Below are 52,575 nucleotides of genomic sequence, written 5' to 3' on the forward strand. Positions count from 1 at the left end.
CCCCGCGTCCAATCCCGACCGCCTCGCGCACGCTGCCGAACCCGTCCCGCGCCAGAAGCCGGTCCAGCCCCTCGGCGATCCGCCCGGCCAGCCCCAGGCCCTCGTAGACCAGCGCCGAGTACAACTGCACCGCCGACGCGCCGGCGCGGACCTTGGCGTAGGCGTCCTCCGCCGAGCCGATCCCGCCGACCCCGATCAACGGCAGGTCGCTCAGCATCGACAGCCGCGCCAGCACCCGCGTCGAGCGCTCGAACAGCGGCCGCCCCGACAGCCCCCCGGCCTCGCCGGCATGGCGGCTCGCCAGCCCGTCGCGCGCCAGCGTCGTGTTGGTCGCGATCAGCCCCGCGAGCCGCGCCTCGCCCGCCACCTCCGCGACGTCGGCCAGCGCGGCGTCGTCGAGGTCGGGCGCGATCTTGAGCAGGATCGGCAGCGGCCGCGCCAGCGCCGCGTTGGCCTCGCCCACCCGCGCCAGCAGCGCCGCCAGCGCCGCGCGGCCCTGCAGGTCGCGCAGCCGCTCGGTGTTGGGCGAGGAGACGTTGACCGTCGCGAAGTCGGCATGCGGGCCGCAGCGGGTCAGCACGGCGGCATAGTCGGCGGCACGGTCCGCGCTGTCCTTGTTGGCGCCGAGGTTGATCCCCACGCGCTGCGCCGGCCGCCGCGCCAGCCGCGCGCCGATCGCCTCCATGCCGTCGTTGTTGAAGCCGAAGCGGTTGATGACGGCCCGGTCCTCCGTCAGCCGGAACAGCCGCGGCTTCGGGTTGCCCGGCTGCGGCCGCGGCGTGATCGCGCCGACCTCGAGGAAGCCGAAGCCCGAGCGGGCGGCGAGCGGGCCGAGCGCGGTGGAGTTCTTGTCGAAGCCCGCCGCGAGCCCCACGGGATTGGGCAGGTCGAGCCCGAACAGCGTCGTCGCCAGCCGCTCCGACGTCGGCGGCGCGGCGCGCGGCACCAGCCCGGCCACCAGCGCCGCGAGCGCCAGCCGGTGGGCGCGCTCCGGGTCCGTCCGGTGCAGCAGCGCCAGCCCGGCGCGCTCGATCAGGCTCATGCCAGCCGGTCGGGGAAGACGTGCGCGCCGTCGACCAGCGGCAGCGGCTCGGCCCAGACCACGTCGTCGAGGCGCAGCGGCCGGTAGAGGTGGGGAAACAGCGCCCCGCCCCGCGATGGCTCCCAGCGGACGTTGTCGAGCTTGTCCACGTCGACCGCGATCAGCCACAGCCCGTCGACCCCGTCGAAGTGCTTCGCCGCCGTCTCGGCCGCCTGCTCGGCGGTGGAGAGATGGATGTAGCCGTCGGCCAGGTCGATCGGCGCGCCCTCGGTGCTGCCGTCGGCCTTGAGCGCGTCCCACTCGGGGGCGCGGAATATCTTGTAGATCAGCATGGCTCCGCATGGCCCGCCTTGCCGCGCCGGTCAAGGGCGCGGGCGTCACGCCCCTGTCACGCGGTCCCGCTACGTCGCGCGGAGGCGGCCTTTGACAGAGCGCGCGAGCGGCCGCAATGTGGTCCGATCAGAACAGGGAGCTAACCAAGAATGATCGCTCGAATCCTCACCTCCACCTGCGTGCTGGCCCTCAGCGCCGGCGCGGCGGCGGCCGACTTCAACCTCACCATCCTGCACACCAACGACTTCCACGACCGCTACGAGCCGATCTCGGCCTACGACTCGACCTGCGCGGCCGAGGACAACGAGGCCGGCGAGTGCTTCGGCGGCGCGGCGCGGCTCGCCACCGCCATCGAAGAGGCGCGCGGGCGCAACGAGAACACGCTCCTCGTGGACGGCGGCGACCAGTTCCAGGGCACGCTGTTCTACACCTACTACAAGGGCGAGATGACGGCCGAGTTCATGAACAGGCTCGGCTACGACGCGATGACCGTGGGCAACCACGAGTTCGACGACGGCCCCGAGGTGCTGCGCAGCTTCATCGAGAACGTCGAGTTCCCGGTGCTGATGTCCAACGCCGACGTCAGCCAGGAGCCGCTGCTGGCGGACGCGATCCGGAAGTCGACCGTGATCGAGGTCGGCGGCGAGAAGATCGGCCTGATCGGCCTGACGCCCGAGGACACCCACGAGCTCGCCTCGCCCGGGCCGAACGTGATCTTCACCGAACCCGCCGACGCCGTGCAGGCCGAGGTCGACCGGATGACCGAAGAGGGCATCGACAAGATCGTCGTGCTGTCGCACTCGGGCTACGGCGTGGACCAGCAGGTGGCCGAGAACACCACCGGCGTCGACGTCATCGTCGGCGGCCACTCCAACACGCTGCTCGGCGACATGGAGGGGGCCGAGGGGTCCTACCCGACCATGGTCGGCGACACCGCCATCGTGCAGGCCTACGCCTACGGCAAGTTCCTCGGCGAGCTGAACGTCACCTTCGACGACGAGGGCAAGGTCATCGAGGCCTCCGGCGCACCGCTCATCATGGACGCCTCCGTCGCCGAGGACGAGGAGTCGGTGGCGCGCATCGCCGAGCTGGCCGAGCCGCTCGACGAGATCCGCAACGAGGTGGTCGCCGAGGCCGCCGCGCCGATCGAGGGCAACCGCGACGTCTGCCGCGCGATGGAGTGCGAGATGGGCAACCTCGTCGCCGACGCCATGCTCGACCGCGTCGCCGACCAGGGCGTGCAGATCGCCATCGCCAATTCCGGCGGCCTGCGCGCCTCGATCGACGAAGGCGAGATCACGATGGGCGAAGTGCTCACCGTGCTGCCGTTCCAGAACACGCTGTCGACCTTCGAGGTCTCCGGACAGACGGTGATCGACGCGCTCGAGAACGGCGTCAGCCAGATCGAGGAAGGCGCCGGCCGCTTCCCGCAGGTGGCGGGCATGTCCTTCACCTTCGACGCCTCCGCCGAGCCCGGCAGCCGCGTGTCGGACGTGATGGTCGGCGGCGAGCCGATCGATCCCGAGGCGACCTACATGGCCGTCTCGAACAACTACGTGCGCAACGGCGGCGACGGCTACTCGATGTTCACCGACGCGGCGAACGCCTACGATTTTGGCCCCGACCTCGCCGACGTCACGGCCGAGTACCTGGCGCAGAACACGCCCTACCAGCCCTACACCGACGGGCGCATCTCCGCCGCCGAGTAAGGCCGGAGCGCGCACGGAGGGCAGCGCCCTCTTCTGCGGCGGGTCGCGAGCACATCGCGGCCCGCCGTGCATATTTCTGGCCAGATGAAGCCAGGGCGGCGCGCCGTTAACCTTAACGCGGCCCTGCCTTCATCTGGCTTCAAATATGCAAGTCCGCCGGCTCGGGCCGGCGCAGCGCCGGGGTCAGTCGAAGCAGGGCTGCAGGCTGGTGCCGTCGAGCGCGAGGGCGCCGTTGGCGGTGCGCGCCAGGGTGACGGTGCGGCTCGGCGCCGGCGCGCCCTCGGCGCGGCACTGGGCGAGCTCGAGCGCGACGCCGCCGGCCGTCGTGCGGGTGGCGGCGATGTTGCAGCCGGTCTCGCCGATATAGACGCTCTCGGGCGCCAGCTCGACCTGCATCTCCTGCCCGGCGCAGACCGGCGAGGGCGAGTAGCGGCCGACCAGCTCGGTGCGGTACAGCGTCTCGGCCCGGCCGACGCCGGCGGAGGTGCCCAGCGGCACGAGGTCGGGGCCGGTGCTGCAGGCCGCGAGGAGGAGAGCGAGGGCGACGGGACGGAGGAGGTGCATGGGCGGCGGCTCGACAAGGGGCTTCGGACGGACCAGATTATGACCCATGTGCGGACGCATGGCCATAACCCTCCCCCACGACGCCATGGCGCAGATGTTCGAGGCGGCGCCGGGCAACGACCTGCCCGAGGTGCCCAACTACAACGTCTGCCCGACCGACCCGGTGCACGTCGTCACCAGCGACGGCGGCGCGCGGCGGCTGCGGCCGATGCGCTGGGGCCTGTTGCCCGCCTGGTACAAGGCGCCGAACGGCGGGCCGCTGCTGATCAACGCGCGCGCCGAGACGATCGCGGAGAAGCCGGCGTTCCGGGCGGCGGCGAAGGAGCGGCGGGCGCTGATCCCGGCGAGCGGCTTCTACGAGTGGACCAAGGACGCCGAGGGCGTTCGCTACCCGTGGTACATCACCCGCGCCGACGGCGCGCCCATGGCCTTCGCCGCGGTCTGGCAGGACTGGAGCCGCGACGGCGAGACGCTGACCACCTGCGCTGTCGTCACCACCTCCGCCAACACCTCCATGGGCCGCATCCACAACCGCATGCCGGTGATCCTCGAGCCGGACGACTGGCCGCTCTGGCTGGGCGAGGCGGGCCACGGGGCGGCGCGGCTGATGGTGGCGGCGCACGAGGAGCTGCTGCGCTTCCACCGGGTCGACCGCGCGGTCAACTCCAACCGCGCCCGCGGCCCCGACCTGATCGAGCCGGTAGAGGTCTAGCCGTCGCCGTCGGCGAAACCCTCGATGGCCACCGCGACGTGGTCGATCGTGTAGGGCTTCTTGAGCACCGGCATCGCCGGGAACTCGGCGATCCGCTCGCCACTGGCGCCGTAGCCCGTGGCCAGCACCGCGTGGACCCCGTCGGCCTTGCAGCGCTCCGCCACCGACAGCGAGGTCTCCGCGCCGAGGTTCACGTCGAGCAGCGCGAAGACGATGTCGTGGCCGTCGAGCAGCTGGTGCGCCTCGCCCACCGACGAGGCGACGTGGACCTGGCGCGCGCCCAGCGCGGTGAGCATGTCGGCGGCGTCCATCGCGATGATCATGTTGTCGTCGAGCACCAGCGCCCTGCCCTCGATGCGGGCACGGCCGGCGTGCCCCGGGCGCGGCGCCGGCGCGCCCGCCGCCCCCGGCGCGCCGCTGCCGGGGCGGACATGGGCGGCGGGGATGGAGAAGTCGGCCTCGAGCCCGCCCGCCTCGTAACGGGTGCGGGCCGTGCCCTTCAGCTCGAACGGGATCGAGCGCTCGATGATCGTGGTGCCGAAGCCCTGCCGCGTCGGCGCGACGACGGCCGGCCCGCCGCTCTCGCGCCAGGCGAGGGTGAAGTCGTCGCCCTCCCAGCCGAGATCGATCGTCACCAGCCCCGCGTCGCCGCTCAGCGCGCCGTACTTGGCGGAGTTCGTGACCAGTTCGTGCATCACCAGCGCCAGCGTCGTGAAGCCGGTCGGCGACAGCTCGACGTCGGCGCCGTCGACCCGCACCCGCTCGCCGTCGCCGCCGAGGTAGGCGTTGACCTCGTTGTCGATCAGCGCCTTCAGCGACATCCAGCCCCAATCGCGCTCGGTGAGCTGATCGTGGGCGCGGGCGAGCGAGTGGATGCGGCTGTCGAGGATCGCGGCGTAGTCGTCGACGGAGCCGGCGTCGCGGCGGCCCTGGCTGACGAGGCCGCGGATCAGGTTGAGGATGTTGCGGACCCGGTGGTTGAGCTCGGCGATCAGCAGCTCCTGCTGCTCGCGGGCGCGCAGCTCGTTGGCGTTGGCCTCGTCCGACAGCTTCAGCACCACCTCGAGCAACGTGATGCGCAGCGACTCCGCGGCGCGCAGCTCGCTCGCCTTCCAGGGCATCGACTGGCCGGTGACGACCTCCTGCCAGGCCTCGAAGCTCTTGCGCGGCGTCAGGCGCGGGCCGTCGGGGCCGACCTCGAGGGACTTCTCCGGCCGGCCCGCCCACTTGACCGACTGCGCCACCTCGTGGCGGAACAGCACGATGTAGTCGCGCGGCGCGCGCGACACGGGCAGCGCCAGCACCCCGGCGACGCGATCGGAGAAGTCGCTCGCGTCGGGATAGCGCGCGCCGATCCGGTCGGTGTGGAAGATGCGGCTGTTCTCGGCGGTGTTCAGGAAGCGGGCCAGCGGCCGGAACTCCTCCTCCGTCGGCGCCGCGCCGCGGGCGATGTAGCGCCCGCCGGTGTAGATCGCGATGCCGTCGAAGGGGATCACCTCGTCGATCTCGTCGGCGACCCGGTCGAACGATTGCAGCAGGTCCATGCCGCCCGAGACCTGGCTCATCAGGTTGTCGTGCAGCCGCCGCGCCTTCTCGACGTCGGCGAGTTCGGCGTCGGTTTCCAGGCGGGCGAGCTCGTAGGAGAACAGCTGCCCGAACAGCTCCACCGCGGTGCGCAGCTCGTAATCGACGTAGAACGGCTCGCCGTGGTGGCAGGCGAACAGGCCCCAGAGCTTGCCCCGGCGCAGGATCGACACCGACAGCGACGCCCGCACGCCCATGTTGCGCAGGTACTCGAGGTGGATCGGCGAGACGGCGCGCGTCACGGCGAAGGACAGGTCGAGCGGGCGGCCGTCGGGGCCGAGCTCGGGGACGATCGGGTGCACCTCGCCGTCGACGTCGGCGATGATGCGGAAGGTGTTGCGCCGGTAGAGCTCGCGGGCCTGGGCGGGGATGTCGCTGGCCGGGTAGCGCAGGTGCAGGAACGGCTCGAGCTTCGGTTCGCGGGCCTCGGCGATGACGGTGCCGCTGTCATCCTCCTCGAAGCGGTAGACCATCACCCGGTCGAGCCCGGTCATCGCCTTGAGACAGCGCGCCGCCTCGGTGGCGGCGCCGACGATGTCCTCGCGGCGGCGCACGCGGGCGATCAGCGGCTGCACCAGCGCCAGGTCGTCGCGGAACTCCGACGAGCTCTTGGGCTCGAACTCGAACACGAAGTGCCGGCCGCTGCCGTGGATGGCGATATCGAACAGCCGGCCGTCCTCGAACAGGTCGAAGCGGAACACCCGCGCCGGCTGGTCGTCGTGGGCGAGCAGCTGCATCTTGCTGCGCAGGTCGTGGATCGACTGGCCGGGGAAGAAATCGGCGAACGGCGCGCCGACGAGACGCTCGGGCGCGAGGTCGAGGATGTCGTCGGTGTTGGCCGAGGCGTGGCCGATGATCCAGTCCTTGGACACGGCGATCAGGCACCCGAACGGCTGGATCCGGCCGAGCACGTGGATCGGCTCGCGGGCGCAGTTCTCGAGGGTGACCTCGTAGGCCGCGGCGGTCTCTGGGCTCGTCATCTGGTCGTCGGTCCGTCAGCTCAGGGTTTCGAGGAAGACGTCGAAGATGCCGTTGGCGTCGGCGACGGCCAGCTCGGCGTCCGCATCGTCCGCGGGCGCGGTCTCGGCGGCATCGCAGAAGCGGCGCCACTCGTCCAGATAGCCGGGTGCGGTGAAATAGGCCGAAGCCCGCTGCACCAGCGGGTCGGGGCTCGTCGCCCAGCGCCGGCGCAGCACCTTGGAGCCGAGCCGCGAGCCGAGCGTGACGTAGTCGACCGCGACCGGGTGCCGCCGCCGGGCCGGCGTCGCGGCGGCCGGGTCGCAGGCGGCGCAATGGGCGGCGCCGAGCACCACGAGATCGGCGCGCAGCCGCTGCAGCAGGTCGGGCAGCACCCGCCCCGACACGCCCGCGCCCGGGCCGATGCGCGAGAACGCCGCCTCGTGCACCGACAGGAACGCGGCCAGACCTCCGGGCGTGCGGATGTCGTAGGCACTCAGCGCATCGTCCAGCTTCCGGTGGCGCGCCTGCGTGCCCTCGCGCAGCCGCGCGCGCAATGTGGGGCGGAGTGCCGTGGTCACAACCCTCTCCTCGGTCGGCATATGAGCGTAAACATGATTGGCGGAGACACAAGCCATGTCAGGCGACATACATCTCTCGTGGAGACATGTCAGTCGGAGAGCGGGTGGAAGCAGGCTGCTTTTTGATGGTTTGACTTCGCCGTCTCCAGCGTCGGCACCTCCGCCGCGCAGCGCTCGGTGGCGCGCGGGCAGCGGGTGCGGAAGGCGCAGCCCGAGGGCGGGTTGAGCGGATCGGGCAGCTCGGTCTCCTTCGCCTCGGGCGCGGTGAGCGGCCGGCCCACCACCGGCGCGCTCTCGGCCAGCAGCCGGGTGTAGGGGTGGAGCGGCGCGCGGAACACGTCCTCGGCGCGGCCCAGCTCGACCACCGCCCCGAAATACAGCACCGCGATCCGGTCGCAGACGGCCTCCACCACGGCGAGGTCGTGCGAGATGAACAGGTAGGTCAGCCCGTACTCCCCCTTCAGGTCGGCCAGCAGGTTGAGCACCTGCGCCTGCACCGACACGTCGAGCGCCGAGACCGGCTCGTCGAGCACCAGGATCGACGCCTGCGCCGCGAGCGCCCGCGCGATGCCGATCCGCTGCGCCTGCCCGCCGGAGAATTCGTGCGGGTAGCGGTCGAGGAACTCCTCGCGCAGGTTCACGCTGTCGAAGATCTCGCGGATGCGCGCCTGTCGCTCCGTCGCCTTCATCCCGTGCAGCCGCCTGAGCGGCGCCTCCATGATCTGCCGGATCGTCTTCCTCGGGTTCAGCGACGAGATCGGGTCCTGGAAGACGTACTGGATGCGCTTGCCGAACAGCGCCGGATCGGCGGTGTCGAGCGCCGCGCCCTCGATCTCCACGTGGCCCTGCGTCGGCTCGAGCAGCCCCACCAGCATCCGCGCCAGCGTGGACTTGCCGCAGCCGGATTCGCCCACGATGCCGAGCGTCTCGCCCCGCTCGACGTCGAGCGTCACCGGATGCACCGCCCGCACCTTCCCCTTCGGCTTGCCGAACAGGCGCTTGCCGACGGGGAACGTCTTGGCGAGATCCACGAGCCTGAGCGCGAGGGTCATTGCGCGGCCTCCTCTCGGGCCCGCTCCACCGGATGCAGGCAGCGCGCCGCGTGATCGCCCACCTGGCGCAGCACGATCTCGCCCGCGCGGCAGTCTGGCTGCACCTTCGGGCAACGGTCGGCGAAGGCGCAGCCCTCCGGCAGCCGGTCCACCGCCGGCGGCAGGCCGGGGATCGCCTCGAGCCGCCGCCGCCCGGCGCCCAGCTCGGGGACGCACTTCATCAGGAGCGCCGTGTAGGGGTGGCGCGGGTGGTTCAGGATCTGCTCCGTCGTCCCCTGCTCGACGATCCGCCCGGCATACATCACCGCCGCCCGGTCGCAGAGCTGCGCGACGACGCCGAAATCGTGGGTGATGAACACGATCGCCAGCCCCCGCTCGCGCCGCAGGTCCGACAGCACCGACAGGATCTGCGCCTGCACCGTCACGTCGAGCGCCGTCGTCGGCTCGTCGGCGATGATGACGTCCGGGTCGTTGGCCAGCGCCATCGCGATCCCGACCCGCTGGCGCATGCCCCCCGACATCTCGTGCGGATAGGCGTCGATCCGGCTCTCCGGGTTCGGGATGCGCACGTCGCGCAACAGCCCCAGCGCCCGCTCCCGCGCCGCGCGGCGGCCGACGGGGTGATGCACCCGGATCGCCTCGATCAGCTGGTCGCCGACCTTGTAGAGCGGGTGCAGCGTCGCCAGCGGGTCCTGGAAGATGTAGCTCACCCGGTCCCCGCGCAGCTGGCGCAGCTTGCCGTAGCGCGCCCCGATCAGCTCCTGGCCCTTGTATTGCGCCGACCCGCCGGTGATCACACCCGGCGGCGAGGCGACCAGCCCCATCACCGACAGCGCCGTCACCGACTTGCCCGACCCGCTCTCCCCGATCAGCCCGAGGCACTCCCCCGGCGCGACGTGCAGCGACACCCCGTTCACCGCCCGGAAGGTCCGCTTGCCCACGTGGAACTGCGTCTCGAGGTCGGTCAGCGTCAGCACCCCCTCGGCGCGCGGCTCCGGCGGCACGTGATCGCGCGCCACCTGCGTCGCCGCCATCGGCCGGCTCAGCGCGCCCGAGCGCAGCCGCGGGTCGAGCGCGTCGCGCACCCCGTCGCCGAGCAGGTTGATCGCCATGACGATGATCAGGATCATCACGCCGGGCACCACCGAGGTGTGCGGCTGCGTGATGTGCGCCGAGCGCGCCTCGCCCAGCATCGAGCCGAGATCGGCCTGCGGCGGCTGGCTGCCGAGCCCGAGGAAGCTGAGGCCGGCCGTTTCGAGGATCATCCAGCCTACCGTGGTCGACATCGCGATCACGATCACCGGCACCACGTTGGGCAGCACCTCCGAGACGATGATGCGCGCGTCCGACAGCCCCGACAGCCGCGCCGCGTCCACGAACTCCTTGTGCGCGATCCCGACCGTGACGCCCCGGATGTTGCGCGCGAAGAAGGGGATGTTGACCGCCGCCACCGCGATCAGCGCGTTGAACAGCCCCGGCCCCAGCGCGGCCACGATGGCGAGCGCGAGCAGGATGTAGGGAAACGCCATCAGCATGTCGACGCCGCGCATGACGACGTTGTCGACCCTTCCGCCGTAATAGCCCGCGACCACCCCGATCGCCGCGCCCAGCGTGGCGGCGATGGCGGCGGCGGCGAAGCCCACCGCCAGCGACAGCCGCGTGCCCCAGAGCAGCCGCGACAGCAGGTCCCGCCCCAGATGGTCGGTGCCGAGCAGCGCGCCCTCCGAGAAGGGCGGCAGGAACTTGTCCGACGTGTTGGTCACGTTCGGCGGCTTCAGCGGCAGCCACGGCGTCACCAGCGCCAGCAGCACCACCAGCCCCATCACCACCAGCCCCAGCAGCGCCAGCCGGTTGCGCGCGAGCAGGGCGAGGAAGCGCCTCACGTCTTGATCCTCGGATCGAGCAGGCTCTGCGCCACGTCCACCACGATATTGAACAGCACGTAGCAGGCGGCCACGAACACCACCCCGCCCTGCACCAGCAGGATGTCGCGCGTCAGGATCGCGTCGACCAGCATCCGCCCCACCCCGGGCCACTGGAACACGATCTCGATATAGACCGCCCCCGACAGCACGAACCCGGCCTGGATGCCCAGCACCGGGATGATCGACACCATCGCCGCCCGCAGCGCGTGCCGCCAGATCACCCGCCGCTCATGGACCCCCTTGGCCCGCGCGGTGCGGATGAAATCCTGCCGCAGCACCTCCAGCATCGCCGAGCGCGACAGCCGCGCCACCACCCCCGTCGCCACCACCGCCAGCGCCGTGGCCGGCATCACCAGGTGGCGCAGCAGGTCGCCGAGGCCGCCGCCGCCGTAGATCGCGTACATCCCCGACACCGGGAACCACCGCCGCTCGACGGCGAAGGCGAGTATCATCAGCATCCCGAGGAAGAACGACGGGATCGAGATCCCGAGCAGCACCGCGAAGGTGATCGCCTTGTCCGCCCAGCCGTACTGGTTCGCCGCCGACACCACCCCCGCCAGCACCCCGAACAGCGCGCACAGCACGAACGACGTGCCCGCGAGGATCAGGGTCGCCCCGAACCGCTCGAGGATCTCGTCCAGCACCGGCCGGTTGAGCGAGAAGGAGGTGCCGAAATCGCCGGTCAGCATGTTGCCGAGCCAGATGAAGTACCGGGCCACCGCCGGCCGATCGAGCCCGAGGTCGCGGTTCAGCTTCTCGACGTTCTCCGGCGTCGCGTAGGAGCCGAGGATCGCCGTCGCCGGATCGCCGGGGATCAGCGCCATGATCGCGAAGACGATCACCGTGATCCCGAACAGCACCGGGATCGCCGACACCAGCCGTCTCAGGATATAGCTGCCCATCGCTCCCCCATCGCCTCCGCGCGCGCCGCCCCCGGCAACCTCTGTCCTCGAAATATCCCGGGGGGTCCGGGGGGCAGCGCCCCCCGGCGGGTCGGGCCGCCACGCGGCCCGAAGCCCCTCACTCCTTCACGACGTCGTCGAGCAGCAGGAAGAACGACGGCTGCAGCGCGAAGTTCTCCACGCTGGCGCCCGTCACCGCGTTCTGCTTCCAGTTCGCGACGAACACCCACGGCGCGTCCTCCTGCACGATCTGCTGCACCTGCTTGTAGAGCTCGGCGCGCTCGTCCTGGTCGGTCGCCACGCGCGCCGCCTCGAGCAGTTCGTCCACCTCGGGGTTGGAGTAGTAGCCCGAGTTGAAGCCGCCCGCGTCGGGCCAGGCCTCGGTGCGCAGGGTCAGGAAGGGCAGCGTGTCGGGATCGTTCGTCATCCACGCCATCTCGGCCATGTCGGCCTTGCCCTCGAGGCCCGGGTTCACCTCGCCGAGGAAGGTGTTCCACTCGTAGGTCTCGATGCTGACGTCGAAGCCGACCTCCTCGAGATCCGCCTGGATCGCGGTGCCCATCGCCACCGGGTCCAGCATGCCCGAGCCGCCCTCGGTGACGTAGAAGGTCACCTCGGGGTTCTCCACGCCCGCCTCCGCGAGCAGCTCGCGGGCGCGCTCGGGATCGTGCGGGTAGGGCTCGAGGCTGTCGTCGTAGGCCCAGGCGAAGGCCGGCGGGATCGGCCCGGCGGCGATCTCGGCGGTGCCCTCGAGCACGTCCTCCACCAGCGCCCGCTTGTCGACGGCGTAGTTCGCCGCCTGCCGCACCAGCTTGTCGGCGAACGGGCCTTCCTTGGTGTTGAGGATCAGGAACCACACGTGCGGCCCGGCCTGCTCGTGGATGGTGAACTGCTCGCCCTCGAACTCCGACAGCGCCACCGGCGGCACCTCGACCATCAGGTCGATCCCGCCCGCGAGCATCTCGGCGGTGCGGGTGTTGGCGTCGGTGATCGGGCGGAACACGACCGCCTCGAGCTCGGGCGCCCCGTCCCAGTAATCGGGGTTGCGCTCGATCACGACCGCCTCGTTGGAGCGCCACTCCACGAAGGTGAACGGCCCCGTCCCCGAGGGGTTGCGGCCGAACTCGGCCCCGTGCTCCTCGACGGCGGCGGGCGAGACGATCAGCCCGGTCGGGTAGGCGAGGTTCGACAGGAACGGCGCGTAGGGCTCGTTCAGGGTGAACTTCACCGTCATGTCGTCCACCGCCTCGACGCTGTCGACCGCAGAGAAGAAGAAGGCCAGCGGGAACGGGCCGGTGTCGTGGTAGGGGTGGTCCTCGTCGAGCATCCGCTCGAAGTTGAACACCACCGCCTCGGCGTTGAACGGGCTGCCGTCGTGGAAGCTCACCCCCTCGCGCAGGGTGAAGGTGTACTCGGTGCCGTCGTCGCTGATCTCCCAGTCCGTCGCCAGCGCCGGCTCCACCTCGAGGGTGCCGTCGGCATAGCGCACCAGCCCGTCGTAGACGTTCATCAGGATGCGGAAATCGTTCACCGCGGTCACCGCGGCCGGGTCCAGCGCCTTGGGCTCGGCGATCTGCCCGACGATGAGCACGCCGGGCGGGGTCTGCGCCGCCGCCGGAGCGCCCGCGCCGAGCGCGAGGGCCGAGGCCATGCCGGCGGCGAGTGCCGCGCGGCGGGTCCAGTGAAGAAGGGTCATGGGGTGGTACCTCCGCTGTCTAGGCTTGCCGCCTATTGATCATGATAAATTGCATCAGGACAAAGTTCCGGTTTAAATTCAAGGCCGGACTTCGGCGAAAGGCGGCCTCGTGACCATCTCGATCCTCACCTTCGATGCAAAAACAGGCACCTACGGCGGCGCGGCGTGCACCGGATCGCTCTGCGTCGGCGGCTGGGTGCTGCGCGGCGACGCCGAATCGGGCCTGTCCGCCGCGCAGGGCTCCGCCCCCTCGACCCTCTGGGGCACCGGGGCGCTCGCCCTGATGCGCGCCGGCACCCCCGCCGCCGAGGCCGTCGCCCGCCTCACCAGCGCCGACACCGGCGCCGCCCACCGCCAGCTCGCCGCGCTCGACCCACAGGGCGGCACCGGCCACTTCACCGGCGCCGAGAGCATCCCCGCCGCCGCCGCCCGCACCGCGCCCGACGTGGTGGTCAGCGGCAACATGCTCGCCTCCGAGGCGGTGCTCGACGCCTGCCTCGAGGGCTACCTCGCCGCCACCGGCCCCCACCCCGAACGCCTCCTCGCCGCGCTGGAGGCCGCCGACGCCGCCGGCGGCGACAGCCGCGGCCTGCTCTCGGCGGCGCTGCTCGTCACCGGCCGCGACATGGCCCCGCTCACCCTGCGCATCGACCACGCCGACCGCCCCCTCGCCGCCCTGCGCACCCTCTACGACCGCTCCCAGACCTCCCCCTACCGCGACTGGCTCGACCTCGTCCCGACCCTCGACCACCCCAACCGCAGCCCCGCCTGATCCCGTCGGCCGCCTCCGGCGGGGATATTTGCAGGACAGAGGGACAGGGCGCTCCGCCACCCCACGCGCCTCCCCCGCGCCTCTGTCCCGGAAATATCCCAGGGGGGTGAATTGCGTCAGCAAGAGGGGGGACGGCGTCCCCCCTGCCCCGGCCGCCACGGGCGCGGGGCGGGAATTGCTGCACCTTCGGCCCGCAGGGACTTGCCAAACGCCCGCGCAGCGGCTTTCATCCCTCGTCAACAGGGGGCCCGCGCTCTACGCCGCATCGACCGCGGGCCGACACCCTCGTGACGGGTAAGGCGGCACGGGTCTATCATGACCACCATCTCATTCTGGCTGAACGGCGCCCTCGTGGCGGTGGACGCACCACCGACACGGACCCTGCTCGACCACCTGCGCGAGACGCAGGGGCTGACGGGGACCAAGGAGGGCTGCAACGAGGGCGATTGCGGCGCCTGCACCGTCATGGTGACGGACGCGGCCGGCGCGCGGGCAATCAACGCCTGCATCCTGTTCCTGCCGCAGCTGCACGGCAAGGCGGTGCGCACCGTCGAGGGCCTCGCCGGGCCCGACGGCAGCCTGCACCCGGTGCAGCAGGCGATGATCGACAAGCACGGCAGCCAGTGCGGCTTCTGCACGCCGGGCTTCGTGGTGACGATGGCGGTCGGCCACTTGCAGGGCCGGGTCGACCACGACGACCTGCTCGCGGGCAACCTCTGCCGCTGCACCGGCTACGCCCCGATCATCCGCGCCGCCGAGGCCGCCGAGGGGGTGCCCGTCCCCGAGTGGATGCACGAGGACGCCGCGCTGGTGGCGCGGGGGCTCGACGCGCCCGGCCCGATCGCGCCGGAGAGCGCCGACGCGCTGGCGGCGTGGTATCTCGAGCACCCCGACGCGGTGCTCGTCGCCGGGGCGACGGACGTCGGCCTCTGGGTGACGAAGGGGCTGCGCGATCTCGGCGAGGTCGCCTTCCTCAACCGCTGCGCCGAGCTGCGCGCCATCGAGGAGCGCGACGGCGCGCTCCGGGTCGGGGCGGCGGTGTCGCTCGCCGAGCTGCACCGGGCGCTGGGCGCGCGGCTGCCGTCGCTCGCCGAGCTGATCCGGCGCTTCGGCTCCGAGCAGGTCCGCGCCGCCGCCACGGTGGGCGGCAACATCGCCAACGGCTCGCCCATCGGCGACAGCCCGCCCGCGCTGATCGCCCTCGGCGCGACGCTGCACCTGCGCCGGGGCGACGCGCGCCGCGAGATGCCGCTCGAGGACTTCTTCCTCGACTACGGCAAGCAGGACCGCCGCCCCGGCGAGTTCGTCGAGGCCGTCACCTTCCCCGCCGACGCCCCCGCCCTGCGCTGCTACAAGATCTCCAAGCGCTTCGACCAGGATATCTCCGCCGTCTGCGGCTGCTTCAACGTCACCGTCGCGGACGACAGCACCGTGACCGCCGCCCGGATCGCCTTCGGTGGCATGGCCGCGACGCCCAAGCGCGCCGCCGCCGTCGAGGCCGCGCTCGTCGGCCGGCCCTGGGGCGAGGCGAGCCTCGCGGCCGCGCTCGACGCCTTCGCCGACGACTTCACGCCGCTGTCGGACATGCGCGCCTCCGAGCCCTACCGGCTCGAAGTGGCGCGAAACCTTTTGCGCCGCTACGCCGCCGACCTCGCCGGGCAGCCGGTCTCGGTGCTGGAGGTGACCCCGTGAGCGTCGCCCGCCCCCTGCCCCATGACAGCGCGCCGCTGCACGTCACCGGCGCCGCGCGCTACGTCGACGACACCCCGGTGCCGGCCACCTGCCTGCACCTCGCCTTCGGCGTGTCCCCCGTCGCGCGCGGCACCATCACCGCCACCGACCTCGCCGAGGTGCGCACCGCGCCCGGCGTCGTCGCGGTGCTGGAGGCCGCCGACCTGCCCTTCGCCAACGACGTCTCGCCCTCGATCCACGACGAGCCCCTGCTCGCCACCGGCGAGGTGCACTATGCCGGCCAGCCGATCTTCCTGGTGGTCGCCGACAGCCATCTCGCCGCCCGCAAGGCGGCGCGGCTCGGGCGGGTGGAGATCGACGAGGCCGAGCCGATCCTGACCGTCGAGCAGGCGCTCGCCGCCGACAGCCGCTTCGAGGGCGGCCCGGTCACCTGGAGCAAGGGCGACGTCGACGCCGCCCTCGCCGCGGCGCCGGACCGCCTCGAGGGCCGGCTCGAGATCGGCGGGCAGGAGCATTTCTACCTCGAGGGCCAGGCCGCCCTCGCCTGGCCGCAGGACAACGGCGACATGCTGGTGCAGAGCTCGACCCAGCACCCGACCGAGATCCAGCACAAGGTGGCCGAGGCGATCGGCCTGCCGATGAGCGGCGTGCGGGTCGAGACCCGGCGGATGGGCGGCGGCTTCGGCGGCAAGGAGAGCCAGGGCAACGCCCTCGCCGTCGCCTGCGCCGTGGCCGCGCGCCACACCGGGCGGGCGTGCAAGATGCGCTACGACCGCGACGACGACATGACCATCACCGGCAAGCGGCACGATTTCCGCATCGACTACCGGGTCGGCCACGATGCCGAAGGCCGGGTGCTGGCGGTGGACTTCACCCACTACGTCCGCTGCGGCTGGTCGCAGGACCTGTCGCTGCCGGTGGCCGACCGGGCGATGCTGCACGCCGACAACGCCTACCTGCTGCCGGCGGTGCGGATCCTGTCGCACCGGCTCAAGACCAACACCCAGAGCGCCACCGCCTTCCGCGGCTTCGGCGGGCCGCAGGGGATGGTGGGGATCGAGCGGGTGATGGACGCGCTGGCGCGCAAGCTCGGCCGCGATCCGGCCGAGGTGCGGCGCCTCAACTACTACCACCCCGCCCACCACGCGCCGCCCCCCGCGCCCGAGCCGCCGCCCGAGAAGCTGGCCGGCGACACCCACGACGACCTCGCCTCGCGCGGCGCGGCCGGGGCGAGCGTCAAGACCGGCGGCGGCAAGCGCTTCCGCGCCGCCTTCTCGCCCGAGCGCAAGGGCGCGGAGAACACGACGCCCTACGGCATGGAGGTGAGCGACTTCATCCTCCACGAGATGACCGACCGGCTGCTCGAGACGTCCGACTACACCGCCCGCCGCGCCGCCATCGCGGAGTGGAACGCCGACAGCCCGCTGCTCAAGCGCGGCATCGCCTTCTCGCCGGTGAAGTTCGGGATCTCGTTCACGCTGACCCACCTCAACCAGGCCGGGGCGCTGGTGCACGTCTACCAGGACGGCTCGATCCACCTCAACCACGGCGGCACCGAGATGGGACAGGGGCTGTTCCGCAAGGTCGCCCAGGTCGCCGCCGACCGCTTCGGGGTGCCGGTCGAGCAGGTGCGGATCACCGCCACCGACACCGCGAAGGTGCCCAACACCTCGGCCACCGCCGCCTCCTCGGGCAGCGACCTCAACGGCATGGCCACCAAGGCCGCCTGCGACGAGATCCGCGGCCGCATGGCCGCCTGCCTCGCCGAGCTGCACCAGGCCGACGCGGGCGAGGTGGTGTTCGCGGACGGCGAGGTGATCGTCGGCGGCGAGCGGATCCCCTTCGCGCGGGCCGCCCAGCTCGCCTACGAGCACCGGGTGAGCCTGTCGGCGGCGGGGTTCTACAAGACCCCGGACCTCGCCTGGGACCGCGCCGCGGGGCGCGGGCGGCCGTTCTTCTATTTCGCCTACGGCGCGGCCGTCACCGAGGTCGCCATCGACACCCTCACCGGCGAGAACCGGATCCTGCGCACCGACATCCTGCACGACGCCGGCCGTTCACTGAACCCGGCCATCGACATCGGCCAGATCGAGGGCGGCTACGTCCAGGGCGCCGGCTGGCTCACTACCGAGGAGCTGGTCTGGGACGCCAAGGGCCGGCTGCGCACCCACGCGCCCTCGACCTACAAGATTCCCGCCTGCTCGGACCGGCCCGACATGTTCAACGTCGCGCTCTGGGACGGCGAGAACTACAGCGAGACGATCTACCGCTCCAAGGCGGTGGGCGAGCCGCCGCTGATGCTCGGGATCTCCGCTTGGCTGGCGCTGATGGACGCCTGCGCCGCCTGCGGGCCGCACGACCCGGCGCTCGACACGCCCGCGACGCCCGAGCGGGTGCTCGCGGCGGTGACGAGGGCGCGGGGGTGAGCGCGATCCGCGTCACGGTGCTGCGCACCGCCGGCTCGGTCCCCCGCGAGCGGGGCGCGGCGATGCTGGTCCATGCTGACCGGATCGAGGGCACCATCGGCGGCGGCGCGCTCGAGTGGCAGGCGATGGCCGAGGCGCGGGCGATGCTCGCCGAGGGGCGCGGCGCGCAGGAGCGCACCTACCCGCTCGGCCCGGCGCTCGGGCAATGCTGCGGCGGCTCGGTGACGCTGGGCTTCGCGGCGGCCGACGCGCTCGAGGCGCCCGCCGCCGCGCCGCTCTGGATCTGGGGCGCCGGGCATGTCGGCCGGGCGATCGTCGCCACGATGGCGCCGCTGCCGCACTACGCGCTGACCTGGATCGACTTCGCGCCCGACCGCTTCCCCGAGACCACCCACGGCGAGACCCGCCTCGTCGCCGCCGACCCGCCCCGGCTCGTCCCGTTCGCGCCGCCGGAGGCGCACCACCTGGTGCTGACCTGGTCGCACGAGGTCGACCTCGCGCTCTGCCACGCGCTGCTCGGCCACGGCTTCGCGAGCTGCGGGCTGATCGGCTCGGCGACGAAATGGGCCCGCTTCCGCGGCAGGCTGGCGGCGCTGGGGCACGGCAATGCCCAGATTTCGCGCATCGCCTGCCCGATCGGCGATCCGGAGCTCGGCAAACATCCGCAGGCCATTGCCGTCGGTGTCACGGCCGCGTTACTCAGGTCGGCGGACAAGGGCGCGAGGGCGAAGACCGGATGAAGGAGACGCTCCTTTCACTCGAGGGGCTGACGAAGGCCTATCCGGGCGTCGTCGCCAACGAGGACGTCTCCTTCGACATCCGCCGCGGCGAGGTCCACGCGCTGCTCGGCGAGAACGGCGCGGGCAAGTCGACGCTGGTCAAGACGATCTACGGCCTCGTCAAGCCCGACCGCGGCCGGATGCGGCTCAACGGCGCCCCCTACGAGCCCGCCGAGCCCAAGGTCGCCCGCCGGCTCGGCGTGGCGATGGTGTTCCAGCACTTCTCGCTGTTCGACGCGCTCAACGTCGCCGAGAACATCGCGCTCGGCATGGAGAACCCGCCCCGCCCGCGCGACCTCGCGGCGCGGATCCGCGACGTCTCGGAGACCTACGGCCTGCCGCTCGACCCGTTCCGCACCGTCGGCGACCTGTCGGCGGGCGAGCGCCAGCGGGTCGAGATCATCCGCTGCCTGCTGCAGGACCCGAAGCTGCTGATCATGGACGAGCCGACCAGCGTGCTGACGCCGCAGGAGGTGACGATCCTGTTCGAGACCCTGCGCAAGCTGTCGGCCGAGGGCACCGCGATCCTCTACATCTCGCACAAGCTCGAGGAGATCCGCGCGCTCTGCGAGACCGCGACGATCCTGCGCCTCGGCCGGGTGGTGGGCACCTGCGACCCGCGCGAGAGCTCGGCGCGCCAGATGGCCGAGATGATGGTGGGTGGCGAGCTGCTCGTTCCCGAGCGCGAACCCGGCGAGGGCGGCGCGGTGATGCTCGAGGTCGCCGGCCTCTCCGCCGCCTCGCCCCGGCCGTTCGGCACCGCGCTCAGGGACATCGGCTTCGAGGTGCGCGCCGGCGAGGTGCTCGGAATCGGCGGCGTCGCGGGCAACGGGCAGGACGAGCTGCTCGCCGCGCTCTCGGGCGAGCTGCGCACGAAGCCCGGCATGGTGCGCTTCAAGGGCGACGACATCGGCCGCCGCGGCCCCAACGAGCGGCGCGCGCGCGCGCTGCTGACCGCTCCCGAGGAGCGGATGGGCCACGCCGCCGCGCCCGACATGAGCCTGACCGAGAACGCCGTGCTGACCGCCAACGTCCGCGAGGACCTGTCGCGCCACGGCTTCCTGCGCTGGGGCAGGGCCAGGGCCTTCGCCGAGCTGGTCATCGAGCGCTTCGACGTGCGCACGCCGGGGCCGGACCGGGCGGCGATGTCGCTGTCGGGCGGCAACCTGCAGAAATACGTCATCGGGCGCGAGATCCTGCAGCGGCCCGACCTGCTCGTCGTCAACCAGCCGACCTGGGGCGTCGACGCCTCCGCCGCCGCGGCGATCCGCCAGGCGCTGCTCGACCTCGCCGCCGGCGGCGCGGCGGTGATCGTGATCAGCCAGGACCTCGACGAGCTGATGGAGATCTCCGACCGCTTCGCCGCGCTCAACGAGGGCCGCCTCAGCGCGCCCCGCCCGGCGCGCGGGCTGAGCGTCGAGGAGATCGGGCTGATGCTGGGCGGCGCCCACGACATGGAGGTGGCGCATGTGGACGCGTGAGGACGCCTCCGGCGGGCATATTTTCGGCCAGATGAAGGGGGCGGCGCATTGATCCGGCTGGAGCGCAGACCGCAGCCGTCGACCTTCTGGACCTGGCTCACCCCGCTCTTGGCGGTGGCGCTGACGGTGGTGTTCGGGGGCGTGCTGTTCGCGATGCTGGGCAAGGACCCGCTGGTGGCGATCCGCACCATCTTCTTCGATCCGCTGTTCTCGCAATTCGCCTCGTTCTACCGCCCGCAGCTCCTGGTGAAGGGCGCGCCGCTGGTGCTGATCGCGATCGGGCTGTCGTTCGGCTTTCGCGCCGGGGTGTGGAACATCGGCGCCGAGGGGCAGTACATCATCGGCGCGCTCTGCGGGGCGGCGGTGGCGCTGGCGCTCTACCCGATGGAGGCGCGCTGGCTGATCTTCCCGCTGATGATCCTGTTCGGCGCGCTCGGCGGGCTCGGCTGGGCGATGATCCCGGGCCTGCTCAAGGTGCGCTTCGGCACCAACGAGATCCTCGTGTCGCTGATGCTGGTCTACGTCGCCGAGCAGCTGCTCGCGGCGATGGCGCTGGGGCCGCTCCGGAACCCGGAGGGCATGGGCTTCCCCGGCAGCCGCAACCTCACCCAGTACGACAGCGCCACCAGCTGGATCGACCGCGCCGGCGGCATGCACTGGGGCGTCATCACCGCCTTCCTCGCGGTGATCCTCGCCTACGTGGTGATGTCGCGCCACATCCTCGGCTTCCAGATCCGCCTCGCCGGGCAGAGCCCGCGCGCCGCCGCCTTCTCGGGGGTCAACCCGGGCGGGCTGGTGCTGATCTGCCTCGGCACGTCGGGGGCGCTCGCCGGGCTCGCGGGGATGTTCGAGGTCTCGGGGCCGGCGGGGCAGGTGAGCATCGACTTCAACGTCGGCTACGGCTTCACCGCGATCATCGTCGCCTTCCTCGGCCGGCTGCACCCGGTGGGCATCCTGCTGGCGGGCGGGCTGATGGCGCTGACCTATATCGGCGGCGAGATCGCCCAGAGCCAGCTGCAGCTGCCGGCCGCGGCGATCCAGCTGTTCCAGGGGATGCTGCTGTTCTTCCTGCTCGCGGTCGACGTGCTGACCCACTTCCGCGTCCGCCTGCGCCACAGGGAGGTCGCGTGATGTTCGGCTCCATCGACCCGTCGCTGCTCGTCGCCTCGCTGATGGTCGCCGCCACGCCGATCCTGCTCGCCGCCATCGGCGAGCTGGTGGTGGAGCGCGCCGGGGTGCTCAACCTCGGCGTCGAGGGGATGATGATCACCGGCGCGGTCTGCGGCTTCATCGTCGCGATCAACACCGGCTCGCCCTATGTCGGCTTCGCCGGGGCCGCCGCCGGGGCGGCGCTGCTGGCGCTGGTCTTCGCGGCGCTGACCCAGTGGCTGCTGTCCAACCAGGTCGCCACCGGGCTGGCGCTGACGCTGTTCGGGCTGGGCCTGTCGTCGCTGCTGGGGCAGAGCTACGTGGGGATGCGCGCGCCGTCGCTGCCGCGGGTGGATTTCGGCGTGCTGAGCGAGATCCCGTTCCTCGGGCGTGTGCTCTTCGGGCACGACCCGATGGTCTACGTCTCGCTGCTGATCGTCGCCGGGGTCTGGGCGTTCCTGCGCTACACCCGCGGCGGGCTGGTGCTGCGCGCCGTCGGCGAGAACCACGCCGCCGCGCACGCGCTGGGCTACAACGTCGTCGCCATCCGTTTCGCCGCCATCGCCTTCGGCGGCGCCTGCGCGGGGCTCGGCGGCGCGTACCTGAGCCTCGTGCGGGTGCCGCAATGGACCGAGGGCATGACCGCCGGCGCCGGCTGGATCGCGCTCGCCATCGTCGTCTTCGCCAGCTGGCGGCCGTGGCGGCTGCTGCTCGGCGCCTACCTGTTCGGCGGCGTCACCGTCCTGCAGCTCAACCTGCAGGCCAGCGGCGTCGCGATCCCCGTCGAGTACCTCTCCATGTCGCCCTACGTCGTCACCATCCTCGTGCTGGTGGTGATGTCGGCCGGGCGCGCGCCGGGGAGCCTCGGCAAGACCTTCCACGCCTCGACCTGAGGCCACCAAACCTGACAGGGAGACTGACCATGAAACTGAGACACCTTCTCGCCACCGCCGCCCTCGCCGGCCTCGCCGGCGGCGCCTTCGCCCAGGACGATCCGACCACCGTCGGCTTCGTCTATGTCGGCCCGATCGGCGACGGCGGCTGGACCTACGAGCACGAGCAGGGCCGCCTCGCCGTCGAGGAGCATTTCGGCGACCAGGTCGAGACCGTCTACGTCGAGAGCGTCCCCGAGGGCCCCGACGCGGTGCGGGTGATGCAGCAGATGGCGCTGAACGGTGCCGACCTGATCTTCACCACCTCGTTCGGCTACATGGACCAGACCATCGAGGTCGCCGAGCAGTTCCCCGACGTGATGTTCGAGCACGCCACCGGCTACAAGCGCGCCGACAACGTCTCGACCTACTCCGCGCGCTTCTACGAGGGCCGCGCGGTGCAGGGCCACATCGCGGGCAACCTGACCGAGAGCAACGTCATCGGCTACATCGGCTCGTTCCCGATCCCCGAGGTGATCCGGGGCATCAACTCCGCCTACATCCACGCCAAGAAGGTGAACCCGGACGTCGAGTTCAAGATCGTCTGGGTCTACACCTGGTTCGACCCGGCCAAGGAGGCCGAGGCCGCGCGCACGCTGATCGACCAGGGCGCCGACGTGATCCTGCAGCACACCGACTCCACCGCCCCGCAGGCGGCGGCGGCCGAGGCGGGCGACGTCTACACCTTCGGGCAGGCCTCCGACATGGCCGAGTTCGGCCCGATGCCGCGCGTCTCCTCGATCATCGACAACTGGGCGCCCTACTACATCGATCGCACCCAGGCGGTGATCGACGGCACCTGGGAGAGCACCGACACCTGGGACGGCATCGGCCCCGGCATGGTCGGCATCGGCGAAATCAGCGACGCGGTGCCCGCCGAGGTCAAGGCCGAGGCCGAGGCGCTTGCCGAGTCCATCGCCGCGGGCGAGTACCACCCCTTCACCGGCCCGCTGAACAAGCAGGACGGCTCGGTGTGGCTCGAGGAGGGCGAGACGGCCGACGACGGCACCCTGCTGGGGATGAACTTCTACGTCGAGGGCATCGAGGGCGACATTCCGCAGTAAGCGGTCGCCCGGGCGACAGACGAGGAGGCCCGTCCCGGCGTGGGGCGGGCCTTCCCTTTTCGCGCCGGAGGGTTGACAGCCGTCAACTTTAGGTTGTATAGGCCCGCCGGACGTTTCCACCCTCCCGCCGCGCCCTACCTCCCGCTCAACGCGAACGGGAGGTCTCGCCATGCACAGCCTGACGAAGGACGGGGAGCGGGTTCTGATCGAGGTGGCCGCCCGCCACGGGCTCAGCGACGCCGCGGTGCGGGCGCTGGTGGTGGCGCTGGCCGAGGGCGACGGGGCGGCGGCGCGCTACGACCACCCGGACCTCGGCGGCGTCGGGCGGTGGCCGGTGACGGGCGCGGCGGAGGGGCTGGCGGCCCGGGTCGAGGCCGCGTGTGCCGACATCGCCCGGGCGATGGCCGAGACGCGGCTCGTCGAGGACGGCGCGGCGCCGGGCGGGGGCGACTGGCCGGCGGAGCTGGGCCAGCCGGCGGCGAGCGGCGAACTGGGCGGGCGGCGCTACGCGATCTTCCCCGGCGCGCACCGGATGCTGGTGGCGCGAGGCGACACGACGGAGGTCTACGACATCGAGGGCCATACGATCCGCGACGTGGTCGAGGACGACGGCGGGCTCGCGCTCGAGACCGACCGGGGCCGGATGCGGCTCGCCGACCTGCGCCGCGACGGCGGCGACGAGAAGGTCGTGCCGCCGGAGACGCCCGCGCCATGAGTGTCCGCGAGATCACCGCCCCGCCCGCCGGCGGCATCCCGAACCACCCGCGCTGGCCCGCGCTGCTCGCCGCCGGGGCCGTCGCGCCGGACGCGGCCGAGGCGACCTTCCGCGCCAACGGCTGGGGCGGGACGTGGCGCTGGAGCGTGTACGACTTCCACCACTTCCACCCAGCGAGCCACGAGGCTCTCGCCGTCGTCGCCGGCCACGCCCGGCTGCAGCTCGGCGGGCCGGAGGGGCCGGAGGTGGAGGTCGCGCCGGGCGACGTGGCGCTGCTGCCGGCGGGGTTCGGCCACCGCCTCGTGCGCGCCTCCGACGACTTCGCCGTCGTGGGCGCCTACCCGCCCGGACAGGAGAGCCCGGAGATCGCGCGCCCCGACCCCGACAAGGCCGCCGCGCGCGAGGCCGCCATCGCCGCCGTCCCGCGCCCGGACTGTCCGCTCGGGCAGGGCCTGCCCGAGGCGCGCTGGCCCTAGCTCGGGTCGCGCCAGCGGTTGACGATGGGGTAGCGGCGGTCGAGCCAGAAGGCGCGCATCGACAGGCGGGTGCCGGGGGCGGACTGGAAGCGCTTGTACTCGCTGATGTAGATCAGCTGCTCCACCCGCTTCACCGTCTCGCGCTCATAGCCCGCCGCCACGCAGTCGGCGACACTGGAATCCTCGTCGACGAGCAGCTTCAGGATGCCGTCGAGCACGTCGTAGGGGGGCAGCGAATCCTCGTCCTTCTGGTCGGCGCGCAGCTCGGCCGAGGGCGGCTTGTCGATCACCCGGACCGGGATCACCTCGCCCGCCGGGGCCGCCATCCAGGGGCGGTGGTTGGCGTTGCGCCAGCGGCAGAGGGCGAAGACGCGGGTCTTGTAGAGGTCCTTGATCGGATTGTAGCCGCCGGCCATGTCGCCGTAGATCGTCGCGTAGCCCACGGCGACCTCGGACTTGTTGCCCGTGGTCAGGAGCATCTCGCCGAACTTGTTGGACTGCGCCATCAGCAGCAGCCCCCGGATGCGCGACTGCACGTTCTCCTCGGTCAGATCCTCCGCCAGCCCCTCGAACAGCGGCGCGAGCGTCTCCGTCACCGCGTCGCGGACCCTGGTGATCGGCACGAAATCATAGCGGCACCCGAGGTTGGCGGCCACGGCCCGGGCATCCTCGAGCGAGGTCTCGGAGGTGTATTCCGAGGGCAGCATCACGCAGCGCACGTTCTCCGGCCCCAGCGCGTCGGCGGCGACGGTGGCGACGATGGCGCTGTCGATGCCGCCCGAGAGGCCGAGCAGCACCTTCCCGAAGCCGGTCTTGCGCATGTAGTCCGACAGCGACAGCACCATCGCGTGGTAATCCTGCTCGAGGCTGTCGGGCAGCGGCGCGATCTCGCCCGGCTCGGCGCGCCAGCCCGCGTCGGTGCGCGCGAAGTCCACATGCGCCACCGCCTCCTCGAAGGCCGGCAGCCGCAGCGCCAGCGCGCCGTGGCGGTTGAGCACGAAGGAGGCGCCGTCGAAGACCTGGTCGTCCTGCGCGCCGACGAGGTTGAGGTAGACGAGCGGCACGTCGTTCTCCACGACCCGCGCGACCATTCGGTTGAGCCGGACGTCGAACTTCTCGCGGAAATAGGGCGAGCCGTTGGGCACGACGAGGATCTCGGCGCCGCTCTCGACCATCGTCTCGGCGACGTCCGGGTACCACGCGTCCTCGCAGATCGGCGTGCCGATGCGCACCCCGGCGACCTCGTAGGGGCCGCTGAAGCTGCCGTGCTCGTACAGCCGCTCCTCGTCGAACACGGTGTAGTTGGGCAGGTGGAACTTGCGCATCGCGGCGTGGACGCGGCCGTTGCAGAGGATGAAGTAGCCGTTGTAGAGCGCCGTCCCCTCGATGACCGGCGCGCCGATGCCGAGGGCGGGGCCGTCGGCGCAGGCCTCGGCGAGGGTCTCGAGGTGGCGCTGGCAATCGGCGACGAAGGCCGGCTTCTGCACGAGGTCCTGGGTCTGGTAGCCGGCGAGGAACATCTCCGGCAGCACCACCATCTGCGCCCCGGCCGCGCGCCCCGCCTCCCAGGCCGCCCGCGCGCGCGCGGCGTTGCCCGCGAGATCGCCGACGGTCGGGTTCGCCTGCGCGATGGTCAGCCGGAAACGCTCGCTCATGGGATCAGCCCTCTCGTGAATCGTCCCGTGATGTAGCAGAGCGGCGGGCGAGGGAAACCCGCTGCGCCGCCTCACGCGGCCGTGATAGCGGGCCGGCGACACGCGCATCGACCGTTGCCAGAGCGCCACGTTTCAGGCATTCTTTTCCGCAAGACATGGCGGACGAACATCCGGAAAACCGGGGGCGCACCGTCGATCGAGGCAGCAACAGCAGCGCAAGGGCAGTACCATGTACCGAACGGTCCTGGTGGTGGCGATTCTCACCCTGTCATCCTGTGGCGGCGGCAGCCGCGTCACCGGCGATGTCGGCCGCGCCTGTATGGCGGCGGGCCGGTCCAACGCCAATCCGATCCTCTGTTCCTGCGTCCAGCGCGCGGCGAACGAGACCCTGTCGGCGCCCGAGCAGCGCGCGGCGGCGACCTACTTCAAGAACCCGGAACGGCTGCAGAGCATGAAGCTCGACGACCGCCCCGCCGCCGACCGCGCCTGGGTGCGCTACGACGCCTTCGTCGACACCGCCCGGGCCATGTGCAACTGAGGATCGTCGTCCTCACCGGGGCCGGGATCTCGGCGGAGAGCGGGCTCGGCACCTTCCGCGACGCCGGCGGCCTGTGGGCGCGCTACGCGATCGAGGACGTGGCCACGCCGGAGGCCTTCGCCCGCGACCCGGCGCTGGTGCACGACTTCTACAACATGCGCCGCGCCGAGGCGGCGCGCGCCCGGCCCAACCCGGCGCACGCGGCGCTGGCGCGGCTGGCGGCGTCGGCGCACGAGGTCACGCTCGTCACCCAGAACGTCGACGGCCTGCACGAGGCGGCGGGCAGCCCGGCGCTGCACATGCATGGACGCCTCTCCGGCGCGCTCTGCGCCGCCTGCGGCCACCGCTGGGCGGCGCCGGAGGCGATGTCGCCCGAGACCCCCTGCCCCGCCTGCGGCGCGCGCGCGGCGCGGCCGGACGTGGTGTGGTTCGGCGAGATGCCGCACGGGCTGGAGGAGATCGAGGAGGCGCTGGCCGGGGCCGACCTGTTCGCCGCCATCGGCACGTCGGGCGAGGTCTACCCGGCCGCCGGCTTCGTCGAGGCCGCCCGGCCGGGAGCGCACACGGTCGAGCTCAACCTCGCGCCGTCGCTGCGCGCGCGCGCGTTCCGCGAGCGGCGGATCGGCAAGGCGAGCGTGGTGGTGCCGACCTGGGTCGACGAGCTGCTGGCCTAGCCGAGCTCCCACTCGTCCGCGTCGCGCAGCTCCCCGATCGCCATCCAGGCGACGCGCAGGCGCGCCACCCGGGTATCGCCCCAGGTGCGGAAGACGATGGTGAAGCCGTCACGCGCGACGTCCTCGGCGCGGATGTCGGCGCGGACGTTGGCCCCGTGGGCGACATCCCACATCGAGATCGACAGGGTGACGGTCGGCGGCGCCTTGAAGCTTTCGCCGAAGGTGACGCCCTGGGCGATCATCCGCGGCCCCTCGCCGGTCCACATTTCGCCGCCGTGCTGGAAGTCGGAGAAAAGGACCAGATCCCCTTGATCCACCCCGATCCAGTGGTTTCTCAGTTTCTGCATGGCTCGATCGCCCCCTCCCCGGACGTCTTGCTATGACAATCGGTCATCGATGCGGAAATTGCACGTCCGTTTCTGCACGTGAAACAGGGAGGCCGGCCGAGGACGAGCGGGGTCGCTTCTGTAGCACTCCGCGCCACGGCCGCCGCCTGCGCGGGAGCGGCCCGCTTCATCTGGCCGCAAATATGCATACCACCCCTCCGCTGGCGCTCCCGCGGCGGCGCCGCGCGCAAACGAAAACGGCCCCCGAGGGGGCCGCTTTCACAGCGCGGGGCGCGGCGATGTCAGAGGTTCGGCTGGCGCGGGCTGAGGCCGATATGGCCGCCGACGGCGACCATGTCGGAGAGCAGCTTGGCCGCGTCGTCGACCGGGCCGGGCTCGTTGACGAAGGTCTCCTTGGCGCGCGAATGCGCCTGGGCGGCCTCCTCGACGAGGCGGTCGTAGACCTCCTGGCTCATCTCGGCGCGCGGCAGGGCCTGCTCGGCGAGGACGGTCACGCCCGACTCGCCGATCTCGGCGAAGCCGCCGACCACGACGTACTCGTCGGTGCCGCCGGCATGGACCGCGCGCAGGATGCCCGGCCGCAGGGTGGTGATCGTCGGGGCGTGGGACGCCATCGCCGTCATGTCGCCGTCGGCGCCGGGGATCTGCACCTCGGTCACCTCGAGCTGCGCCAGGCGCCGCTCGGGGCTCACGAGGTCGAACGTGAAAGTCTCAGCCATGTCGTCGGCTCCCTTCTCGGGTCAGGTGGCTCAGGCGGCGGAGGCGGCGAGGCGTTCGGCCTTGGCGACCGCGTCCTTGATCCCGCCGACCATGTAGAAGGCCGCCTCGGGCAGGTGATCGTACTCGCCGGCGACCACGGCCTTGAACGAGGCGATGGTCTCCTCGAGCGGCACCTGCACGCCGTCGGTGCCGGTGAACACCTTGGCGACGTCGAAGGGCTGCGACAGGAAGCGCTGGATCTTGCGGGCGCGGGCCACGGTGAGCTTGTCCTCTTCCGACAGCTCGTCCATCCCGAGGATCGCGATGATGTCCTGGAGCGACTTGTAGCGCTGCAGGATGCCCTGCACGTCACGGGCGACCTGGTAGTGCTCCTCGCCGACGATCTGCGGGTCCATCAGGCGCGAGGTCGAGTCGAGCGGGTCCACGGCGGGGTAGATGCCGAGCTCGGAGATCGCGCGGTTGAGCGTGGTGGTGGCGTCGAGGTGGGCGAAGGAGGTCGCCGGCGCCGGGTCGGTGAGGTCGTCGGCGGGCACGTAGATCGCCTGCACCGAGGTGATCGAGCCGGACCTGGTCGAGGTGATCCGCTCCTGCAGCGCGCCCATGTCGGTGGCCAGCGTCGGCTGGTAGCCCACCGCCGAGGGGATACGGCCGAGCAGCGCCGACACCTCGGAGCCCGCCTGGGTGAAGCGGAAGATGTTGTCGACGAAGAACAGCACGTCGGTGCCGGACTGGTCGCGGAACTGCTCGGCGAGGGTCAGGCCGGTCAGCGCGACGCGGGCGCGGGCGCCGGGCGGCTCGTTCATCTGGCCGTAGACCAGCGCCACCTTGGATTCCTCGAGGTTGTCGGGGTTGATGACGCCGCCCTCGATCATCTCGTAGTAGAGGTCGTTGCCCTCGCGGGTCCGCTCGCCGACGCCGGCGAACACGGAGAAGCCGGAGTGCACCTTGGCGATGTTGTTGATCAGCTCCTGGATCAGAACCGTCTTGCCCACGCCGGCGCCGCCGAACAGGCCGATCTTGCCGCCCTTGGAGTAGGGCGCGAGCAGGTCGACGACCTTGATGCCGGTGACGAGGATCTCGGCCTCGGTCGACTGCTGGGCGAAGTCGGGCGCGGGCGCGTGGATCGGGCGGCGCTCGTCGGCGCTGATCGGGCCCTTCTCGTCGACGGGCTCGCCGACGACGTTGAGGATCCGGCCGAGCGTCGCGTTGCCCACGGGCACCGAGATCGGCTCGCCGCGGTCGGTCACGACGCCGCCGCGCACGAGGCCCTCGGTGGCGTCCATCGCGATGGTGCGGACGGTGTTTTCGCCGAGGTGCTGCGCCACTTCGAGAACCAGCGTCTTGCCGTTGTTGTCGGTGGTCAGGGCGTTGAGGATCGCCGGCAGGTGATCGTCGAACTGAACGTCGACAACCGCGCCGATCACCTGGGTGATCTTGCCTTTTGCTTCAGCCATGTTTGGTCTCCGGTTCTCTTAGAGCGCCTCGGCGCCCGAAATGATTTCGATCAGCTCGTTGGTGATGACGGCCTGGCGCGAGCGGTTGAATTCGATGGTCAGCTTGTCGATCATCTCGCCGGCGTTACGCGTGGCGTTGTCCATCGCGCTCATCCGGGCGCCCTGCTCGGACGCGCCGTTCTCGAGCAGCGCGGCGAAGATCTGGGTGGCCACGCCGCGCGGCAGCAGGTCGGCGAGGATCGCCTCTTCCGACGGCTCGTAGTCGTAGAGCGTCGTGGTGCCGGCGTCGGCGTCGTCGTCGGCCTCGAACGAGGCCGGGATGACCTGCTGCGCCGTCGGCTTCTGGCTGACGACGTTCTCGAACTTGGCGAAGAAGATCGTTGCGACGTCGAACTCGCCGGCGTCGAAGCGGTCGAGCACGTCCTTGGCGATGGCTTGGGCGTTCTCGTAGCCGACGCGCTTGACCTCGGAGAGGTCGACGTGGCCGACGAACAGGTCGCCGTAGTCGCGGCGCATGCTGTCGCGGCCCTTCTTGCCGACGGTCAGGATCTTGACCGTCTTGCCGTCGGCCTTGAGCTTGTCGGCGTGGGTCTTGGCGAGCTTGGCGATGTTGCTGTTGAAGCCGCCGCAGAGCCCGCGCTCGGCGGTCATGACGACGAGCAGGTGGGTCTGGTCGGAGCCGGTGCCGGCGAGCAGACGCGGCGCGCCTTCGCCGACGCCCTGCGCCAGGCCGGCCATGACCGCGTTGAAGCGCTCGGTGTAGGGGCGCGCGGCTTCGGCGGCCTCCTGCGCGCGGCGCAGCTTGGCGGCGGCGACCATCTGCATCGCCTTGGTGATCTTGCGGGTCGACTTGACCGACTCGATCCGGTTCTTCAGGTCCTTGAGGCTTGGCATCTATTCCTATCCCCCAGCGTCCGCCCATGCGGCGGGCGCGGTTTCAGACTTCGTGTCCCGGGGGGCCGGTGCGGCCCCCCGCGCCTCGTCTCAGCCAAAGTCCTTGGCGAATTCCTGGATCGCCGACTTCACCTTCTCCTCGGCGTCGCCCTTGATCTTGGGATCCTCGTTGGTGATGAAGTCGAGCACGTCGCGGCGGTTGGTGCGCAGGTGCTTGAGCAGGCCGGCCTCGAAGGCGCCGACCTTGTTCACCGGGATCTTGTCGAGGAAGCCGTTCACGCCGGCGTAGATGACGCAGACGATCTCGGCGTTGGTCAGCGGCGAGTATTGCGGCTGCTTCATCAGCTCGGTCAGGCGCGCGCCGCGGTTCAGCAGCTGCTGGGTGGCGGCGTCGAGGTCGGAGCCGAACTGCGCGAAGGCGGCCATCTCGCGGTACTGGGCGAGCTCGAGCTTCACCGGGCCGGCGACCGACTTCATCGCGTTGGTCTGCGCGGCGGAGCCGACGCGGGAGACCGAGAGGCCGGTGTTCACGGCGGGGCGGACGCCCTGGTAGAACAGTTCGGTCTCGAGGAAGATCTGGCCGTCGGTGATCGAGATCACGTTGGTCGGGATGAACGCCGACACGTCGCCGCCCTGGGTCTCGATGATCGGCAGCGCGGTCAGCGAGCCGGCGCCGTGCTCTTCGTTGAGCTTCGCCGAACGCTCGAGCAGGCGCGAGTGCAGGTAGAAGACGTCGCCCGGGTAGGCTTCGCGGCCCGGCGGGCGGCGCAGCAGCAGCGACATCTGGCGGTAGGCGACGGCCTGCTTGGAAAGGTCGTCGTAGATGATGAGCGCGTGCTTGCCGTTGTCGCGGAAGTACTCGGCCATGGCGCAGGCGGCGTAGGGCGCCAGGAACTGCATCGGGGCCGGGTCGGAGGCGGTGGCGGCGACGACGATGGAGTAGTCGATCGCGCCGGATTCCTCGAGGCGCTTCACCAGCTGCGCCACGGTCGAGCGCTTCTGGCCGACGGCGACGTAGATGCAGTAGAGCTTCTTGCTCTCGTCGTCGCCCGCGGCGTCGTTGTAGGACTTCTGGTTGAGGATCGTGTCCATCGCGACGGCGGTCTTGCCGGTCTGGCGATCGCCGATGATGAGCTCGCGCTGGCCGCGGCCGATCGGGATCATCGCGTCGACGGACTTGAGGCCGGTGGCCATCGGCTCGTGGACCGACTTGCGCGGGATGATGCCCGGCGCCTTCACGTCGGCGACGCGGCGCTCGGAGAACTGGACCTCGCCCTTGCCGTCGAGCGGATTGCCGAGGCCGTCGAGGACGCGGCCGAGGAGGCCTTCACCGGCGGGAACGTCCACGATGGAGTTCGTCCGCTTGACGGTGTCGCCTTCCTTGATGTCGCGGTCGGAGCCGAAGATCACGACGCCGACGTTGTCGGTCTCGAGGTTCAGCGCCATGCCCATGATGCCGCCGGGGAACTCGACCATCTCGCCGGCCTGGATGTTGTCGAGGCCGTAGACGCGGGCGATGCCGTCGCCGACCGAGAGAACGCGACCCACTTCAGCAACTTCGGCACCCTGGCCGAAGTTCTTGATCTGGTCCTTGAGGATCGCAGAGATTTCCGCTGCTTGGATCGCCATTACCGGGCCTCTTTCATGGTGTTCTGGAGTGCGGCGAGCTTCGAGCTGATCGAGGTGTCGATCATCTTCGAGCCCACCTTGATGACAAGACCGCCGATGAGGCTCTCATCGACGGTCGCATTGATCTTGACGTCCGAGCCGACGCTGCTCTTGAGGGTGGAGGCGAGCTTGTCGGACTGGGTCTTGGTGAGCGCCTTGGCGGACACGACGTCGGCGGTGACGACGCCGTTCTCCTTGTTGAGGCGCTCGCGCAGGGCACGCAGCATCTGCGGGACCACGAACAGGCGGCGCTTCTGGGCCATGAGCGTCAGCGTGTCGCGCATGGTGTCCGACAGGCCGGCCTTCTCGGCGATGGCGCGGATCGCGTCGGCCTGGCCTTCGCGCGCGTAGAGCGGCGAGTGCAGCAGGTCGCGCAGGTCGGCGCTCTCGGCGAGCGCGGACTCGAGCGTCTCGATGTCGTTTTCAAGCGCGGAGAGGGCGTCGCCCTCCTTGTAAAGCTCGAACACCGCAGTCGCGTAGCGTTGCGAGATGCCGGTCGAGATCGAAGCTGGTTCGGACACGTCCACCCTTTCGATATCTGGCCCATCGGGCCCTGGTTGCGTTGTTGGGCGGCGAGGGCAATCGAAGCCACCCGGGTTCCCGGACCCGGGCCGCAAAATCAGGGGCGATGTAGCAGAGGCTTTTTCGTGGGGCAACCGCCTACAGGCGGGTGGCGCGCGATGAAACTAGCGGTTTGGCTGGCGCGGCGAGGGGGTGCGACTCTTTGCGCCGCCGGGGCGGTGGCGACCGGATGCGCCCCCTTCCCCCACATCACCGCAGGACGGTCAAATTGCTGCCGGGTTCGGCGGCGAGGCTCCTCGCATGCTGAAACACATCTGGGGGCCGGCCAGGCGCCGGCGGTTATTCCTTCATGCTCATCGATGCCGTCGTCATCGGGCTCTCGCTGCTGGGGCTCGCCTTCTTCGCCACCGGATGGCTGCCCGCCGGGCGCACCGCCGAGCCGGCGCCGCCGCCCGCGCCCGTCGCCCCGCTGCTCGAGCCGGCCGCGGCCGAGCCGTGGGAGCCGCAGGAGGACGATGGCGACGCGGAGGTGCGCGACCACGAGCCCGAGATCATCGACATGCGCGACCCGGATGACGTCATCACGCTCGACTTCCCCGAGCGCCCCGCCCACCACCTGCACCTGGTCTCGGGCAGCGCCTGCGCCGAGATCGACGCCGGCACCGCGCGCAGCGCCTGGATCGACGTCTACCTGTCGCGCCTGGCGCACCTGGGCGAGGCGCAGCTCGATGGCGACGGGGAATACGCCCCCGGCAAGGCGGCGCACGTGATCCGCATCGACCTCGGCTCGCAGATCACCGCGCCCGACGGCACGGTGACGGGCGCGGTCAACGACGAGCCCGAGATCTTCTTCGACCGGGTGGTGGCGTCGCAGGTGGCCTACGCGATCTGAGCCGCTACGGCGCGAGCCGGTCGAGCAGCGTCCGTGCAGCCGCCTGCTCGGCCTGGCGCTTGCTGCCGGCCTCGGCGCGGGCGCTCTCGCCGGTGGCGAGACGGACCTCGATGGTGAAGAGCGGCTGGTGGTCGGGGCCGTGGCGCGAGATCTCGCGGTAGCCCGGCGGCGGCTCGCCGCGCGCCTGCGCCAGCTCCTGCAGCGCGGTCTTGGCGTCGCGGGCATCCTCGGCGACGGCGCCGATGCGCTTGCCCCAATGCGCCCGCACCACCTCGCGCGCCCGGGCGAAGCCGGCGTCGCGGTAGATGGCGGCGATCACCGCCTCCATCGCGTCGGCCAGCAGCGCCTCCTTGCGCCGCCCGCCCGTCTTCATCTCGGAGCGGCCGAGCTTGAGCACCGCGCCGATGTCGATCTCGCGCGCCACCTCGGCGCAGGTCTCCTTGCGCACGAGCGCGTTGTAGCGCGGCGCGAGCAGGCCCTCGCGGGCCTCCGGATCGGCCTCGAAGAGTGCTTCGGCCATGACCAGCCCGAGCACCCGGTCGCCGAGGAACTCGAGCCGCTGGTTGTCGCCGCGCCCGGTGCTCGAGAAGGAGGGGTGGGTCAGCGCGCGCAGCAGCAGCTCGGGGTTCTCGAAACGGTGGCCGAGGCGGTCGCAGAAGGCGGTGAGGTCGGCGGAGAGCTTCATCGCACGGGCCTCCCGACGCGCGGCCAGCGCATCGCCGAGATCCAGGGCAGCACGCCGGAGCGCCAGTCGTCGCTGGACAGCACCACCCGCGTCACCTCGGCGCGGGTGCGCGAGATCGGCACCATGCGGGTGGCGAGCAGCTGCGGATTGGCGAGGGTGCCGTCGCGGTCGCGGTTGTCGGCGAGGACGAACACGTGGTCTTCGGGCACCTCGGCCTCGGCCGGCGCCAGCGCCTCGGCGACGGGGGTGGCGGGCAGGATGGCGTGGCTGGTGCCGTCGGGCAGGGTCTCGCGGCCGTCGGCCATCGCGACCGGCGTGCCGTCGATGGCGAGCCCGCCGTCGGCCACGGAGACGGTCTCGCCGGCGAGCGCGATGACGCGCATGATCTGGGTCGGATCGCCCGGGGCGTCGTAGGTGTAGAGCACCACGTCGCCGCGCCCCGGCGCGCCGGTGAGGGTCGCGGCGGAGACGTAGTCGCCCTCGATGAGGGTCGGCTCCATCGAGTCGGACACGATCAGGTGCGAGGTCCAGAAGCCGCGCGACAGCATCACCAGCGCCAGCCCGCAGGCGAGGACGAAGCCGATGCGCCGCGCCAGCGTGGGCGCGTGGCGCTGGCCGCCGTCGGCGTGGCTCGGCAGCGCGAGCAGCGCGAGGGTCAGGAGGATCGGGCCGTAGGGGATGATCGCCAGCAGGATCCACCAGCCCGAGCGGCCCGCGTCGTGCAGCCGGCGCACCATCGTGCCGTAGACCTGCACGCAGACCAGCGCGGAGAGGACGAACATCACCTGCGCCGGGCTCAGCCGCCCGTCGAGCGCCGCCGAAATCGGCGGGCCGGCGAGCGTGATCAGCGCGACCGTCACCAGCCCGACCACGACGGTCGCGCGGCCGGTGGCCCCGTTCCAGTCGAAGCCCGAGATGAAGAAGGCGCGGACCGCCCCCGTCATCATTCGATCTTCTTGAAGAACCGGTCGCCCCGCCATGTCCAGAAGTATAGCATGGAGCGCCCGGCCGAGGAGAAGACCACCCGGTCGGCGCGCCCGACGAGGTCTTCGTAGGGCACGAAGCCGACGCCGCCGGAGGCCTGGCTCTCGCGGCTGTCGCGGGAATTGTCGCGGTTGTCGCCCATGAAGAAGTAGTAGCCCTCGGGCACCGTGTAGACGCCGGTGTTGTCGAAGCTCTGGTCGCGGATGTCGAGGATGCTGTGGCTGACGCCGTTGGGCAGGGTCTCGATGTAGCGGCGCTTCTCGCAGACCGCGCCCATGCCGACCGCGCCGTTGGCGCAGCGCGGGCGCAGGCCCTGCGGGCCCTGGGGCGCGAAGATCTCCTCGAAGATGCCGTCGTCGACGACCTGCACCGGAGTGTCGTCGATGAACAGGTGGCCGTCGACGATCCGGATCTCGTCGCCCGGCAGGCCGATCAGGCGCTTGATGAAGTCGCGCCCGGTGACCGGGTGGCGGAAGACGACCACGTCGCCCCGCTCCGGCTGGCTGCCCCAGAGGCGGTCGCCGCCCTGGTAGTCCGGGTCGGACTTGTCGCCCTGGAAGACGCCGCAGAAATCGTCGGCGCCGATGTCGATGCCGAGGGCGGGGATGCGGATCGAGGGGCAGGAGGCGTAGGAGTAGCCGTAGGCCATCTTGTTGACGAACAGGAAGTCGCCGATCAGGAGGGTGTCCTTCATCGAGCCGGACGGAATCCAGAACGGCTGGAAGAACAGCGTCCGGAAGACCCCCGCGATCAGCAGGGCGTAGACGATGGTCTTCACGGTCTCCCAGATCCCGTGGAGCACCCCTTCCTGTTCGGCCATAGCCGCCTGTCCTTCCTCGAAGCTTCGGGGCTACATGAGGGGAGGCCCCTCCCCTGTCAAGCGATGCCGGGACCGGCTGGCGCGGCTGTGTTGCCCGCCCCCGCTCAGGCGCGGCGCGCGCGCGTCAGCGCGACGGCGGCGATGGCGAGCGTGAGGCTTCCGCCGAGGACGAAGACGATGCCGGTGGAGGTCGCCGCCGCGATGGCGGCACCGAGGAACGGCGCGGTGACGAGGGCGGCGGTGTTGGCCGCTTCGCCGAGCGCGGTGACGCGGGCGATGCTTTCGGGGGCGGTCTCGTTCTGGATCACCACGCGCGGCGGGATCATCAGCGCCGCCGAGGCCACGCCGCCGAGGGCGAAGGCCAGCAGCATCGGCGCCAGCGGGAACGGCACCCCGAAGACCTGCGCCAGCCCCGGCAGGATCAGCACCGGCCCCGCCACCAGCCCGCCGAGCCCCATGAGGCGGAACGGCGCCCCGGTCCGGCGGGCCAGCCACAGCGCGCCGGCGACCCCGCCCACGCCGAACGCCGCCATCGCCCAGCCCAGCGCCGCCGCCGGGTGGCCGAGGTCGCGGATCAGCGCCGCGAGGAGGGTGTCGTAGAGGAACGTGGCGAAGAAGCTCGCCGCCGTCAGCCCCAGCGCCAGCCGCAGCGGCGGCGAGCGCCGCACCAGCCGCAGCCCCGCCGCGATGTCGGCGCGCAGGGCCGGGCGCGGCCCCTCGAGCGGCGCCTGTCCGAGGGGCGGCAGCGTCATCAGGATGAGGGCGGCGAGGCCGGAGATGGCGGCGTTGACGACGAACACGCCACCCGGCGCGAGCCACCCCAGCAGCACCGCGCCCAGCGCCGGGGCGACGATCTTGCTCGACTGGTTGACCGCGTGGCTGACGCTGTTGGCCGCCAGCCGGTCGGGCTCGGCGACGAGGCGCTGCAGGGCCGCCTGCTTGGCCGGGGTGAAGAAGGTGTCGACGGACTGGCCGAGCGCCAGCAGCGCCACGAGCGTCACCCAGTCGCCGGCGAGCGTCATCGACAGGTAGACGAGCCCGCGCCCGAGGTTGGCCCCGACCAGCACCGCGCGCACCGGCAGCCGGTCGACGAGGGCGCCGGCGAGCAGGCCGATCGTGAGGTAGGGCAGCCCCAGCGCGACGGCGAACCACGCGAAGGCGATGGTCGGAGCCTCCCACTGGAAGGCGATCAGCGTCATCATCGCGACGTAGGAGAGCCAGTCGGCGAAGTCGGCCGGCACCTGCCCGGCGAGCAGGCGCGCGAACTGGCGGTTGCGGCGCAGCAGGCCGCGCGAAGCGGGCGCGGTCATGAGGAGGGCGAGGCTTTCGGCCGCGCCTCGATCACCACGAAGGCCTGCGCCCAGGGGTGGTCGTCGGTCAGGGTGACGTGGATCACCGCCTCGCAGCCCGCGGGCGTCATCGCCGCGAGCCGCTCCTTCGCCCAGCCGGTGACATGCATGACGGGCTGGCCCGAGGCGAGGTTGGTGACGGACATGTCCTTCCAGGCGATGCCCATGCGCAGGCCGGTGCCGAGCGCCTTGGAGCAGGCCTCCTTGGCGGCCCAGCGCTTGGCGTAGGTGCCGGCGACGTCGGCGCGGCGCTCGGCCTTGGCCTGCTCGATGTCGGTGAAGACACGGTTGCGGAAGCGGTCGCCGAAGCGCGCCAGCGTCGCCTCGATCCGCTCGATGTTGGCGAGGTCCGTGCCGATGCCGAGGATCATTGGCGGCGGCTCAGTAGTCGGGGGTGAGCGCGGCGCCGACCTGGCCGGTCGCCTGGTTGATCGTCACGGAGAGCCACATGGGCGTCTCCCGGCCGTCGGCGTCGGGCACGGCGGCGGGGAGCTGGAGGCGCAGGCCGACGGCGGGATCGTACTCGGCGGTGACCCCCTCGAGCGACAGGCCGTAGAAGCCGCGCGTGCCCTCCCAGCTCACGACGCGGCAGGTGCGGCCGCCGACGAGGTCGTAGGGCGGGGCGAGCACCAGCAGGTGGAACGGGACCATCGCCGGCTCGATCGTGTCGAGCAGGGCGATGCGCACCTCGCCGTTGGCGAAGGTCATCGTGTGCGCCTCCCACGGCTCGGGGATCGCATCGGCGCGGGCGCGCCAGTCGCACTCGCCGACCGACTGGGCGGCGAGCGGCAGCGGCAGGGCGAGGCAGGCGGCGAGCGCGGCGGGGCGGAGCATCTGGATCGGCGTCATCGGGCGGTCCTCCTGCGGTTGCCCCTGTCTCGCAGAAGCTGGCGGGCCCGCCAAGGCTTCGGTGCGGATCCTCGCGCCGGACACGGAACAGGCGCCCGGTGGGACCGGGCGCCTGCAAGACGTGGGGACGATCAGGGGTGGATGCGGATCAGTCGTCCGTCTCGTCCTCGGCCTCGTCCTCGACCTCGTCGGCGGCGTCTTCCGCCTCGTCCTCGGCGGCGTCCGCTGCGTCCTCGGCCGCGTCCTCGGCGTCCTCGGCGGCGTCTTCCGCTTCGCCGGTCATGGCGTCGTCATCCATGGCCGCACCGGAGAGGCCGTTCTCGGCCGCCTGCTCCTGGGAGATCTCGCAGACGGTTTCGTCGGTGCCCTGGAAGTCCTGGGCGATGACGTTGGCTTCGACGCCGCAGACGTTGGCGGCCACGCCGATCGGCGCCTGGACCGTGTTGCCGTCGACCGAGAGGTTCACCAGGCCGTTCTGCTGGCCGTTGCCGCCGGCGTTGTCACCGTTGCCGCCGTTGCCGGTGTTGATGCCGTTCTGGGCGGCGGTGCTCTGGTCGATCTCGCAGGCGGTCTCCTCGGAGCCGACAAACTGCTCGGTCAGCACGTTGACGTCGACGTCGCAGACGTTGGCGGCGACGCTGACGGGGACCTGCACCGTGTTGTCGTCGACCGACACGTTGACCAGGCCCTCCTGGTCCTGGGCAAGCGCCCCGGTGGCGAACAGGCCGAGGGCGGCGGTGGCGGCGAAGAGGCTCTTGGACTTCGTGAACATGGTATTCCTTCCTCCGATATGCTCGGACCTGGCCGACGGACGGTGCCGCTCCGGCCGGTCTCTGGAGGGCTGAACAGACGGCGCGGCGCGGTGTTCCCGCCCCTGTGCGCACCGGCTGGCGGAGCATGGAATATCGTGCGGACTTCTGCTCACCTGCAGGCGAAAAGTCGCAAATCTTGCCTCTTCCGCCGGCCCGGCGGCACTCGTGAACGGGGCGCGGCGGAACTATTGCCGCGCGGCGTCCATGCGGCGGCGCATCTCGTGGATGGCGGGGCCGAGGCCGAGGAAGATTGCCTCGCCGACCAGGAAGTGGCCGATGTTGAGCTCGCGCAGCTCGGGGATGGCGGCGACGGGGGCGACGGTGTCGTAGGTCAGGCCGTGGCCGGCATGGACCTCGAGGCCGAGGCTGTCGGCGAGGCGGGCCATGTCGACGAGGCGGGCGAGCTCCTCGTCGCGCTCGTCGAAGCGGCCCTCGGCGTGAAGATCGCAGTAGCGGCCGGTGTGCAGCTCCACCACCGCCGCGCCGATGCGGTGGGCGGCCTCGATCTGCGGGCGGTCGGCGGCGATGAAGATCGAGACCCGGCAGCCCGCGTCGGCGAGCGGGGCGATGAACTGGGTCAGCCGGTTCTGGTCGCGCGCGACCTCGAGGCCGCCCTCGGTGGTGCGCTCCTCGCGCCGCTCGGGCACGATGCAGACCGCGTGCGGGCGGTGGCGCAGGGCGATGGCCTGCATCTCGGGCGTGGCGGCCATCTCGAAGTTGAGCGGCAGGGTCAGCGCCTCCATGAGCGCGTCGATATCGCGGTCGGAGATGTGGCGGCGGTCTTCGCGCAGGTGCGCGGTGATGCCGTCGGCGCCGGCCTCCTCGGCGAGCCGGGCGGCCCGGACCGGGTCGGGATAGGCCGAGCCGCGGGCGTTGCGCACCGTCGCCACGTGATCGATGTTCACGCCCAGCCTCAGCTTTTCCATGTCCGTCTCCCTGCTGTCGGGGCGGACGATACAAGCTGGCGGCGGGGATGCAATCAGCCCTGCGTCTTCAGCTTCTCGAGCTTGGTGCGCAGCGTCTTGCGGCGGCGGTTCTGGTAGGCGCGCAGCACCGGGGTGCTGAGGTAGTAGCAGACCGTCGCGGCGACGATGCCGGGGACGATGCCGCCGACGAGGTAGGGCAGGAAGACCTCGTCGTGGAAGACCTCGAGCCGGCCCCAGTGCGCGGTGCGCGGGGTGAACATCGACAGGACGTTGTGCCAGAGGTCGGCCCCCGCCCCGGCGAACTTCTCGAACAGGCCGCGCTCGAAGCCGTGCGGCGGGCGGGTGCCGAGCATCCAGTAGCCGGTATTGAGCGCGATCACCCCGATCGGCACGTAGGTCAGCGGGTTGCCGAAGAAGGTGGCCAGCAGCGCCGCGACGATGTTGCCGCGCATCGCCTTGGCGAGGCCGGCGGAAATCAGGAAGTGCAGCCCGTAGAAGGGCGTGAAGGAGGTGAAGACGCCGGCCCAGATGCCGCGGCTGATCTTCTCGGGCGTGTCGGGCAGGCGGCGGACGCGGTGCTTGACGTAGGTCGCCGCGCGCGCCCAGCCGCCCTTGGGCCAGAGCGCCCGGAGCACGATCTGCCAGACTGGCCGCCTGTCCCTGCGCTTGAAAACCAAGAAGTGTCCCCTTCGGCGCTCAGCCCTTGAATGGCACCGTCGCGGCCCGGTCGGGATCGCGAGAGCGTTCGATGGAGGCGACGTTGCTGTCGGCCTCGAGCGCCGTCATCACCCGGTGCAGATGCTCCGCGTCGCGCACGTCCACGTCGATCAGCAGCCGGAAGTAGTCGGGCTTGCGGTCGATGAACGACAGGTCGGAGATATTCGCGCTCTGCTCGCCGATCAACGTGCAAATCCGCCCGAGCACGCCGGCGTCGTTGCTGATCGAGATGTCGAGCGTCACCGTGTTCACCGCCGGGTGCACGCCCTCCTGCCATTGCAGGTCGATCCAGCGCTCGTTCTGGTTTTCGTACTGGGCGAGCACGGCGCAGTCGATGGCGTGCAGGAAGACGCCGTGGCCGCGGAAGGTGATACCGACGATGCGCTCGCCCGGCACCGGCTGGCAGCAAGGCGCGCGCAGGTGCTTCTGGCCGGACTCGAGGCCGACGATGGCGCGGCGGGCGTCGACGGTCTCGGCCGGCTTCTCGGCGAGGTCGGGGTAGATCGTGCGCACCACCTCGCGCGAGGTGATCTCGGCCGAGCCGAGCAGCTCGAGCAGGTCGTCGGGCCCCTCGAGCGCGAGCGCCTTGGCGGCGGTGGCCAGCGCCTTGTCGGTGGCGCGCTTGCCGACGTTCTCGAACGCGACGCGCGCGAGCTCGCGGCCGAGCTTGATGAAGCGCTCGCGGTCCTCCTCGCGCAGCGAGCGGCGGATCGCGGTCTTGGCGCGGCCGGTGACGGCGATGTCGATCCAGGTGGCCTGCGGGGTCTGGCCTTCGGCGGTGATGATCTCGACGGACTGGCCGTTCTTCAGCCGGGTCCAGAGCGGCACCCGCATCCCGTCGACCTTGGCGCCGACGCAGGCATGGCCGATGCGGGTGTGGATGGCGTAGGCGAAGTCGATCGGGGTGGCGCCGCGCGGCAGCTTGATGACCTCGCCCTTGGGCGTGAAGCAGAACACCTGGTCGGTGTACATCTCGAGCTTGACCATATCGAGGAACTCGTCGTGGTCGTGGCCCTCGTCGAGCCGCTCGGTGAGCGCGGTGATCCAGCGCTGCGGATCGACGGCGAAGCGGTTCTCGACCCGCTCGCCGTCGCGGTAGGACCAGTGCGCCGCGACCCCGGTCTCGGCGACCTCGTGCATCTCGCGGGTGCGGATCTGCACCTCGACCCGCTTGCCGTCGCGGCCCGAGACGGTGGTGTGGATCGAGCGGTAGCCGTTGCTCTTGGGCTGCGAGATGTAGTCCTTGAACCGCCCCGGCACCGCGCGCCAGCGCTGGTGGATGGTGCCGAGCACCCGGTAGCAATCGGCCTCGGTGGCGGTGATGACGCGGAAGCCGTAGATGTCGGAGAGGCGCGAGAAGCCTTGGTCCTTGGCCTGCATCTTGCGCCAGATCGAGTAGGGCTTCTTGGCGCGGCCGCGCACTTCGGCGACGATCCCGGCCTTCTCCAGCTCGAGCCGCATGTCGGCGGTGATCTTCTCGATCACGTCGCCGGTCTCGCGCTGCAGCGTGATGAAGCGGCGGATGATCGAGTTGCGCCCGTCGGGATTGAGCACCCGGAAGGCCAGGTCCTCGAGCTCGTCGCGCATCCACTGCATCCCCATCCGGCCGGCGAGCGGGGCGTAGATGTCCATCGTCTCGCGCGCCTTCTGGGCCTGCTTCTCGGGCCGCATCGAACGGATCGTGCGCATGTTGTGGAGCCGGTCGGCGAGCTTGACCAGCGTCACCCGCAGGTCGCGGCTGGTGGCCATGAACAGCTTGCGGAAGTTCTCGGCCTGCTTGGTCTCGGTGGAGGAGAGCTGCAGGTTGGTCAGCTTGGTGACGCCGTCGACCAGCTCGGCGATCTCGCGGCCGAACAGTTCCTCGACCTTGGCGAAGTTGGCGCGGGTGTCCTCGATCGTGTCATGCAGCAGCGCGGTGACGATGGAGGCGTCGTCCATCTGCTGCTCGGCGAGGATGACGGCGACGGCGACGGGATGCGTGAAGTAGGGCTCGCCCGACTGGCGCTTCTGCCCCTCGTGCATCTCCTCGCCGAACGCGTAGGCCCGGCGCAGGAGCGCCGCGTCGCTGCGCGGGTTGTAGGAGCGGACGAGCGCGATGAGTTCTGCGGAAGTCGTCATCTCGTCCGCGAGCTGCGCCTCAACGCTGGCCCTGGGCCTCCATGAGCGCACGCAGCAGCTTCTCCTCGGACATGTCGTCCTCGGCGGGCTTGTCGGCCGGCTCGGACGCGCCCATAAGCAGCGCCATCGCGTCGTCCTCGGGCTCGTCGACCTCGATCTGGGTCTGGTTCGCCTCGATCATCCGCTCGCGCAGGTCGTCGGCCTGCTGGGTCTCCTCGGCGATCTCGCGCAGCGCCACGACCGGGTTCTTGTCGTTGTCGCGATCGACCGTCAGCGGCGAGCCGGCGCTCACTTCGCGGGCCCGGTGCGCGGCGAGCATCACCAGCTCGAAGCGGTTCGGAACCTTGTCGACGCAATCTTCAACGGTAACGCGGGCCATTGGGGCCTCCAGGTCTGGGACATCGGTGGTCGGAGAGTCGGAAAACGTCTCCTACCGCTGTTCGCGGGGATTGACAAGCGCCAGCGCGTCTGAACCCGAACGCGATCAGGTGAGCGGCACGACCTCGGCGCGCTCGGCCGCCGGACGCGCGGCGAGCAGCTCGCGGACGGTGCGCCCGAGGATCGGGTGGCGCCAGTCTGGGGCGACGTCGGCGAGCGGCACGAGCACGAAGCTGCGGTCCTGCATCCGGGGGTGGGGCAGCAGCAGCTCGCGCGGCGTTTCGGCCGCCTGCCGCTCCAGTGGCAGATTGATCCACCTCTCCACCTCGGGTTGCGCTGGCAACACCTGGGCGTCCAGCGCGATCAGATCGAGGTCCAGGCTGCGGGCGCCCCAGCGCACCAGCCGTTCGCGCCCGGCCCCGGCCTCGACCTCGTGCAGCAGCGCCAGCAGCGCCTGCGCCGAACCGCCGCAGGCCACCATACACGCCGCATTCACGAAATCCGGACCGTTGCCGGGCGGGAAGGCGGGCGTCCGGTAAAGGCGGCTCGCCCGCAGCCCCGGTCCGAGTCGCCGGACCAGCTCGGCGAGCGCCCACTCCACCCTCTCACGCGGCGTCACGTCGCCTGACGCTGCGTTAGAACCGATCGCGATCAGTGCCGATTGCGTCATTTGACGCGCCTTCCGGGTTGCACCATGTCACATGACCTTTACATTGCAGCGAGCGTGCCGCCGCCCATTACCTCTCCCCCACCATCGAAACAACCGGCCGGGAATTCACGCAGAAGGACAGCCCAATGTTTTATCGCGACGAGCGGCTCGCGCTCTTCATCGACGGCTCGAACCTCTACGCCGCGGCCAAGTCGCTCGGGTTCGATATCGACTACAAGCTCCTGCGGCAGGAATTCATGCGCCGCGGCAAGCTGCTCCGGGCCTTCTATTACACCGCGCTGCTGGAAAACGACGACTATTCGCCGATCCGTCCCCTCGTGGACTGGCTGCACTACAACGGCTTCACCATGGTCACCAAGCCGGCCAAGGAGTTCACCGACAGCCAGGGCCGCCGCAAGGTGAAGGGCAACATGGACATCGAGCTGACGGTCGATGCCATGGAGATCGCCTCGCACGTCGATCACATCGTCCTGTTCAGCGGCGACGGCGACTTCCGCCCGCTGGTCGAGGCACTGCAGCGCAAGGGCGTGCGGGTGTCGGTCTGCTCGACGATCCGCAGCCAGCCGCCGATGATCGCCGACGAGCTGCGCCGGCAGGCCGACAACTTCATCGAGCTCGACGAGCTGCGCGAGGTGGTGGGGCGTCCGCCGCGCGAGGATCGCCCGAGCCGCGCCACCTCCGAAGAGGAGCTGGCCGACGAGGGCTGAGGCCCGGACTGACGGCAACGTGACGCGGGCGGGCCGGCGGGCCCGCCCGTTTTCGTGCGCGGGACTCGACCTCGGCACGCGCAGAGCTTAGGTCGGCCCCGTAAGGAGAGCGCGATGACCAAGCCCCCCCTCACCCTGTTTCTCGCCGCCCCGCGCGGCTTCTGCGCCGGCGTCGACCGGGCGATCAAGATCGTCGAGATGGCGCTCGAGAAATGGGGCGCGCCGGTCTACGTGCGCCACGAGATCGTGCACAACAAGTTCGTCGTGGACGATCTGCGCGACAAGGGCGCGGTCTTCGTCGAGGAACTCGACGAGTGCCCCGACGACCGCCCGGTGATCTTCTCCGCCCACGGTGTCCCCAAGGCCGTCCCCGCCGCCGCCGCGAAGCGCGAGATGATCTTCGTGGACGCCACCTGCCCGCTGGTGAGCAAGGTCCACATCGAGGCCGCGCGCCATGCCGAGAACGGGCTGCAGATGATCATGATCGGCCATGCCGGCCACCCGGAGACCGTCGGCACCATGGGCCAGCTGCCGCCGGGCGAGGTGCTGCTGGTGGAGACGCCCGAGGACGTCGCCGGGGTCGAGGTGCGCGATCCGGAGAAGCTGGCCTTCGTCACCCAGACCACCCTCTCCATCGACGACACCGCCGAGATCGTCGCCGCCCTGAAGGCGCGCTTCCCGGCCATCGTCGGGCCGCACAAGGAAGACATCTGCTACGCCACCACCAACCGCCAGGAGGCGGTCAAGGCGATGGCGCCGCACATCGAGGCGCTGCTCGTGGTCGGCGCGCCGAACTCGTCGAACTCGCGCCGCCTCGTGGAGGTCGGGCGCAAGGCCGGCTGCAGCTACGCCCAGCTCGTCCAGCGCGCCGCCGACATCGACTGGCGCGCGCTCGAGGGGGCGGCGGCAGTGGGCGTCACCGCCGGGGCGTCGGCGCCGGAGGTGCTGATCGACGAGGTGATCGCGGCGGTGCACGCGCGCTACGACGTCACCGTCGAGCGGGTGAAGACGGCCGAGGAGAACGTGGAGTTCAAGGTGCCGCGCGTGCTGCGCGAGCCGGCCTGAGCCGGAAGCGCCCTACCCCGCGCCGCGCTGGCGGATGATCCGCTCGAGCCGCTCGGCATCCTCCCCGATCAGCGCCGCCCGCGCGACGAGCGACTCGCGGGTGCGGGCGCTGGCGGCCTTGTCGGCCATCTGCCGGATCAGCGACTCGCGGCCCCGGTGCGCGCGCAGCACGTCGAACAGCCGCCGGTCGAGGGCCTCCTCCTGCGCCTCGTCGAGGCTGGCGAGGGTGTAGCCGTGGCCGGTGTGGCAGCGGAAGCGGGTGAGCGGGCCGTCGTCGATCTGCCAGAGCACGCCGTTGCAATGGGGGCAGTTGTAGGGGCTGAGCGTGCCCAGCTGCTGCTCGGTGGCCATGTTCGCGTCCTCCAGTCCGGCGACCTTCAACTCCAGTCCGATATCCCACGGCACCTCGCCCGGCGGCGGACAGGGCGCGCCCGCGAGCGCCGTCAGAACCGTGGCGATGGCCTCGGGCTCGAGCACGTCGGCCTCGGGCACGGCGGCGAGGGCGGCGGCGGGCATGTCGGGGGCATCGGCGCTGTCGGGGGCCTGCACCAGCACCCGCCCGCCGGTGCGGCGCAGCGCCCGCGCCCCGGCCGCGCCGTCGTCGAGGTAGCCCGACAGCACCACCCCCACCGCGCGCGGCCCGCGATAGACGGCGGCGGAGCGGAACAGCGGGTCGATGGCGGGGCGGAAGTTGTTCTCGTGCGCGCCGCGCCGCAGGTGGACATGCTCGGCGCCGATCATCAGGTGCCGGTCCTGCGCGGCGACGACGACGGTGCCGGGCGCGAGGTCGGCGCCGTCGACGGCCTCGACGACGGGCAGGCGCGCGTGCCGCCCGAGGATGCGGGTGGTCATCGAGTAGCCGGTCGCGGGGCGGTGCTGGCAGACGAGGATGGTGGCGGGGAAGTCGTCGGGCAGCAGGCTGAGGATGTGGCCGAGCGGCTCGAGGCTGCCGGCGGAGCCGCCGATGACCACCGTGTCGATCTGCGCGGCCCCGTCGCCGCCGCCATGTCGCTGATCGTCCATGTCCGTCGCACCCCGGCCCGTTTCAAGGTCGAACGCACACGCCACGTCAGGGGTCCATCCGCACGCCGCTTCCCGGCTTGCGCATCGCGCCGCTTCGGGCCATTCCCGGCCCGATGACGCGTCCGCCCGCCTCCGCCCTGCTGCTCGGCCTCGCCGGCCTGCTGCCGTTCCTCTGGGGCGCGGCGACGGTGCTGTGGCCCGGCCTCGGCCTCTGGAGCGCCGAGACGCTCGGCGGCCGGTTCGCGGGGCCGTACCTGCAGCTGTTCTACGGCACGATCATCCTCGCCTTCATGTCGGGCGTGCTCTGGGGCTTCGCCACCCGCGCCGAGGGCCCGCGCGCCGCGGCGGGCTACGCGCTGTCGGTGATCCCGGCGCTGTGGGCGTTCTTCACGACCGGCGGCGGCCCGACCTCGGCGGCCACGAGCCTCGCCGTCGGCTTCCTCGCGCTGCTGCTGCTCGACGCGCAGTTCGCCCGCTGGGGCCTCGCGCCGGCCTGGTGGATGCCGCTGCGCACGGGGCTGACGGCGGTGGTGGTGCTCTGCCTGCTGCCGGTGATCCTCTGATGGCCGAGCTGTTCGCCTATACCGACGGCGCCTGCTCGGGCAATCCCGGCCCCGGCGGCTGGGGCGCGGTGCTGATCGCGCGCGAGGGCGGCGCGGTGCTCAAGGAACGCGAGCTCAGCGGCGGCGAGGCGCGCACGACCAACAACCGGATGGAGCTGATGGCCGCGATCTCGGCGCTCGAGGCGCTGGAGCGGCCGTCGCGGCTGACGATGGTGACGGATTCGAACTACGTGAAGGACGGCATCACCTCGTGGATCGCCGGCTGGAAGCGGCGCGGCTGGAAGACCGCGGCGAAGAAGCCGGTGAAGAACGAGGACCTCTGGCGCCGCCTCGACGAGGCCGCCGCGCGCCACCAGGTGACGTGGGAATGGGTCAAGGGCCACGCCGGCCACCCCGAGAACGAGCGCGCCGACGAACTCGCCCGCGCCGGCATGGCCCCGTTCAAGAGGTAGGGTGCGCATTCATTGCGCACCGCCCGCCCGACGGCCCTACCCCAGCCGCTCCGGAAATCCGCTCCACCCGCGCAGCACGTCCGCCGCCGGCCCCGCCCGGCGTCCTTCGCGCTGCACCAGCGGCACCTCGACCGCGCCGGTGCCGCAGGCGACCACGAGCGGCGCGAGCACCGCGCCCGGCGCGCCGGTGCCCCCGACGACGCGGGCGCCCAGCAGCTTGAGCCGCTCGCCGCCCGCGTCGCACCAAGCGCCGGGGAACGGGGCGAGGCCGCGGATGTGGCGGCCGACCTCGTCGGCGGGGCGGCTCCAGTCGATGCGGGCCTCGGCCTTGTCGATCTTGGCGGCGTAGGTGACGCCCGCCTCGGGCTGCGGCTGCGGCTCCAGCCCGTCGAGCCCGTCCAGCGCCTCGACGATCAGCCGCGCGCCGAGGCTGGAGAGGCGGTCGTGCAGCTCGCCCGTCGTCTCCTCCGCGCCGATCGGCAGCGCCTCGCGCAGCAGCACCGGGCCGGTGTCGAGGCCGGCCTCCATCTGCATGATGCACACGCCCGTCTCGGCGTCGCCGGCCATGATCGCGCGGTGGATCGGCGCGGCGCCGCGCCAGCGGGGCAGCAGCGAGGCGTGGATGTTGAGGCAGCCGCGCGCGGGCGCGTCGAGCACCGGCTGCGGCAGGATCAGCCCGTAGGCCACCACCACCGCGACCTCCGCGCCGAGCGCCGCGACTTCCGCCTGCGCCTCGGCGGGCTTCAGCGACACCGGGTGGCGCACCGGCAGGCCGAGCGCCTCGGCGCGGGCCTGGACCGGGCTCGGCCGGTCCTTCCTGCCCCGCCCGGCGGGCCGCGGCGGCTGGCTGTAGACGCAGGCGATCTCGTGCCCCGCCGCGACCAGCGCGTCGAGCACCGGCACCGAGAAGTCGGGCGTTCCCATGAAGACGATGCGCATCGGGCCTCCTAGCGCTTGCGGGCGCGCTTGAGCAGCATCTCGCGCCGGGTCCGGCTCAGCCGGTCGAAGTACATCCGTCCGTCGAGGTGGTCGAGCTGGTGCTGCACGCTCGTCGCCCAGAGGCCGACGAAGTCGCGCTCCTCGGTCTCGCCCGCCGCGTTGAGGAAGCGCACCGTCACCGCCCGCGGCCGCTTCAGCGCCGCGCCGACTCCGGGCAGGTTGGGGCTGGCCTCCTCGTGCTCGCGCAGCTCGACGCTGGCATGGAGCAGCTCGGGGTTGGCGAGCCGCACCGCCTTGCCGCGCGCGGTGCTCGCGTCGACCACCGCGAGGCGCAGCCCGATCCCAAGCTGCGGCGCGGCGAGCCCGTAGCCCGGCATCGCCTCCATCGCCTCGACCATCTCGTCCCAGATCGCGCGGACCGCGTCGTCGACCTGCGCCACCGGCGCGGCGCGGGTGCGCAGCGCCTTGTGGGGCCACATCACGAACGGCCGGCTCATGCGACGCCCGCCCCCGGCGCCGGGCCGCCGCGCGGGATCGGGCGGACGGCCATCAGGCCCGCGCCTTCTCGCGCTTCAGCTTCTGCATCTTGCGCGTGATCATCTGCCGCTTGAGCGGCTTGAGGTAGTCGATGAACAGCTTGCCGTCGAGGTGGTCGATCTCGTGCTGCACGCAGGTCGCCCAGAGCCCGTCGAAGCGCTCGCGCCGCGCGCCGCCCTCGAGGTCGGTCCAGCGCACCTCGACCTCGGCCGGGCGCTCGACCTCGGCGTACTGGTCGGGGATCGACAGGCAGCCCTCCTCGTAGACATTGCGCGCGTCCGACGTCCAGACGATCTCGGGATCGCACAGCACGAGAGGGCGCGGCGCCTCGCCCTCGTCCTTGACGCAATCCATCACCAGCACCCGCTTCAGCACGCCCACCTGCGGCGCCGCGAGGCCGATTCCAGGGGCGTCGTACATCGTCTCGAGCATGTCGTCGGCGAGCCGGCGCACCTCGTCGGTGATCTCGCCGACGGGCGTGGCGGCGGTCTTCAGCCGCGGGTCGGGATGGATGAGGATGGGGCGCTTCGTCATGGCCATCATCTAGGCCAAGCCCCGCCCCCGCGCAACTCGCCCCCTTGCGCCCCGGCGGGCCCCGTGGAAATTTGCCGCGGCCAGTTGTGACAGGAGCCGCGATGTCCTTCGACCAGCCCGTGGACCGCAGAAGCGTCGGCGCCACCAAGTGGGATCTGCTCGCCAGCGCCATCGGCGTCGAGGCGGCGGATGCGCTGCCGATGTGGGTCGCCGACATGGACTTCCCGCCCGGCGAGTTCCTGCAGCGCGCCGTCACCGGGGTGCGCGACGGCGGCTTCTACGGCTACTTCTCCACCCTGCCCCACTTCCAGCAGGCGGTGGCGGGCTGGATGGCCGACCGGCACGGCTGGCAGGCCGACCCGGGCCACGTCATCGCGACCCACGGGCTCGGCAACGCGATCGCCATGTGCCTGCAGACCTACACCGCCCCGGGCGACGAGATCGCGATCCTGACGCCCGTCTACCACGAGTTCGCCGCCAAGGTCCGCCGCAACCGGCGCGAGGTCCGCGAGCTGCCCCTCGCCATCGGCGCCGACCGCCGCTTCGCGCTCGATTTCGAGCGCTGGGAGGGGATGCTCTCGGGGCGCGAGCGGATGCTGGTGCTGTCCTCGCCGCACAACCCGGCCGGGCGCATCTGGACGCCGGACGAGCAGCGCGCGCTGGCCGACTTCTGCGCGCGCCACGGCCTGCTGCTGCTGTGCGACGAGATTCACCACGACCTCGTCTTCCCGGGCGAGCGCCACGTGCCGTTCCCCGTCGCCGTGCCCGACGCGATGGACCGGACGGTGATCCTCGGCGCGGCCTCCAAGACCTTCAACATCGCCGGCGCCCGCACCGGCTACGCGATCATCCCCGACGAGGGGCTGCGCACCCGCTTCGCGGCCTGCGTCACCGCGCTCGACATCCAGCCCAACCGGTTCGGCGTCGAGATGACCCGCGCCGCCTACTCGCCCGAGGGCGCGGCCTGGGTCGATGCGCTGGTGGACTACCTCGCCGGCAATGCCCGCACATTCGCCGAGGGCGTGGCGCGGATCCCCGGCCTCGCGGCGATGCCGATGCAGTCGACCTACCTCGCCTGGGTCGACTTCGCGCCGCTCGGGCTGTCGCGCGAGGAGCTGCAGAAGCGCGTGCTCGGCAACGCGCGGATCGGGCCGAGCCCGGGGCCGCCGTTCGGCACCGGCGGCGAGCTGGCGATGCGCTTCAATCTCGGCACGCGGCGCGCCCATGTCGACGAGGCGGTCGCCCGCCTGCAGCGCGCCTTCGCCGACCTCTGATCCGTCAGTCGGGCGAGGGCAGCAGGCCGCCGGGCGCTTCCGGGGCCAGCCGCTCGAAATCCACGGGCGGCTGGTCGTGTACGGCGGTGGCGCGCTTGAACTCGTAGATCCGCTCGCCGCCCTCGTCGCGCGAGGTCATGATCAGGCACTGCGAGACGTGCCGCGCGCCGTCGTAGAGATCGACGAGCCCGCGCAGGTGGTCGCCCTCCTCCACGGCGACGGCAAACCCGGTGCTCCACGAGCGCAGGACCCGAATCGTCCGCCCGTCCACCTCGAGCCGCAGGCGGCTCTTGCGCCGCTCGGCCTTGCGCCGCGCCTGCTCGATGCCTTCTCTCACGCTGTCCGGAAGATATTCGATGACCTGGCCCTCCACCTTTCGTGGCGCCAGCATGACGTGACGGGGGTTAAAATCAAGTGTCCCCCGCGCGCGCCGCCCGGATTTCGTGGCCCCTCAGCCGCGCTCGCGGGCCCTGGGCCGCAGCAGGTGCGGCCTCGCGGCGTCGTAGAGCGCGCTGTCGGGGAAGGCGTGGCTCTCGGCGAGCGCGGGGCCGACGAAAATCAGCGCCGTGCGGGTGATCTTGGCGGCGCGGACCCGCTCGCGGATGTCGGCGAGGGTGCCGCGGATGACCTGCTGGTCGGGCCAGCTGGCGCGGTAGACGACGGCGACGGGGCAGTCTTCGCCGTAGTGGGGCACGAGCTGGCGCTCGATCTCCCGCAGGGCGCGGATGCCGAGGTGGATCGCCAGCGTCGCGCCGCTGCGCGCGAAGGTCTCGAGCGTCTCGCCGGGCGGCATCGAGGTCGACTTCATCGACATCCGCGTCAGCACGATCGACTGCGCGATTTCGGGCACCGTCAGCTCCTGCCCCAGCGCCGCCGCCGCCGCCGCGTAGGCGGGCACGCCGGGCACGATCTGGTAGGGGATGCCGTCGGCGCGCAGCCGCCGGACCTGCTCGGCCACGGCGCCGTAGAGCGACGGATCCCCGGAATGGACCCGCGCCACGTCCTCGCCCCGTGCGTGCGCCGCCCGGATCTCGGCGTGCGTCTCGTCGAGCGTCATCGGCGCGGTATCGAGCACCCGCGCCCCCGCCGGCGCGCGCGCCACGACGGCCGCGGGCACCAGCGAGCCGGCGTAGAGGCAGACCGGGCAGGCCTCGATCAGCCGCGCGGCCTTGAGGGTCAGGAGCTCCGGATCGCCGGGGCCGGCGCCGATGAAATGGACCGTCATCGCGTTGCCCCCTCGGTGTGCGTGCGAGCCGCGTCGGGCCG

Annotated in this window: 54 protein-coding genes; 20 read left to right on the forward strand and 34 right to left on the reverse strand. The window is 71.5% G+C overall.

The window, feature by feature from the left end; translation table 11 throughout:
- Together OG2516_RS08735 and OG2516_RS08740 are read right to left on the reverse strand one after the other, a co-directional pair.
- Window positions 1-1,042 (reverse strand): quinone-dependent dihydroorotate dehydrogenase (locus OG2516_RS08735; RefSeq protein ID WP_007255288.1); only part of this gene is annotated, 1,042 nt, incomplete at its 3' end.
- Window positions 1,039-1,374 carry a DUF952 domain-containing protein gene (locus OG2516_RS08740; protein ID WP_007255289.1) on the reverse strand — a complete coding sequence of 112 codons (336 nt, stop codon included), beginning with the start codon at window positions 1,372-1,374 and terminating at the stop codon, window positions 1,039-1,041. The genes OG2516_RS08735 and OG2516_RS08740, both read right to left, overlap by 4 nt.
- Before the next feature lie 150 nt (window positions 1,375-1,524).
- On the opposite strand from OG2516_RS08740, the gene OG2516_RS08745 reads away from it, so the two are divergent.
- Window positions 1,525-3,084, forward strand: a complete 1,560-nt coding sequence (locus OG2516_RS08745; RefSeq protein WP_007255290.1) for a bifunctional metallophosphatase/5'-nucleotidase — start codon at window positions 1,525-1,527, stop codon at window positions 3,082-3,084.
- Window positions 3,085-3,267: 183 nt separating this feature from the next.
- Here OG2516_RS08745 and OG2516_RS08750 read toward each other — a convergent pair whose 3' ends face one another.
- Window positions 3,268-3,648, reverse strand: a complete 381-nt coding sequence (locus OG2516_RS08750; protein ID WP_007255291.1) for a hypothetical protein — start codon at window positions 3,646-3,648, stop codon at window positions 3,268-3,270.
- 46 nt (window positions 3,649-3,694) lie between these two features.
- On the opposite strand from OG2516_RS08750, the gene OG2516_RS08755 reads away from it, so the two are divergent.
- Complete coding sequence (locus tag OG2516_RS08755) at window positions 3,695-4,360, forward strand: SOS response-associated peptidase (RefSeq protein WP_040615033.1); 666 nt, start codon at window positions 3,695-3,697, stop codon at window positions 4,358-4,360.
- Here the strand turns inward: OG2516_RS08755 and OG2516_RS08760 are convergent.
- The 6 genes from OG2516_RS08760 to OG2516_RS08785 all read right to left on the reverse strand — a co-directional run bounded on the left by OG2516_RS08760 (window position 4,357) and on the right by OG2516_RS08785 (window position 13,057).
- Window positions 4,357-6,924, reverse strand: coding sequence for an HWE histidine kinase domain-containing protein (locus tag OG2516_RS08760; RefSeq protein WP_007255293.1), 2,568 nt, complete (start codon window positions 6,922-6,924; stop codon window positions 4,357-4,359). The genes OG2516_RS08755 and OG2516_RS08760 overlap by 4 nt on opposite strands.
- A gap of 15 nt (window positions 6,925-6,939) precedes the next feature.
- Entirely contained in the window at window positions 6,940-7,482 is a 543-nt protein-coding gene (locus OG2516_RS18970; RefSeq protein ID WP_156799302.1) for a biliverdin-producing heme oxygenase, read from the reverse strand.
- 89 nt (window positions 7,483-7,571) lie between these two features.
- Complete coding sequence (locus OG2516_RS08770) at window positions 7,572-8,534, reverse strand: ABC transporter ATP-binding protein (RefSeq protein WP_007255295.1); 963 nt, start codon at window positions 8,532-8,534, stop codon at window positions 7,572-7,574.
- Window positions 8,531-10,417: a dipeptide/oligopeptide/nickel ABC transporter permease/ATP-binding protein gene (locus OG2516_RS08775; protein WP_007255296.1), complete on the reverse strand. Its 1,887-nt coding sequence runs from the start codon at window positions 10,415-10,417 to the stop codon at window positions 8,531-8,533. Before OG2516_RS08775 ends, OG2516_RS08770 begins: the two co-directional genes overlap by 4 nt.
- Window positions 10,414-11,361, reverse strand: a complete 948-nt coding sequence (locus OG2516_RS08780) for an ABC transporter permease (RefSeq protein ID WP_007255297.1) — start codon at window positions 11,359-11,361, stop codon at window positions 10,414-10,416. The genes OG2516_RS08775 and OG2516_RS08780 overlap by 4 nt, the downstream gene beginning before the upstream one ends.
- Window positions 11,362-11,479: 118 nt before the next feature.
- The gene (locus OG2516_RS08785) at window positions 11,480-13,057 is read right to left on the reverse strand and encodes an ABC transporter substrate-binding protein (RefSeq protein ID WP_007255298.1); all 1,578 of its coding nucleotides are present in this window, start codon (window positions 13,055-13,057) and stop codon (window positions 11,480-11,482) included.
- A gap of 109 nt (window positions 13,058-13,166) precedes the next feature.
- Here OG2516_RS08785 and OG2516_RS08790 point away from each other — a divergent pair, with 109 nt between their 5' ends.
- From OG2516_RS08790 to OG2516_RS08835, 10 genes are all read left to right on the forward strand, one after another.
- Window positions 13,167-13,829, forward strand: a complete 663-nt coding sequence (locus OG2516_RS08790) for a DUF1028 domain-containing protein (protein ID WP_007255299.1) — start codon at window positions 13,167-13,169, stop codon at window positions 13,827-13,829.
- A 315-nt stretch (window positions 13,830-14,144) separates the two neighbouring features.
- Complete coding sequence (xdhA, locus tag OG2516_RS08795; protein WP_007255300.1) at window positions 14,145-15,521, forward strand: xanthine dehydrogenase small subunit; 1,377 nt, start codon at window positions 14,145-14,147, stop codon at window positions 15,519-15,521.
- Window positions 15,518-17,947 carry a xanthine dehydrogenase molybdopterin binding subunit gene (xdhB, locus tag OG2516_RS08800; RefSeq protein WP_007255301.1) on the forward strand — a complete coding sequence of 810 codons (2,430 nt, stop codon included), beginning with the start codon at window positions 15,518-15,520 and terminating at the stop codon, window positions 17,945-17,947. The genes xdhA and xdhB overlap by 4 nt, the downstream gene beginning before the upstream one ends.
- On the forward strand, window positions 17,944-18,687 hold the full coding sequence (gene xdhC / locus OG2516_RS08805) for a xanthine dehydrogenase accessory protein XdhC (RefSeq protein WP_007255302.1): 744 nt from the start codon (window positions 17,944-17,946) through the stop codon (window positions 18,685-18,687). Before xdhB ends, xdhC begins: the two co-directional genes overlap by 4 nt.
- Window positions 18,684-20,207, forward strand: coding sequence for an ABC transporter ATP-binding protein (locus tag OG2516_RS08810; RefSeq protein WP_007255303.1), 1,524 nt, complete (start codon window positions 18,684-18,686; stop codon window positions 20,205-20,207). Before xdhC ends, OG2516_RS08810 begins: the two co-directional genes overlap by 4 nt.
- A 48-nt stretch (window positions 20,208-20,255) precedes the next feature.
- Entirely contained in the window at window positions 20,256-21,338 is a 1,083-nt protein-coding gene (locus OG2516_RS08815; protein ID WP_007255304.1) for an ABC transporter permease, read from the forward strand.
- Window positions 21,338-22,249 (forward strand): ABC transporter permease, encoded by a 912-nt coding sequence (locus OG2516_RS08820; protein ID WP_007255305.1) that lies wholly within the window; start codon window positions 21,338-21,340, stop codon window positions 22,247-22,249. Before OG2516_RS08815 ends, OG2516_RS08820 begins: the two co-directional genes overlap by 1 nt.
- Before the next feature lie 29 nt (window positions 22,250-22,278).
- Window positions 22,279-23,352 carry a BMP family ABC transporter substrate-binding protein gene (locus OG2516_RS08825; protein ID WP_007255306.1) on the forward strand — a complete coding sequence of 358 codons (1,074 nt, stop codon included), beginning with the start codon at window positions 22,279-22,281 and terminating at the stop codon, window positions 23,350-23,352.
- A gap of 169 nt (window positions 23,353-23,521) precedes the next feature.
- Window positions 23,522-24,067 carry a hypothetical protein gene (locus OG2516_RS08830; protein WP_007255307.1) on the forward strand — a complete coding sequence of 182 codons (546 nt, stop codon included), beginning with the start codon at window positions 23,522-23,524 and terminating at the stop codon, window positions 24,065-24,067.
- A complete protein-coding gene (locus OG2516_RS08835) occupies window positions 24,064-24,543 on the forward strand; it encodes a cupin domain-containing protein (RefSeq protein WP_007255308.1) in 480 nt (159 codons plus the stop codon). The genes OG2516_RS08830 and OG2516_RS08835 overlap by 4 nt, the downstream gene beginning before the upstream one ends.
- Here the strand turns inward: OG2516_RS08835 and OG2516_RS08840 are convergent.
- Window positions 24,540-26,198 (reverse strand): NAD+ synthase, encoded by a 1,659-nt coding sequence (locus OG2516_RS08840; protein ID WP_007255309.1) that lies wholly within the window; start codon window positions 26,196-26,198, stop codon window positions 24,540-24,542. The two genes, OG2516_RS08835 and OG2516_RS08840, sit on opposite strands and share 4 nt — an antisense overlap.
- Before the next feature lie 229 nt (window positions 26,199-26,427).
- Between OG2516_RS08840 and OG2516_RS08845 the strand changes: the two genes are divergently transcribed.
- Both OG2516_RS08845 and OG2516_RS08850 read left to right on the forward strand, forming a co-directional pair.
- Window positions 26,428-26,736, forward strand: a complete 309-nt coding sequence (locus tag OG2516_RS08845) for a hypothetical protein (RefSeq protein ID WP_007255310.1) — start codon at window positions 26,428-26,430, stop codon at window positions 26,734-26,736.
- Window positions 26,727-27,410: an NAD-dependent deacylase gene (locus OG2516_RS08850; RefSeq protein ID WP_007255311.1), complete on the forward strand. Its 684-nt coding sequence runs from the start codon at window positions 26,727-26,729 to the stop codon at window positions 27,408-27,410. Before OG2516_RS08845 ends, OG2516_RS08850 begins: the two co-directional genes overlap by 10 nt.
- Here OG2516_RS08850 and OG2516_RS08855 read toward each other — a convergent pair.
- From OG2516_RS08855 to OG2516_RS08880, 6 genes are all read right to left on the reverse strand, one after another.
- Window positions 27,407-27,757 carry an H-type lectin domain-containing protein gene (locus tag OG2516_RS08855; RefSeq protein ID WP_007255312.1) on the reverse strand — a complete coding sequence of 117 codons (351 nt, stop codon included), beginning with the start codon at window positions 27,755-27,757 and terminating at the stop codon, window positions 27,407-27,409. The two genes, OG2516_RS08850 and OG2516_RS08855, sit on opposite strands and share 4 nt — an antisense overlap.
- A gap of 281 nt (window positions 27,758-28,038) precedes the next feature.
- Window positions 28,039-28,476 (reverse strand): F0F1 ATP synthase subunit epsilon, encoded by a 438-nt coding sequence (locus OG2516_RS08860; RefSeq protein ID WP_007255313.1) that lies wholly within the window; start codon window positions 28,474-28,476, stop codon window positions 28,039-28,041.
- Between the two features lie 30 nt (window positions 28,477-28,506).
- Complete coding sequence (gene atpD, locus OG2516_RS08865) at window positions 28,507-29,931, reverse strand: F0F1 ATP synthase subunit beta (protein WP_007255314.1); 1,425 nt, start codon at window positions 29,929-29,931, stop codon at window positions 28,507-28,509.
- Window positions 29,932-29,949: 18 nt separating this feature from the next.
- Window positions 29,950-30,825: a F0F1 ATP synthase subunit gamma gene (locus OG2516_RS08870; protein ID WP_007255315.1), complete on the reverse strand. Its 876-nt coding sequence runs from the start codon at window positions 30,823-30,825 to the stop codon at window positions 29,950-29,952.
- Window positions 30,826-30,915: 90 nt separating this feature from the next.
- Window positions 30,916-32,454 (reverse strand): F0F1 ATP synthase subunit alpha, encoded by a 1,539-nt coding sequence (gene atpA / locus OG2516_RS08875; protein WP_007255316.1) that lies wholly within the window; start codon window positions 32,452-32,454, stop codon window positions 30,916-30,918.
- The gene (locus OG2516_RS08880; RefSeq protein ID WP_083788558.1) at window positions 32,454-33,014 is read right to left on the reverse strand and encodes a F0F1 ATP synthase subunit delta; all 561 of its coding nucleotides are present in this window, start codon (window positions 33,012-33,014) and stop codon (window positions 32,454-32,456) included. Before OG2516_RS08880 ends, atpA begins: the two co-directional genes overlap by 1 nt.
- A 350-nt stretch (window positions 33,015-33,364) precedes the next feature.
- Between OG2516_RS08880 and OG2516_RS08885 the strand changes: the two genes are divergently transcribed.
- Window positions 33,365-33,907 (forward strand): hypothetical protein, encoded by a 543-nt coding sequence (locus tag OG2516_RS08885; RefSeq protein WP_007255318.1) that lies wholly within the window; start codon window positions 33,365-33,367, stop codon window positions 33,905-33,907.
- Between the two features lie 4 nt (window positions 33,908-33,911).
- Here OG2516_RS08885 and rnc read toward each other — a convergent pair whose 3' ends face one another.
- The 12 genes from rnc to folK form a co-directional block, all read right to left on the reverse strand.
- On the reverse strand, window positions 33,912-34,592 hold the full coding sequence (rnc, locus tag OG2516_RS08890; protein ID WP_007255319.1) for a ribonuclease III: 681 nt from the start codon (window positions 34,590-34,592) through the stop codon (window positions 33,912-33,914).
- A complete protein-coding gene (gene lepB / locus OG2516_RS08895; RefSeq protein WP_040615036.1) occupies window positions 34,589-35,539 on the reverse strand; it encodes a signal peptidase I in 951 nt (316 codons plus the stop codon). Before lepB (OG2516_RS08895) ends, rnc begins: the two co-directional genes overlap by 4 nt.
- Window positions 35,536-36,396 carry a signal peptidase I gene (gene lepB / locus OG2516_RS08900; protein WP_007255321.1) on the reverse strand — a complete coding sequence of 287 codons (861 nt, stop codon included), beginning with the start codon at window positions 36,394-36,396 and terminating at the stop codon, window positions 35,536-35,538. The genes lepB (OG2516_RS08895) and lepB (OG2516_RS08900) overlap by 4 nt, the downstream gene beginning before the upstream one ends.
- Window positions 36,397-36,500: 104 nt before the next feature.
- Window positions 36,501-37,706, reverse strand: coding sequence for an MFS transporter (locus OG2516_RS08905; RefSeq protein ID WP_007255322.1), 1,206 nt, complete (start codon window positions 37,704-37,706; stop codon window positions 36,501-36,503).
- On the reverse strand, window positions 37,703-38,116 hold the full coding sequence (gene acpS / locus OG2516_RS08910; protein ID WP_007255323.1) for a holo-ACP synthase: 414 nt from the start codon (window positions 38,114-38,116) through the stop codon (window positions 37,703-37,705). Before acpS ends, OG2516_RS08905 begins: the two co-directional genes overlap by 4 nt.
- 10 nt (window positions 38,117-38,126) lie before the next feature.
- A complete protein-coding gene (locus OG2516_RS08915; RefSeq protein ID WP_007255324.1) occupies window positions 38,127-38,594 on the reverse strand; it encodes a hypothetical protein in 468 nt (155 codons plus the stop codon).
- A gap of 148 nt (window positions 38,595-38,742) precedes the next feature.
- The gene (locus OG2516_RS08920) at window positions 38,743-39,366 is read right to left on the reverse strand and encodes a hypothetical protein (protein WP_007255325.1); all 624 of its coding nucleotides are present in this window, start codon (window positions 39,364-39,366) and stop codon (window positions 38,743-38,745) included.
- A 225-nt stretch (window positions 39,367-39,591) separates the two neighbouring features.
- Entirely contained in the window at window positions 39,592-40,332 is a 741-nt protein-coding gene (locus OG2516_RS08925) for a pyridoxine 5'-phosphate synthase (protein WP_007255326.1), read from the reverse strand.
- Between the two features lie 53 nt (window positions 40,333-40,385).
- A complete protein-coding gene (locus OG2516_RS08930) occupies window positions 40,386-41,009 on the reverse strand; it encodes a DUF2062 domain-containing protein (protein WP_007255327.1) in 624 nt (207 codons plus the stop codon).
- Between the two features lie 19 nt (window positions 41,010-41,028).
- Entirely contained in the window at window positions 41,029-43,167 is a 2,139-nt protein-coding gene (locus OG2516_RS08935) for a RelA/SpoT family protein (protein WP_007255328.1), read from the reverse strand.
- 19 nt (window positions 43,168-43,186) lie between these two features.
- Window positions 43,187-43,546 carry a DNA-directed RNA polymerase subunit omega gene (rpoZ, locus tag OG2516_RS08940; RefSeq protein ID WP_007255329.1) on the reverse strand — a complete coding sequence of 120 codons (360 nt, stop codon included), beginning with the start codon at window positions 43,544-43,546 and terminating at the stop codon, window positions 43,187-43,189.
- Between the two features lie 105 nt (window positions 43,547-43,651).
- A complete protein-coding gene (gene folK, locus OG2516_RS08945) occupies window positions 43,652-44,215 on the reverse strand; it encodes a 2-amino-4-hydroxy-6-hydroxymethyldihydropteridine diphosphokinase (protein WP_040615038.1) in 564 nt (187 codons plus the stop codon).
- A gap of 125 nt (window positions 44,216-44,340) precedes the next feature.
- Here folK and OG2516_RS08950 point away from each other — a divergent pair, with 125 nt between their 5' ends.
- Window positions 44,341-44,922: a LabA-like NYN domain-containing protein gene (locus OG2516_RS08950; RefSeq protein WP_007255331.1), complete on the forward strand. Its 582-nt coding sequence runs from the start codon at window positions 44,341-44,343 to the stop codon at window positions 44,920-44,922.
- A 114-nt stretch (window positions 44,923-45,036) separates the two neighbouring features.
- Window positions 45,037-45,987, forward strand: a complete 951-nt coding sequence (gene ispH, locus OG2516_RS08955; RefSeq protein WP_007255332.1) for a 4-hydroxy-3-methylbut-2-enyl diphosphate reductase — start codon at window positions 45,037-45,039, stop codon at window positions 45,985-45,987.
- A gap of 12 nt (window positions 45,988-45,999) precedes the next feature.
- Here the strand turns inward: ispH and OG2516_RS08960 are convergent, their stop codons facing one another.
- Window positions 46,000-47,010, reverse strand: a complete 1,011-nt coding sequence (locus tag OG2516_RS08960; RefSeq protein WP_007255333.1) for a chemotaxis protein CheB — start codon at window positions 47,008-47,010, stop codon at window positions 46,000-46,002.
- A gap of 113 nt (window positions 47,011-47,123) precedes the next feature.
- Between OG2516_RS08960 and OG2516_RS08965 the strand changes: the two genes are divergently transcribed.
- Window positions 47,124-47,573: a DUF3429 domain-containing protein gene (locus OG2516_RS08965; protein ID WP_007255334.1), complete on the forward strand. Its 450-nt coding sequence runs from the start codon at window positions 47,124-47,126 to the stop codon at window positions 47,571-47,573.
- Window positions 47,573-48,025 carry a ribonuclease HI gene (gene rnhA / locus OG2516_RS08970; protein ID WP_007255335.1) on the forward strand — a complete coding sequence of 151 codons (453 nt, stop codon included), beginning with the start codon at window positions 47,573-47,575 and terminating at the stop codon, window positions 48,023-48,025. The genes OG2516_RS08965 and rnhA overlap by 1 nt, the downstream gene beginning before the upstream one ends.
- Before the next feature lie 36 nt (window positions 48,026-48,061).
- On the opposite strand, the gene fmt is transcribed toward rnhA, so the two are convergent.
- The 3 genes from fmt to def (OG2516_RS08985) are packed head-to-tail and all read right to left on the reverse strand — an operon-like array spanning window position 48,062 to window position 50,035.
- Window positions 48,062-48,964 carry a methionyl-tRNA formyltransferase gene (fmt, locus tag OG2516_RS08975; protein ID WP_007255336.1) on the reverse strand — a complete coding sequence of 301 codons (903 nt, stop codon included), beginning with the start codon at window positions 48,962-48,964 and terminating at the stop codon, window positions 48,062-48,064.
- 8 nt (window positions 48,965-48,972) lie between these two features.
- On the reverse strand, window positions 48,973-49,461 hold the full coding sequence (gene def / locus OG2516_RS08980) for a peptide deformylase (protein ID WP_007255337.1): 489 nt from the start codon (window positions 49,459-49,461) through the stop codon (window positions 48,973-48,975).
- 52 nt (window positions 49,462-49,513) lie between these two features.
- Entirely contained in the window at window positions 49,514-50,035 is a 522-nt protein-coding gene (gene def, locus OG2516_RS08985) for a peptide deformylase (RefSeq protein ID WP_040615730.1), read from the reverse strand.
- A gap of 101 nt (window positions 50,036-50,136) precedes the next feature.
- Here def (OG2516_RS08985) and OG2516_RS08990 point away from each other — a divergent pair, with 101 nt between their 5' ends.
- A complete protein-coding gene (locus OG2516_RS08990) occupies window positions 50,137-51,309 on the forward strand; it encodes a MalY/PatB family protein (RefSeq protein ID WP_007255339.1) in 1,173 nt (390 codons plus the stop codon).
- 4 nt (window positions 51,310-51,313) lie between these two features.
- On the opposite strand, the gene OG2516_RS08995 is transcribed toward OG2516_RS08990, so the two are convergent.
- Both OG2516_RS08995 and cobM read right to left on the reverse strand, forming a co-directional pair.
- On the reverse strand, window positions 51,314-51,700 hold the full coding sequence (locus tag OG2516_RS08995) for a hypothetical protein (RefSeq protein ID WP_050769127.1): 387 nt from the start codon (window positions 51,698-51,700) through the stop codon (window positions 51,314-51,316).
- Between the two features lie 60 nt (window positions 51,701-51,760).
- Complete coding sequence (gene cobM / locus OG2516_RS09000) at window positions 51,761-52,534, reverse strand: precorrin-4 C(11)-methyltransferase (RefSeq protein ID WP_007255341.1); 774 nt, start codon at window positions 52,532-52,534, stop codon at window positions 51,761-51,763.
- Between the last annotated feature and the right edge of the window lie 41 nt (window positions 52,535-52,575).

The sequence above is a fragment of the Oceanicola granulosus HTCC2516 genome (assembly GCF_000153305.1).
Classification (GTDB): domain Bacteria; phylum Pseudomonadota; class Alphaproteobacteria; order Rhodobacterales; family Rhodobacteraceae; genus Oceanicola; species Oceanicola granulosus.

Bases quoted from the DNA above. Each gene is read 5' to 3' on its own strand.
- OG2516_RS08745 (WP_007255290.1), top strand. From the start codon at position 1,525: ATGATCGCTCGAATCCTCACCTCCACCTGCGTGCTGGCCCTCAGCGCC.
- OG2516_RS08830 (WP_007255307.1), top strand. From the start codon at position 23,522: ATGCACAGCCTGACGAAGGACGGGGAGCGGGTTCTGATCGAGGTGGCC.
- atpD (WP_007255314.1), bottom strand. From the start codon at position 29,931: ATGGCTGAAGCAAAAGGCAAGATCACCCAGGTGATCGGCGCGGTTGTC.
- rnhA (WP_007255335.1), top strand. From the start codon at position 47,573: ATGGCCGAGCTGTTCGCCTATACCGACGGCGCCTGCTCGGGCAATCCC.
- lepB (WP_040615036.1), bottom strand. From the start codon at position 35,539: ATGATGACGGGGGCGGTCCGCGCCTTCTTCATCTCGGGCTTCGACTGG.
- OG2516_RS08825 (WP_007255306.1), top strand. From the start codon at position 22,279: ATGAAACTGAGACACCTTCTCGCCACCGCCGCCCTCGCCGGCCTCGCC.
- OG2516_RS08965 (WP_007255334.1), top strand. From the start codon at position 47,124: ATGACGCGTCCGCCCGCCTCCGCCCTGCTGCTCGGCCTCGCCGGCCTG.
- xdhA (WP_007255300.1), top strand. From the start codon at position 14,145: ATGACCACCATCTCATTCTGGCTGAACGGCGCCCTCGTGGCGGTGGAC.
- OG2516_RS08820 (WP_007255305.1), top strand. From the start codon at position 21,338: ATGTTCGGCTCCATCGACCCGTCGCTGCTCGTCGCCTCGCTGATGGTC.
- OG2516_RS08885 (WP_007255318.1), top strand. From the start codon at position 33,365: ATGCTCATCGATGCCGTCGTCATCGGGCTCTCGCTGCTGGGGCTCGCC.
- OG2516_RS08920 (WP_007255325.1), bottom strand. From the start codon at position 39,366: ATGTTCACGAAGTCCAAGAGCCTCTTCGCCGCCACCGCCGCCCTCGGC.
- OG2516_RS08990 (WP_007255339.1), top strand. From the start codon at position 50,137: ATGTCCTTCGACCAGCCCGTGGACCGCAGAAGCGTCGGCGCCACCAAG.
- rnc (WP_007255319.1), bottom strand. From the start codon at position 34,592: ATGAAGCTCTCCGCCGACCTCACCGCCTTCTGCGACCGCCTCGGCCAC.
- acpS (WP_007255323.1), bottom strand. From the start codon at position 38,116: ATGATCCTCGGCATCGGCACGGACCTCGCCAACATCGAGCGGATCGAG.
- OG2516_RS08840 (WP_007255309.1), bottom strand. From the start codon at position 26,198: ATGAGCGAGCGTTTCCGGCTGACCATCGCGCAGGCGAACCCGACCGTC.
- def (WP_007255337.1), bottom strand. From the start codon at position 49,461: ATGAGCCGGCCGTTCGTGATGTGGCCCCACAAGGCGCTGCGCACCCGC.
- OG2516_RS08925 (WP_007255326.1), bottom strand. From the start codon at position 40,332: ATGGAAAAGCTGAGGCTGGGCGTGAACATCGATCACGTGGCGACGGTG.
- OG2516_RS08810 (WP_007255303.1), top strand. From the start codon at position 18,684: ATGAAGGAGACGCTCCTTTCACTCGAGGGGCTGACGAAGGCCTATCCG.
- OG2516_RS08760 (WP_007255293.1), bottom strand. From the start codon at position 6,924: ATGACGAGCCCAGAGACCGCCGCGGCCTACGAGGTCACCCTCGAGAAC.
- OG2516_RS08835 (WP_007255308.1), top strand. From the start codon at position 24,064: ATGAGTGTCCGCGAGATCACCGCCCCGCCCGCCGGCGGCATCCCGAAC.
- ispH (WP_007255332.1), top strand. From the start codon at position 45,037: ATGACCAAGCCCCCCCTCACCCTGTTTCTCGCCGCCCCGCGCGGCTTC.
- OG2516_RS08935 (WP_007255328.1), bottom strand. From the start codon at position 43,167: ATGACGACTTCCGCAGAACTCATCGCGCTCGTCCGCTCCTACAACCCG.
- OG2516_RS08780 (WP_007255297.1), bottom strand. From the start codon at position 11,361: ATGGGCAGCTATATCCTGAGACGGCTGGTGTCGGCGATCCCGGTGCTG.
- OG2516_RS08740 (WP_007255289.1), bottom strand. From the start codon at position 1,374: ATGCTGATCTACAAGATATTCCGCGCCCCCGAGTGGGACGCGCTCAAG.
- folK (WP_040615038.1), bottom strand. From the start codon at position 44,215: ATGACGCAATCGGCACTGATCGCGATCGGTTCTAACGCAGCGTCAGGC.
- OG2516_RS08860 (WP_007255313.1), bottom strand. From the start codon at position 28,476: ATGGCTGAGACTTTCACGTTCGACCTCGTGAGCCCCGAGCGGCGCCTG.
- lepB (WP_007255321.1), bottom strand. From the start codon at position 36,396: ATGGCCGAACAGGAAGGGGTGCTCCACGGGATCTGGGAGACCGTGAAG.
- def (WP_040615730.1), bottom strand. From the start codon at position 50,035: ATGACGAAGCGCCCCATCCTCATCCATCCCGACCCGCGGCTGAAGACC.
- OG2516_RS08915 (WP_007255324.1), bottom strand. From the start codon at position 38,594: ATGACGCCGATCCAGATGCTCCGCCCCGCCGCGCTCGCCGCCTGCCTC.
- OG2516_RS08870 (WP_007255315.1), bottom strand. From the start codon at position 30,825: ATGCCAAGCCTCAAGGACCTGAAGAACCGGATCGAGTCGGTCAAGTCG.
- cobM (WP_007255341.1), bottom strand. From the start codon at position 52,534: ATGACGGTCCATTTCATCGGCGCCGGCCCCGGCGATCCGGAGCTCCTG.
- OG2516_RS08855 (WP_007255312.1), bottom strand. From the start codon at position 27,757: ATGCAGAAACTGAGAAACCACTGGATCGGGGTGGATCAAGGGGATCTG.
- OG2516_RS08905 (WP_007255322.1), bottom strand. From the start codon at position 37,706: ATGACCGCGCCCGCTTCGCGCGGCCTGCTGCGCCGCAACCGCCAGTTC.
- OG2516_RS08770 (WP_007255295.1), bottom strand. From the start codon at position 8,534: ATGACCCTCGCGCTCAGGCTCGTGGATCTCGCCAAGACGTTCCCCGTC.
- OG2516_RS08960 (WP_007255333.1), bottom strand. From the start codon at position 47,010: ATGGACGATCAGCGACATGGCGGCGGCGACGGGGCCGCGCAGATCGAC.
- rpoZ (WP_007255329.1), bottom strand. From the start codon at position 43,546: ATGGCCCGCGTTACCGTTGAAGATTGCGTCGACAAGGTTCCGAACCGC.
- OG2516_RS08845 (WP_007255310.1), top strand. From the start codon at position 26,428: ATGTACCGAACGGTCCTGGTGGTGGCGATTCTCACCCTGTCATCCTGT.
- OG2516_RS08785 (WP_007255298.1), bottom strand. From the start codon at position 13,057: ATGACCCTTCTTCACTGGACCCGCCGCGCGGCACTCGCCGCCGGCATG.
- OG2516_RS08950 (WP_007255331.1), top strand. From the start codon at position 44,341: ATGTTTTATCGCGACGAGCGGCTCGCGCTCTTCATCGACGGCTCGAAC.
- OG2516_RS08750 (WP_007255291.1), bottom strand. From the start codon at position 3,648: ATGCACCTCCTCCGTCCCGTCGCCCTCGCTCTCCTCCTCGCGGCCTGC.
- atpA (WP_007255316.1), bottom strand. From the start codon at position 32,454: ATGGCGATCCAAGCAGCGGAAATCTCTGCGATCCTCAAGGACCAGATC.
- fmt (WP_007255336.1), bottom strand. From the start codon at position 48,964: ATGCGCATCGTCTTCATGGGAACGCCCGACTTCTCGGTGCCGGTGCTC.
- OG2516_RS08755 (WP_040615033.1), top strand. From the start codon at position 3,695: ATGTGCGGACGCATGGCCATAACCCTCCCCCACGACGCCATGGCGCAG.
- OG2516_RS08995 (WP_050769127.1), bottom strand. From the start codon at position 51,700: ATGCTGGCGCCACGAAAGGTGGAGGGCCAGGTCATCGAATATCTTCCG.